This window comes from Microlunatus antarcticus (assembly GCF_014193425.1).
In the GTDB taxonomy this organism is placed as follows: domain Bacteria; phylum Actinomycetota; class Actinomycetes; order Propionibacteriales; family Propionibacteriaceae; genus Microlunatus; species Microlunatus antarcticus.
In genome coordinates this window covers 1,368,063-1,425,075 of sequence record NZ_JACHZG010000001.1, presented here as the reverse complement: position 1 = coordinate 1,425,075, position 57,013 = coordinate 1,368,063, and the positions used below count along the sequence as shown (strand labels likewise).

General features: G+C 68.0%; 55 protein-coding genes, 2 tRNA genes and 2 pseudogenes (1 of these 59 running past the window's edge). 27 read left to right on the top strand and 32 right to left on the bottom strand.

Features of this window, described 5'->3' with window-relative positions; all coding sequences use genetic code 11:
- Positions 1–194: 194 nt before the first annotated feature.
- Together FHX39_RS06580 and FHX39_RS06575 are read right to left on the bottom strand one after the other, a co-directional pair.
- Complete coding sequence (locus tag FHX39_RS06580; RefSeq protein ID WP_183337326.1) at positions 195–341, bottom strand: hypothetical protein; 147 nt, start codon at positions 339–341, stop codon at positions 195–197.
- Positions 342–368: 27 nt separating this feature from the next.
- Positions 369–809, bottom strand: a complete 441-nt coding sequence (locus FHX39_RS06575) for a hypothetical protein (protein ID WP_183337325.1) — start codon at positions 807–809, stop codon at positions 369–371.
- 590 nt (positions 810–1,399) lie between these two features.
- On the opposite strand from FHX39_RS06575, the gene FHX39_RS06570 reads away from it, so the two are divergent.
- Positions 1,400–2,032: a hypothetical protein gene (locus tag FHX39_RS06570; RefSeq protein ID WP_183337324.1), complete on the top strand. Its 633-nt coding sequence runs from the start codon at positions 1,400–1,402 to the stop codon at positions 2,030–2,032.
- A gap of 571 nt (positions 2,033–2,603) precedes the next feature.
- Here the strand turns inward: FHX39_RS06570 and FHX39_RS06565 are convergent.
- The gene (locus FHX39_RS06565) at positions 2,604–2,828 is read right to left on the bottom strand and encodes a hypothetical protein (RefSeq protein WP_183337323.1); all 225 of its coding nucleotides are present in this window, start codon (positions 2,826–2,828) and stop codon (positions 2,604–2,606) included.
- 814 nt (positions 2,829–3,642) lie between these two features.
- Here FHX39_RS06565 and FHX39_RS06560 point away from each other — a divergent pair.
- Positions 3,643–4,164 (top strand): hypothetical protein, encoded by a 522-nt coding sequence (locus FHX39_RS06560; RefSeq protein ID WP_183337322.1) that lies wholly within the window; start codon positions 3,643–3,645, stop codon positions 4,162–4,164.
- Positions 4,165–5,002: 838 nt separating this feature from the next.
- Here the strand turns inward: FHX39_RS06560 and FHX39_RS06555 are convergent.
- Positions 5,003–6,019 carry a YaaC family protein gene (locus tag FHX39_RS06555; protein WP_183337321.1) on the bottom strand — a complete coding sequence of 339 codons (1,017 nt, stop codon included), beginning with the start codon at positions 6,017–6,019 and terminating at the stop codon, positions 5,003–5,005.
- 351 nt (positions 6,020–6,370) lie between these two features.
- On the opposite strand from FHX39_RS06555, the gene FHX39_RS06550 reads away from it, so the two are divergent.
- Entirely contained in the window at positions 6,371–7,153 is a 783-nt protein-coding gene (locus FHX39_RS06550) for an SDR family oxidoreductase (RefSeq protein WP_183337320.1), read from the top strand.
- A 582-nt stretch (positions 7,154–7,735) separates the two neighbouring features.
- Here FHX39_RS06550 and FHX39_RS06545 read toward each other — a convergent pair.
- Positions 7,736–8,272, bottom strand: a complete 537-nt coding sequence (locus FHX39_RS06545; RefSeq protein ID WP_183337319.1) for a GNAT family N-acetyltransferase — start codon at positions 8,270–8,272, stop codon at positions 7,736–7,738.
- Between the two features lie 96 nt (positions 8,273–8,368).
- Here FHX39_RS06545 and FHX39_RS06540 point away from each other — a divergent pair, with 96 nt between their 5' ends.
- A complete protein-coding gene (locus FHX39_RS06540; RefSeq protein WP_183337318.1) occupies positions 8,369–9,499 on the top strand; it encodes an alpha/beta hydrolase family protein in 1,131 nt (376 codons plus the stop codon).
- A gap of 126 nt (positions 9,500–9,625) precedes the next feature.
- On the opposite strand, the gene FHX39_RS21010 is transcribed toward FHX39_RS06540, so the two are convergent.
- Positions 9,626–10,135: a barstar family protein gene (locus FHX39_RS21010; RefSeq protein WP_183337317.1), complete on the bottom strand. Its 510-nt coding sequence runs from the start codon at positions 10,133–10,135 to the stop codon at positions 9,626–9,628.
- 236 nt (positions 10,136–10,371) lie between these two features.
- Between FHX39_RS21010 and FHX39_RS06530 the strand changes: the two genes are divergently transcribed.
- From FHX39_RS06530 to FHX39_RS06520, 3 genes are all read left to right on the top strand, one after another.
- The gene (locus FHX39_RS06530; RefSeq protein WP_183337316.1) at positions 10,372–10,929 is read left to right on the top strand and encodes a DUF805 domain-containing protein; all 558 of its coding nucleotides are present in this window, start codon (positions 10,372–10,374) and stop codon (positions 10,927–10,929) included.
- Positions 10,930–11,354: 425 nt separating this feature from the next.
- Positions 11,355–11,747, top strand: coding sequence for a hypothetical protein (locus tag FHX39_RS06525; protein WP_183337315.1), 393 nt, complete (start codon positions 11,355–11,357; stop codon positions 11,745–11,747).
- 259 nt (positions 11,748–12,006) lie between these two features.
- Entirely contained in the window at positions 12,007–13,641 is a 1,635-nt protein-coding gene (locus tag FHX39_RS06520) for an SIR2 family protein (RefSeq protein WP_183337314.1), read from the top strand.
- Between the two features lie 375 nt (positions 13,642–14,016).
- Here the strand turns inward: FHX39_RS06520 and FHX39_RS06515 are convergent, their stop codons facing one another.
- The gene (locus FHX39_RS06515; protein ID WP_183337313.1) at positions 14,017–14,598 is read right to left on the bottom strand and encodes a DUF4760 domain-containing protein; all 582 of its coding nucleotides are present in this window, start codon (positions 14,596–14,598) and stop codon (positions 14,017–14,019) included.
- A gap of 479 nt (positions 14,599–15,077) precedes the next feature.
- Positions 15,078–15,266 carry a hypothetical protein gene (locus FHX39_RS06510; protein WP_183337312.1) on the bottom strand — a complete coding sequence of 63 codons (189 nt, stop codon included), beginning with the start codon at positions 15,264–15,266 and terminating at the stop codon, positions 15,078–15,080.
- 96 nt (positions 15,267–15,362) lie between these two features.
- On the opposite strand from FHX39_RS06510, the pseudogene def reads away from it, so the two are divergent.
- From def to FHX39_RS06465, 9 genes and pseudogenes are all read left to right on the top strand, one after another.
- A pseudogene (def, locus tag FHX39_RS06505) lies at positions 15,363–15,947 on the top strand (peptide deformylase).
- A 595-nt stretch (positions 15,948–16,542) separates the two neighbouring features.
- Positions 16,543–17,154, top strand: coding sequence for a hypothetical protein (locus tag FHX39_RS21005; protein WP_232530589.1), 612 nt, complete (start codon positions 16,543–16,545; stop codon positions 17,152–17,154).
- Between the two features lie 152 nt (positions 17,155–17,306).
- Entirely contained in the window at positions 17,307–17,612 is a 306-nt protein-coding gene (locus FHX39_RS06495; protein ID WP_183337311.1) for a hypothetical protein, read from the top strand.
- Between the two features lie 926 nt (positions 17,613–18,538).
- Positions 18,539–18,745, top strand: a complete 207-nt coding sequence (locus FHX39_RS06490; protein WP_183337310.1) for a hypothetical protein — start codon at positions 18,539–18,541, stop codon at positions 18,743–18,745.
- Complete coding sequence (locus tag FHX39_RS06485; protein WP_183337309.1) at positions 18,720–19,007, top strand: DUF4265 domain-containing protein; 288 nt, start codon at positions 18,720–18,722, stop codon at positions 19,005–19,007. The genes FHX39_RS06490 and FHX39_RS06485 overlap by 26 nt, the downstream gene beginning before the upstream one ends.
- 2,193 nt (positions 19,008–21,200) lie before the next feature.
- Positions 21,201–21,767 (top strand): hypothetical protein, encoded by a 567-nt coding sequence (locus tag FHX39_RS06480; protein ID WP_183337308.1) that lies wholly within the window; start codon positions 21,201–21,203, stop codon positions 21,765–21,767.
- Positions 21,768–22,807: 1,040 nt separating this feature from the next.
- Positions 22,808–22,969, top strand: a pseudogene (locus tag FHX39_RS21710) (DUF4190 domain-containing protein); the annotation flags it as partial.
- Positions 22,970–23,178: 209 nt separating this feature from the next.
- Complete coding sequence (locus tag FHX39_RS06470) at positions 23,179–23,622, top strand: hypothetical protein (protein WP_183337307.1); 444 nt, start codon at positions 23,179–23,181, stop codon at positions 23,620–23,622.
- Positions 23,623–24,079: 457 nt separating this feature from the next.
- Complete coding sequence (locus FHX39_RS06465; RefSeq protein WP_183337306.1) at positions 24,080–25,090, top strand: hypothetical protein; 1,011 nt, start codon at positions 24,080–24,082, stop codon at positions 25,088–25,090.
- Positions 25,091–25,145: 55 nt separating this feature from the next.
- Here FHX39_RS06465 and FHX39_RS06460 read toward each other — a convergent pair whose 3' ends face one another.
- The 3 genes from FHX39_RS06460 to FHX39_RS06450 form a co-directional block, all read right to left on the bottom strand.
- Positions 25,146–25,382 (bottom strand): hypothetical protein, encoded by a 237-nt coding sequence (locus FHX39_RS06460; RefSeq protein ID WP_183337305.1) that lies wholly within the window; start codon positions 25,380–25,382, stop codon positions 25,146–25,148.
- Between the two features lie 217 nt (positions 25,383–25,599).
- Positions 25,600–26,187, bottom strand: coding sequence for a hypothetical protein (locus FHX39_RS06455; protein WP_183337304.1), 588 nt, complete (start codon positions 26,185–26,187; stop codon positions 25,600–25,602).
- Between the two features lie 768 nt (positions 26,188–26,955).
- Positions 26,956–27,375 carry a bleomycin resistance protein gene (locus FHX39_RS06450; RefSeq protein ID WP_183337303.1) on the bottom strand — a complete coding sequence of 140 codons (420 nt, stop codon included), beginning with the start codon at positions 27,373–27,375 and terminating at the stop codon, positions 26,956–26,958.
- Positions 27,376–27,529: 154 nt separating this feature from the next.
- Here FHX39_RS06450 and FHX39_RS06445 point away from each other — a divergent pair, with 154 nt between their 5' ends.
- Positions 27,530–27,817: a hypothetical protein gene (locus tag FHX39_RS06445; RefSeq protein ID WP_183337302.1), complete on the top strand. Its 288-nt coding sequence runs from the start codon at positions 27,530–27,532 to the stop codon at positions 27,815–27,817.
- Positions 27,818–27,916: 99 nt separating this feature from the next.
- On the opposite strand, the gene FHX39_RS06440 is transcribed toward FHX39_RS06445, so the two are convergent.
- On the bottom strand, positions 27,917–28,582 hold the full coding sequence (locus FHX39_RS06440; protein ID WP_198423276.1) for an HAD family hydrolase: 666 nt from the start codon (positions 28,580–28,582) through the stop codon (positions 27,917–27,919).
- A gap of 171 nt (positions 28,583–28,753) precedes the next feature.
- Between FHX39_RS06440 and FHX39_RS06435 the strand changes: the two genes are divergently transcribed.
- Both FHX39_RS06435 and FHX39_RS06430 read left to right on the top strand, forming a co-directional pair.
- On the top strand, positions 28,754–29,446 hold the full coding sequence (locus tag FHX39_RS06435; protein ID WP_183337300.1) for an HAD family hydrolase: 693 nt from the start codon (positions 28,754–28,756) through the stop codon (positions 29,444–29,446).
- A 288-nt stretch (positions 29,447–29,734) separates the two neighbouring features.
- Positions 29,735–30,148 (top strand): hypothetical protein, encoded by a 414-nt coding sequence (locus tag FHX39_RS06430; RefSeq protein ID WP_183337299.1) that lies wholly within the window; start codon positions 29,735–29,737, stop codon positions 30,146–30,148.
- Here the strand turns inward: FHX39_RS06430 and FHX39_RS06425 are convergent.
- The 9 genes from FHX39_RS06425 to FHX39_RS06385 form a co-directional block, all read right to left on the bottom strand.
- Entirely contained in the window at positions 30,138–31,361 is a 1,224-nt protein-coding gene (locus FHX39_RS06425) for a hypothetical protein (protein ID WP_183337298.1), read from the bottom strand. The genes FHX39_RS06430 and FHX39_RS06425 overlap by 11 nt on opposite strands.
- Positions 31,362–31,515: 154 nt before the next feature.
- A complete protein-coding gene (locus tag FHX39_RS06420) occupies positions 31,516–32,151 on the bottom strand; it encodes a nucleotide-binding protein (protein WP_183337297.1) in 636 nt (211 codons plus the stop codon).
- A gap of 227 nt (positions 32,152–32,378) precedes the next feature.
- A complete protein-coding gene (locus FHX39_RS06415; RefSeq protein WP_183337296.1) occupies positions 32,379–33,491 on the bottom strand; it encodes a tyrosine-type recombinase/integrase in 1,113 nt (370 codons plus the stop codon).
- A gap of 3 nt (positions 33,492–33,494) precedes the next feature.
- On the bottom strand, positions 33,495–33,689 hold the full coding sequence (locus tag FHX39_RS06410) for a helix-turn-helix transcriptional regulator (RefSeq protein ID WP_183337295.1): 195 nt from the start codon (positions 33,687–33,689) through the stop codon (positions 33,495–33,497).
- 295 nt (positions 33,690–33,984) lie between these two features.
- A tRNA-Glu gene (locus tag FHX39_RS06405) sits at positions 33,985–34,057 on the bottom strand.
- A 15-nt stretch (positions 34,058–34,072) separates the two neighbouring features.
- A tRNA-Gln gene (locus FHX39_RS06400) sits at positions 34,073–34,144 on the bottom strand.
- A 104-nt stretch (positions 34,145–34,248) separates the two neighbouring features.
- A complete protein-coding gene (locus tag FHX39_RS06395) occupies positions 34,249–35,196 on the bottom strand; it encodes a CPBP family intramembrane glutamic endopeptidase (protein WP_183337294.1) in 948 nt (315 codons plus the stop codon).
- A 124-nt stretch (positions 35,197–35,320) separates the two neighbouring features.
- Entirely contained in the window at positions 35,321–36,829 is a 1,509-nt protein-coding gene (gltX, locus tag FHX39_RS06390; protein WP_183341031.1) for a glutamate--tRNA ligase, read from the bottom strand.
- Between the two features lie 92 nt (positions 36,830–36,921).
- On the bottom strand, positions 36,922–37,770 hold the full coding sequence (locus FHX39_RS06385; protein WP_183337293.1) for a fumarylacetoacetate hydrolase family protein: 849 nt from the start codon (positions 37,768–37,770) through the stop codon (positions 36,922–36,924).
- 112 nt (positions 37,771–37,882) lie between these two features.
- Here FHX39_RS06385 and FHX39_RS06380 point away from each other — a divergent pair, with 112 nt between their 5' ends.
- Both FHX39_RS06380 and FHX39_RS06375 read left to right on the top strand, forming a co-directional pair.
- The gene (locus FHX39_RS06380; protein ID WP_332836699.1) at positions 37,883–39,163 is read left to right on the top strand and encodes a thymidine phosphorylase; all 1,281 of its coding nucleotides are present in this window, start codon (positions 37,883–37,885) and stop codon (positions 39,161–39,163) included.
- Positions 39,164–39,231: 68 nt separating this feature from the next.
- On the top strand, positions 39,232–39,894 hold the full coding sequence (locus FHX39_RS06375; RefSeq protein WP_332836698.1) for a GNAT family N-acetyltransferase: 663 nt from the start codon (positions 39,232–39,234) through the stop codon (positions 39,892–39,894).
- Positions 39,895–39,915: 21 nt separating this feature from the next.
- On the opposite strand, the gene cimA is transcribed toward FHX39_RS06375, so the two are convergent.
- Complete coding sequence (gene cimA / locus FHX39_RS06370) at positions 39,916–41,619, bottom strand: citramalate synthase (protein ID WP_183337290.1); 1,704 nt, start codon at positions 41,617–41,619, stop codon at positions 39,916–39,918.
- A 203-nt stretch (positions 41,620–41,822) separates the two neighbouring features.
- Positions 41,823–42,914, bottom strand: coding sequence for a branched-chain amino acid aminotransferase (locus FHX39_RS06365; RefSeq protein WP_183337289.1), 1,092 nt, complete (start codon positions 42,912–42,914; stop codon positions 41,823–41,825).
- Between the two features lie 119 nt (positions 42,915–43,033).
- Between FHX39_RS06365 and FHX39_RS06360 the strand changes: the two genes are divergently transcribed.
- Positions 43,034–44,098, top strand: coding sequence for a 3-isopropylmalate dehydrogenase (locus FHX39_RS06360; protein WP_183337288.1), 1,065 nt, complete (start codon positions 43,034–43,036; stop codon positions 44,096–44,098).
- Between the two features lie 50 nt (positions 44,099–44,148).
- On the opposite strand, the gene FHX39_RS06355 is transcribed toward FHX39_RS06360, so the two are convergent.
- The gene (locus tag FHX39_RS06355; protein WP_183337287.1) at positions 44,149–44,304 is read right to left on the bottom strand and encodes a hypothetical protein; all 156 of its coding nucleotides are present in this window, start codon (positions 44,302–44,304) and stop codon (positions 44,149–44,151) included.
- A 140-nt stretch (positions 44,305–44,444) separates the two neighbouring features.
- Between FHX39_RS06355 and FHX39_RS06350 the strand changes: the two genes are divergently transcribed.
- Both FHX39_RS06350 and FHX39_RS06345 read left to right on the top strand, forming a co-directional pair.
- Entirely contained in the window at positions 44,445–45,017 is a 573-nt protein-coding gene (locus tag FHX39_RS06350) for an O-methyltransferase (RefSeq protein WP_183337286.1), read from the top strand.
- A 74-nt stretch (positions 45,018–45,091) separates the two neighbouring features.
- Positions 45,092–45,652, top strand: a complete 561-nt coding sequence (locus FHX39_RS06345; RefSeq protein ID WP_183337285.1) for a hypothetical protein — start codon at positions 45,092–45,094, stop codon at positions 45,650–45,652.
- Between the two features lie 110 nt (positions 45,653–45,762).
- Here FHX39_RS06345 and ilvC read toward each other — a convergent pair whose 3' ends face one another.
- The 4 genes from ilvC to FHX39_RS06325 form a co-directional block, all read right to left on the bottom strand.
- Positions 45,763–46,782: a ketol-acid reductoisomerase gene (gene ilvC / locus FHX39_RS06340; RefSeq protein WP_183341029.1), complete on the bottom strand. Its 1,020-nt coding sequence runs from the start codon at positions 46,780–46,782 to the stop codon at positions 45,763–45,765.
- Positions 46,783–46,841: 59 nt separating this feature from the next.
- Entirely contained in the window at positions 46,842–47,381 is a 540-nt protein-coding gene (ilvN, locus tag FHX39_RS06335) for an acetolactate synthase small subunit (protein ID WP_183337284.1), read from the bottom strand.
- The gene (locus tag FHX39_RS06330) at positions 47,378–49,132 is read right to left on the bottom strand and encodes an acetolactate synthase large subunit (protein ID WP_198423275.1); all 1,755 of its coding nucleotides are present in this window, start codon (positions 49,130–49,132) and stop codon (positions 47,378–47,380) included. Before FHX39_RS06330 ends, ilvN begins: the two co-directional genes overlap by 4 nt.
- A gap of 242 nt (positions 49,133–49,374) precedes the next feature.
- The gene (locus tag FHX39_RS06325) at positions 49,375–50,436 is read right to left on the bottom strand and encodes an aminoglycoside phosphotransferase family protein (protein ID WP_183337282.1); all 1,062 of its coding nucleotides are present in this window, start codon (positions 50,434–50,436) and stop codon (positions 49,375–49,377) included.
- Between the two features lie 176 nt (positions 50,437–50,612).
- Between FHX39_RS06325 and FHX39_RS06320 the strand changes: the two genes are divergently transcribed.
- From FHX39_RS06320 to FHX39_RS06310, 3 genes are read left to right on the top strand one after another with little or no spacing between them, the layout of a single operon-like run.
- Positions 50,613–51,293 (top strand): hypothetical protein, encoded by a 681-nt coding sequence (locus FHX39_RS06320; RefSeq protein WP_198423274.1) that lies wholly within the window; start codon positions 50,613–50,615, stop codon positions 51,291–51,293.
- A 13-nt stretch (positions 51,294–51,306) separates the two neighbouring features.
- Positions 51,307–52,209, top strand: a complete 903-nt coding sequence (locus tag FHX39_RS06315; RefSeq protein WP_183337281.1) for a signal peptidase I — start codon at positions 51,307–51,309, stop codon at positions 52,207–52,209.
- The gene (locus FHX39_RS06310) at positions 52,206–53,066 is read left to right on the top strand and encodes a LamG domain-containing protein (RefSeq protein WP_183337280.1); all 861 of its coding nucleotides are present in this window, start codon (positions 52,206–52,208) and stop codon (positions 53,064–53,066) included. The genes FHX39_RS06315 and FHX39_RS06310 overlap by 4 nt, the downstream gene beginning before the upstream one ends.
- Here the strand turns inward: FHX39_RS06310 and FHX39_RS06305 are convergent.
- The 4 genes in view from FHX39_RS06305 to FHX39_RS06290 are tightly spaced (at most 32 nt apart) and all read right to left on the bottom strand, a layout consistent with a single transcriptional unit that may run on beyond the window.
- The gene (locus FHX39_RS06305) at positions 53,039–54,232 is read right to left on the bottom strand and encodes a winged helix DNA-binding domain-containing protein (RefSeq protein ID WP_183337279.1); all 1,194 of its coding nucleotides are present in this window, start codon (positions 54,230–54,232) and stop codon (positions 53,039–53,041) included. The genes FHX39_RS06310 and FHX39_RS06305 overlap by 28 nt on opposite strands.
- A 32-nt stretch (positions 54,233–54,264) precedes the next feature.
- Positions 54,265–54,690, bottom strand: a complete 426-nt coding sequence (locus FHX39_RS06300; RefSeq protein WP_183337278.1) for a VOC family protein — start codon at positions 54,688–54,690, stop codon at positions 54,265–54,267.
- Positions 54,691–54,706: 16 nt separating this feature from the next.
- Positions 54,707–56,419, bottom strand: coding sequence for a dihydroxy-acid dehydratase (gene ilvD, locus FHX39_RS06295; protein WP_183337277.1), 1,713 nt, complete (start codon positions 56,417–56,419; stop codon positions 54,707–54,709).
- Between the two features lie 10 nt (positions 56,420–56,429).
- Positions 56,430–57,013: the 3' end of a glycosyltransferase 87 family protein gene (locus tag FHX39_RS06290; protein ID WP_183337276.1), read on the bottom strand. It continues 712 nt past the right edge of the window; only the last 584 of its 1,296 coding nucleotides appear in the window; its start codon lies off the right edge, out of view; its stop codon occupies positions 56,430–56,432.

Sequence of the window (57,013 nt, the reverse complement as noted above, 5' to 3'; positions counted from 1 at the left end):
ACTCTGAGTTTACCGGCGTAGAGCCCAACGCCAGCCGACTGAAGCCAGAAGCTGAGGTGACCATCGTCGTGCGGAGCACGCAGGACCATCGTCGTGCGGAGCACGCGTTGCCGACCGTCGTGCGGAGCACGCGCGCCCACCGTCCTGCGGCACGACGCTCGGCGGTCTGACGTGCTACCGCAAGAACGCCTACATCAGCGCACGAAGCGGATGGAGTCCGAGACGTTGCCGAGTTCACGGCCGCGGTCAAGGGCGACGTCGCTGTAACCGAGGTAGCGGACGAGGTTGCCGTCATGCCGGACGGTTGCGACGTAGAGCGTGGCTCCGTTGACGCTAAGCACCTGTGCTCTTGCTGGCTCTCCGCCCAGTTACACCTGCCGCACAGGTTGGTCGGACACACAGTTGATCAAGACCTTGCAGGTATCAGCGACCCAGGTGCTTTGGTCGTCGCCCTCGCCACCCGCCGGGGCAGGTCCGACTTCGACGTCGAAGTACGTGGTGCCACTGCCACCGACCCAGCTCTGGGCGTGGATGTCCGAGATCCGGTATGGCTCGCCTTCTCCCGAGCTGCCGTTGTCCGTAGTGATCTGTCCGCCGTTAGGCGGGGTCTCGACGCGCCAACCAGTAGGGACTTCGATGCTGACGCGGTCCCCGTGGTCAGAAACTCGGTTGAACAGCACGGGTAGCCCGAGGACGCGGAGCCCAAGCACGATGATCAGGACCAGACTGAGTACTAGCGCCAGGATGGCTGCCATCACTAAGACCGCTCCTCGGCTGACGCCTTGAGGCTTGGCGGTGGCTCCAGTCATGGACACATCCTCTACATAACCCGGCCACGCTGAGGCGAGCAAGGTGAAGTTGCTAGCAACGGCTCGGAGGCAGCGCCGCACCGGACCCCACTTGGGCATGTGCGACCGTCGAGCGGAGCACGCGAGCCGACCGCACTGCTTAAGTGAGCTCGGCAAGGGCTTCGGTGCGATGCTCACTGCCATGGATGAAAACGGGAACGTGAGGACCTCAACCCTCATCGTCGGCGTCGTCGCCACGCTCGCGCTCATTGCGCTGGGGACCTTCGTCATCGAGCCACTGATCCCTCGGTTCAAGTTTCTCAGCTACCTACCGGCTCTCGTCTTCACAACGATCTACATCAACGTCCATCGGCGAAGGGCGGCTGGCGACGCCTCAGAGCACCAGCACCGTCCGACGAATCACGACTAAGTACCCTTCTGCAAGGCACGCTGATCAACAGTGCCGCGGGGCACGGAAGCCGACCGTCCTGCGGCGCACGCTGAGAGCTCGGTTACCTGATGGCTCAGCGCCGAGCCCTTGGTGTAGGGCGTCCAACGAAGGACTGGAGCAGCCCGGGTTGCTGGTCGATCGCGTGCGCGAGAATTGGAACGTGACTGATGACTCCGTTGTCGCAGCGTTGGTGGAGGCGCAGGAGCGGTGGTCCTCGTCCAGCTACCAAGATCAGCAAGCTCTCCTGGACGTGTACCAGGCCGAAAGACGACTCGTCGCAGCACGAGGCGAGCCCTGGGCCGAGCGGATCGAGCTCCCTGCGTGGGACGTCGGTGCACCACTGCCGCATGTCATCTCCAACGGGACACGCGCCGACCTGATCTGCTTCGCAGCCGATCCGGCGCCCTGGGACGGCACCTCTGCCAGGTCAGTGTCTGCAGCGGATGTCGACAGCAGGCCGCTGCTTCAGTTCACTTTCTACTCCTGTGCCTCCATCAAGTTCGGCGGCCCGAACGACGAGGGTCTCGACGGCCACCCGCTCGCAGGTCGCGGCTTGGCTCCCTACGAAGCCCACATCGTCCACAATTCACCCTGGCTCGCAGAGGAGGATCGCATCGACGCGGGTCATCCGAGTTCGCATCCCGGCCGGCTCTCCCACGATCTCAACCACTACCTACTCGCGTTCCACGACGAGATCTTCGAGGCGCTCGCTGAGCGCCTCGAAGTCCGCACCGGCGAAGGGACGATTTCAGGCTGGCTCCACGCCGCCGCCAGCGCCGTCATTACGTTCTGACTGTCGCGGGACCCTCGCGATGGCCCATGCACGTCAACTCCATTCTCGTGGAACATCACTCTGACGACTCGCTCACCGTGGTTGCCTCTCACAACAGTTCCGCAAGCCGACCGTCATGCGGAGCACGCAGGACCACCGTCATGCTGAGCGCGAGCCAACTTGAGGGACTAGCGCGACTTAGGCAGGTCCAATACGAAAGCACCAAACAACAACATCAGAGCACAGGCAAAAGCGAGGATTGCGGTCGTCCAACGGTGCAGAGTGAGATTCAAGACGCCGATCACTATCAGTGAGGCAGCGAGAATCCCAGGGGTCCCCGCCCAGCCGCTCGTCCAGATGTCGCGTCTGGAGGGACGGCCCGTGTCCTCGTCCTCTTGCTCGTCCTCGCGTGGCATGAGAGCAGCGTAGGCCGAGGCGTCGGCCGACGCCGGAGATCAAGAATCAACGATCGTGCTAGACGTTGGTAGGTCGAACCGTCGCGTGAAGCACGCAGCACCAGGCTCGTTCACAGTGCCCCGTAAGCCGTCCGTCATGTGCAACACGCGTGCCCGACGTTGGTCGAGACTGCCGCTTAGGCGGCTACCGCGTTCGGCAGTGTCATGCTGATTGCGATGAAGGCGATCAGGAGCAGGGCGCCAGCCACTGCCGCCGCCAGACCGATCCAGGTTGTTCGCATTCGAGGACGCGCGGTGTACGTGCCATCGTCCAGGCTGTTTACAACCCGCCACCGGCCAGTGATGATCAAGCCAATACCGACAGCGAAGAACACAAGGCTCGCGGCGAGCAGTACGTCCATGCCAGCAGTGTGGCTGAAGGTGGCCTGTCAGGTGGCTGAATCGGGGGGCTGGGGTCTGCACCCCACCCCTGACGGTCAGCACATAGGGCGACCCTCGCGCGAAGGACGCAAGCAGACCGTCATGCGGGACGCACGCAAGCCGGCCCCTTCGACGACCGCCCGAGGGGCGGCCAGCTATCCGTTCTCCCGTCCCGGCAGGGATGCGCCTGCAAGGAAGGCCTCGTACTCGTGGCGGACGTCGTCGTCGACGGTGGGCTGCTGCGCACTATCGCGCGTCGCTTCGGTCGCGCCTTGGACCTGAGACCCACCACTTGTCGCCTGACTCAAGATCGACAAAGTTGCTCTCAAAGCCGCTCTCGCGCCGCAGGTTCAGGCCGTGGAAGCGTGCTGACTGCCAGCTTCTCGAGAAGTTCACGCGGCAGACCCAGCAAGGTCCTTGGTCTATTGGGAACCCGGTCTTCACCTGGACGAACATGATGCGATCGGGCACTCGGACACAGTAGGGAATCAGGGACCGCCCCTGCAGGCCAATGGCTCGATGTCTAACTCGGTGGGGAGCCCGCATGCCGACCGTCGTGCGGAGCACGCAAGCCGACCGTCGTGCGGAGCACGCTGACCGACCGTCGTGCGGGGCGAATGGACAGGCCCTTCAGCCGTGGCCATCGGGGTCGCTACCTTCTGAGCTCAAGACCTTCACTACGGAGGAGCGGGAGCACATGCGTCACAAGACCATCCAGCTGCGCTGCTCGTGGCCGTTTTTGCTGTCGGGGCCGGGCCCCTGTTCCAAGCGGGTGCGTGGACGTACGTCAATCTCGTGACGGCCATCGTCGTGCTGCTCGTCGTGCTGGTCTTTAGCTGGCCGACTCCGGAGACGATTCACGAGGAGCCGCTGGGCTGGGTGACCCGAGCGGCGTACGCCTTGGTGTATGGCTTCATCATTGATGTCGGCTCCGCCTATCCGGCTCAGCAGCTGAGTTCCGCGCGTCCCGAGGTGTGTACTGTCCCCGAAGAAGCACCGACGCTGCTTGCTTACTGGAAAGCGTGGGACTGTAAGCATGCAGCCGAGGACAAGCTCGCTACGACGGGCTCGAACCACGGCATGATCGCGGGGGCGATCGCCTGCGTCCTGTTCTTCGTGGCGCTCTCCACTTACCAGTCCTACTGGGGGCGGTACCAAGCAAAGCCTGTGTCCGGAGCCAAGCCTGGGGGTAGCCAGACAGGCAAGGGCGCACGTGACGATTGTCGCGGGCCTAGCCACGATTCTCCCCCCGGCCCCGAGCCCGCCGATAGGGAAGTCCCATCAATGGCACCGGGGTCGGTACCGCCATCGATCTGAATCGATGGCCCCCCGTAGTTGGTGGGCGGCCTCGATGCTTCTCGCGCGCCCTTGGGTGATGCAAGTAGCTCGGCAGCGCGTGCGCTCGCCGTAGTCCCTTCCGACTCGATGCCCCTGGGCCTGGAACGTCCCATAGCCGACTTTGGGCCTGCCCGGAGGAAGCGCGCGTACCGCTTCACCGGTAGCCCGTCCACGGTCCACGAGACGACCGTCGTGCGGAGCACGCAAGCTGACGGTCGTACGGAGCACGCAGCACAAGCGCCAGTAGGGATGACCGTCGCAAGACCTGAGTCTCTGCCTACAGGCGGTCGGACCTGCGACAGTCGTACTTATGCCCCTGCCGCCTCGGTCGTCTCGCCTGCCCACCGCGATGCTGATGGACTTCGACGTGAGTTGCGGGGAGTACCTGCTTCCCGGACACGTTGTCGTCGTTCGGGGCCTCGCCGACCAGGGCTGGTCCAACGACGACTTGACCTCGCGCGACCAGACCGCGAATGAGGTGTGCCAGCTGATCGAACTGGTCTACGAGATCGTGCCGGGGGTGACGGCAGCGGAGGTGCCCTCTACTACCGGTCAGTCGTTCACGGTCGATGCGACGTATGGCTCGGACGTGCCCCTTCACTGGACGACCGGCGGCAATGAGCCGGGTGGAGCCGGTGGGTCGACCTGGGTCGAGGAGTACCGCGGCGGAGAGAGCACCGTGGGCGGGCTAGGTCCTTGGCCGTTTCCCAGCGGTGCGGAGTGCCGTCTTCCAGAGGCACGCAAGCACGGGAGTGCCGCAGGGCAAGAGAGGGCGTCCGCACGACGGTCGGGTTGCGTGCTCCGCACGACGGACGGCCTACGAACACACCTCCTTGATGGCCTCAAGGAGAAGGGCATGGCACCTCGACGGGGCGTCATCGAGAACGTCCTGAAGTTGCACAGCCACCGGGCTGGAGTCGAGGTCAAGGTCTTTGGTCCACCCCTCGGGCTCGTAACGGGCACGAATCGAAAGGCTGAAGAACAGAGCCCACCAGAGCACCAAGGCGTTCGGCTTCGGAAGGACGCCGCCGATACGAGGAAGGATCCATGTGTTGTAACCGACTCGAGCCTGGCGCGCGTCTAGGTATGCGACAGCCATCTCGTGTTGATCGCGAGAGACCGACACGGAGAGATCAACCCATGGTTCCCTCGGGTACTTGAAAAGAAACTTCGAGCGTTCTTCCAGGGGGAAGACGTCGAAAGGGTAGGGGCCATAGGTCGATCGCACGTAGTCGGCCACGTCCGATCGGGTCAGCAAGCGGTCGCCCACCTCGCTGCCGAGGGACCCCAAGGTCATGACGGCCATCTCTGAGTCGATGGTGTGGTCGAGCATGCAGCCTGCGGTGACCGATGGCGGTTGCTCCGAACCGGCCAACCGGCGCTGGAACAGGTGCGGGTTGGCCGCCCACAGCTGCTCAAAGGTGACGGGCGCTTCGAACTCCGTGAAGTCAAACAGCTGACACAGCACCGCGAACATGCCCCTACCAGTGGTCTCGACAGAAATGGACCTGAGCGAGCCGCGCAGGTTTCGCTCGCGGAGCCCATGGCCCTTGGTGCGGAAGTCTCGGTCGGGGATACCCGGAGCACAGGCGAACAAGGCCCTAACGCCTTGAGCAAGGCCGTAAAACACCAGCATTGGGCGGACATCTGCAGGCGTCTGCGCTGCGGCATTGAGCAACTGCTCGGACTGCTCCAGTGCTGTGCAAAACACTTTCCGACGCTCGCCCTTAGATGCCCGCCCTGGTGGCGACGCCCGCATGGCTCTGAGCTGCAGGCTTTCTCGCAGCTCGGCATTAAGGGGCCGTGATCCGGAGGCGGACACGAGGATGACCATGAGGAAGTCTCTCTCAGGCCGCAACGGCCTACGCCACTACGCCGGCCATGGACGACCACGCACTTGCTAGTCAAGGAGGCCGCCGCCGGGCGACGACGAGGTCGAAGCGCGTGACGATGCCGTTAGGTTCAACGCAACGTCGAGCGAGTGGCCTGGGCCAGCCTCCAGGATGCCGAGGAATGGCTCGCCTCGTTCGACCTAACGTCAGCTGCTGTTGCCGCCTTGGGCCGAGCGTTTGAGTCCTCAGCAGTCGGCCCTCACCTCGAACACGCAGTTCGACCGAGGGCCGCCATGCGTCGCAGGAGGGTCGGCTTGCGCAGCTTGGCGCTTTGCCGGTTCTAGGGTTCCGGCATGACCTCACCTGCACGATCTACGGGTCGAGTCGCCCTGGTGACGGGCGCCAGTCGCCGCTCCGCTATCGGGGCGGCGATCGTGCGACGTCTCGCCGCTGACGGCGTCGCCGTTCTCGTGCACTCCTGGGCCGCGGCCGACGGGGACCGTGCCGATCCTGGCGGGGTGGAGCAACTGGTCGACGAGTTCCGCGCTGAGGGCGCAAACCTCGTCCACATCAGCGCAGATGTCGCGGACCCCGAGACCCCAGCACGTCTTGTCGCTGCGGCCCGAGAGTCGTTCGGGCGCCTCGATGTCGTGATCGCCAACCACGCACGTAGTGCGAGGCAATCGCTCGAGGAGATCACCGCCGCCGAGCTCGACCTCACCTACGCCGTCAACACCCGCGCCACGCTGTTGCTCGTGCAGGAGTTCGCCGCCCAGTACGCGGCAGGTCCTGGAGGCCGGATCGTGCTGTTCACCTCCGGGCAGTACCACGGCGTGATGCCGGCCGAGCTGCCGTACATCGCGTCCAAGGCAGCGCTGCGGGAATTGACACCGACACTCGCCGCTCACCTCATCGCGCGCGGGATCACGGTCAACTGCGTCAACCCTGGACCGAACAACACCGGCTACGCCGACGCCGCCGCCTGGGCATGGGTGGCAGAGCGCAACCCCGGAGGGCGAGCAAGCACCCCGCAAGACATCGCCCGACTCGTCGGCTGGTTGGTCAGCGACGAAGCCGAATGGGTGACAGGTCAGGTCATCGCGTCCGACGGCGGCTGGTCCCTGTTAGGCGCCTGAGTCCACCCGCCAAGTACCGCCTCGGCGTGTCGCGTCGAGCCGTCCACTGTGCGGCGGCAATACCGCACGCAGGGCTTGCGCGCTAAGTGCAACGGTAGGTTGCCGCCCGGACGCGACGGCAGTTTGTCCCGAGACTCGGCGTCTAGCGAACGTTGTCGGAGTTCTTGTCGGTGTGCGGGAAGAAGTTGCTACTCGACGCTCGCCGACTGTGGCGAACTCGAGGGAGCGGGGCTTCGCGGTTCACGTACTCCTGCAGTGCCACCACTTCCGTGTTCCGGCGGCCGCGCGGTGCTGGCCTTCAGCCTGAGCGCACCCCGATCGGTGAACGATAGGCTCTCGAAGCCAAGTTCTTCGGCCGGCAGAGCTACCTGGCGGAGGTGCTGGCGCGCGGTCACAGACCCATGGTGCACCCCTGCACGGGCTCGTACACCACTGCCGTCAGTATGCCCGGCTGCGTGCCCTTGGCGCGGGGGTGGGCTTGCGTGCTCCGCACGACGGTCGGCTTGCGTGCTCCGCACGACGGTCGGGTTGCGCGTCTCGAGCCCGAGTAGAGAACCGTCTTCGTTGCTCGCCTCGGTGCTGTTACTCCGGGCTGACGAGTGCGGGGTCGGGCGTGAGCAGTTGGTACAGGGTGCAGTCCTGCCAGGTGCCGGCGATCTTGAGGTAGTTCTGGGCATTGCCGTAGGCGACAAAGCCCAGCCTGTTCAGTACCTGCTGGGACCGCTCGTTCTTGGGAAGTGTCTCGGCTTGGATGCGGTGTAGCCGTAGCTCGTGGAAGGCCAGGTCCACGGCTTCGTGGAGGGCCGTCGTAGCCAGGCCTTTGCCTTGTTCTTCTTCGGCGATCCAGTAGCCGACGCTGCACGACTGGAATGAGCCGCGGATGATCGACTGCAGGGTGATCGTCCCTGCCACGCGGCCGGCGTCCTGGATCACGAGCGGCACGCTCAACTGCTGGTCGTAGTCCTGCAAGGCCTTGGCGGCGACCTGCTGCTGAGCACGTTCGGTGAAGTACTCGTCGCGTCGAGCCGGCTGCCACGGCTCGAGGAAGGCGCGGTTATCCCTGAGCAGCCGAGCAAGCACGGGGGCGTCCTCAAGGGTGAGCAGGCGAGTAACAGGCATCACGCCAGTCTGCGGGAGGACTAGGGACGATCGGCTTGCGTGCTCCGCACAACGTCGAACCGGACGCTGCCACGGAGTCCCTGTTAGCGTCCCTGAATGGGTCAGGCAGCCTTCTCCTGGCGAAACGCTTACCGGCGGGCGGTGCCGATGTGGCACCTGGTGACAGACCGCGATGGCGCGGTGGTCGAGTCTTTGCGCGGTCACCGTGTGGGCGATGTGATCGACGTACCTAAGTGGGGCTGCCTCGTCACGATCTGTCGTGGACTCCGTGTCGGGGTCGTCGCGGTAACCGACGCCGGCGCCATCTTTCCTGTCACGCCCGAGGACGACGAGGCTTCCTGGGCGGTGGACCCCGCACGCAGTGGTGACCGCTTCGCGCTGACCCGTGTTGGGCTCGACGGATCACGCCGTACGGCGGCCTGGACGATCGGCGGCGAACTAGACACAGACCCGCCCAACGCGCCCCCCGACGCAACGCCTACCCCTATTCGCCGAGTCGGGTGGCCAACGCGCGGGGGGACGTTCGAAGGCCTGCTGGCCACACCAACTGGCCGGGGGCCTCACCCGCTCGTCGTCTACCTCCACGGAGGCCCCTGGTTCGGGCTGAGGGTAGGTGAGGTCGGGGACTCAGCGTTCTGGACGAAGCACGGCGCCGCGCTGTTGCAGTCCGACTATGCAGGCAGCGGGATCCTCGGCGAGAAGATGATGTGGGAACCGCTGCGCTCCGTCGGGATGCCCGAGCGGGACCTCGACGCCGACGGGGTGCTCGACGGCGTTGATCAGCTGGTAACAGCAGGCATCGCCGATCCTGCTCGCCTCTATGTCTACGGGTTCAGCGCCGGCGGCTACCTGGTGAACCGGATCGTCACCCGCCAACACCCCTTCGCTGCCGCAGCCTGCTGGGACGGCCCCGCCGACGTCCGCACCTTCACCGGCAACACCCGACACATCCAGATCTTCTTCCGCGGCTGCACGCCCGAAGCCCGCCCTGACCTGTGGGACGGCGCTTCACCCATGAGCCGCCCCGAAGCGGTCACGACACCCCTCACCATCATCAGCGGCGGACAGTCCAACGTCCGAGCCGACTCTGCAGCATGGCACGCAGCACTAACCCGGGCTGGGGTGGACAGCGACCTGGTCGTCTACCCCGACGAGGACCATCTCTTCAGCTCGCCCGCACACCTAGCGGCATTGAAGCGGTTGGCAAGATCCTGGGGGCTCCCCTGAAGTAGCCCGACCTCGGAACCGCAGGACCACGGGCCTTCCCACACGACGGCGTTCTGCGTGCTCCGCACGACGGTCGGCTCCCGCGCGCCTCACGAGCGCTGTCGGCGTGCGTGTGCGGAGCAAATCTCAGTTGTTGACCTTGACCCACAGCGGTTTGCGCGCGCCGACCGGCTGAGGGTGGAAGTTTGTGGTGGCCTCCACTAGCCAAAGCAGACGGTGGCCGAACAGAGCGCCGTAACGTGCGCTGTCGACGGCGTAGTTGAGGAGTCGGTCTGCGGCATAGCTCTCGGCCTCACTGAACTGCTCGAAGTCGTGGACGGCGACGGCAACGCCTCGGTCGGCGGCCGGAGACCAGCCAAAATCACCATGAGCGAAGTCGGACAGGCACTCGTCCAGCGCCGGGTAGTTGTGCCCGAAGTAGTCAGGGAAGTCCAGCTGAGCGGCGATGGATCGGAACAGGTCGGCGTCGTCTGACCAGCTCGCAGCGGGCAGGTGGATGACCTGGTAGCCGAGGCCGGCGAGCTGACCGACCAGTGCGGATAGTCGCTGTGGCGTTACCAGGTTGATCGGCCCGTTCTGCAGCAGCAGGAAGTCCAGCGGATGCGTAAGCTCCGCGTCGAGCTCGAAGGCGACCACCTCACTATCGGATCACGGGCTCAGCGACGCAGCAAAGGTTGATAGGCGTAACAGAGCGAGTGCCAGCAACGCAGCAGTAGGTGTTGGTGGTCGGTCGCTGCGTGTGCTCCGTATGACGGCCGGCTTACGTGGCCTCGGGCGCCATCGAGCCGCGCGTCCTCACGGCTTGGCTCGGCGTCCTGCGCGCGACCGCCGACCGTGGGAGTGTCGTGGTCTCACCCTGACTTGGAGCCGCCGTGCCGCCCCGTGACGTCCCCCTCGACCAGCCCCTCTACGGGGCGACGCTTCCCCAGGCGATCAGCCGGTTCTGGCGGAAGTACGCCACCTTCTCGGGTCGTGCCGGGCGGGCGGAGTACTGGTGGTGGGCGCTGACCTCGATCGTGGTCTCGTTCGTCCTAGAGGGAGTCCGCTTCGCCCGACTCGGCGGGCTCGAGGCCTACTTCTCCACGCCGCTGCTCTCGCTACGCCCGACCTCGCTGCCCTGGCTGATGTGGACGGCGGCCACGGTCGTACCTGCGGCGGCGCTGGGCGTCCGGCGGCTCCACGACATCAACCGCACCGGCTGGTGGCAGCTGTTGACGCTCGCGGTCTTCGTCGCCTCGGAGGTGCAGGTCCGGTTCGTGCCCCAGACCCTCGCCGAGATGGCCCGCCCCGCGCCCCTGGCGCCGAGCGACGCCGCGCTCAAAGCGGGTGCGATGATCGTCTCGGCGATCGGGTCGGTGGTGCTGATCATCTTCGACGTCTCGGCGCCGGTGCCCGCCGGCCAGCGGTTCGACCACGCCGCCACCGGCTGAGACCTCCACGCCCCCGCGGCCGGGTGAGCGACCTCCCGATGCCCCCGCGGGTCCTCGACCTGCTGCGCCGACCGGCGGGCCCCGAACTGGCGCTCACGACGACAACTACTGGCGACGCCTTGCTCCCGCCCAACTCGCCTTCCTCGGCCAGTACCTCGAAATCTGACGTGAACTTGATTCTTGGTCGACCTACCGCTTACAGCGCAGCCCGCTGTCCCGGTAAACGTCCCCTTACGGAGTCAGCCGGCGCCCGCAGGACGGACGGCTTACGGCACGTCTACCGACCTCGGTGAACTAGTTGCAGACGGACACCGCGACGCGACTACCGAATGCCCAACGAGGCTGATTGCTTGGCACATCGGATGGCGAGTGTTCCGGTCGGCCTTAAGAATGGGGACTCGTTGCGGCAGTTCCACGGTTGGGTCGTGCCACCGGAAAGCGACCCGCTGTGGCCGGTCGACCTCGACGACGTGAGGCTTCCGCCGATGGAGGGCGAGGACGGGCCACTCCTGCAGGAGTTGTTCGACGACCTCGCCGACTTCTGCACGCACTTTGGTGTGCCACAGTCCGCCGACGCGGTGAGCACATTCCTCGCCCTACCCGAAGGGCGCGACTACGACTCCAAGCTACTGCTCGGAATTGGCTCAACGGTGATTTGGCAGGTGCCCTCGACTGCATCACGGGCTATCCAACGATCACGGAATAGACCGTCGGCCTCCTCGTGGTTGCCGACCGGCGCCGGGGCATCGCGCGATCCGTCCTTGACTGACTGGGAACCACCGCCGCCAACCATGGCGCAGCCACGCTTCAAAATGTGATCCGAGCGGCCAGCAGTGAAGGCCTCGCCACCGCCCGAGCTCTCGGCTACGAGCCGGAGATCCGCCCGAGCACGACTGCTGAATGCATAGTCATGGCTCGATCGACCACCTGCTAACACCTTTGACAGATCTGCCGCACCCGCCCACGTCTCGATCCCATGGCGCCGTCGCAGAACGGTCCGCCTCCGCACACCTTCGTCCCGCCAATCGGTCGCTATGCTGATCGTCGTCCCTGGGCGTTCAATTAGAGCGGAGAAGCGTGACGAAGTATCTCGACTACTTTCCACCCCCCTTCCTGGAGGACATGGTGCGAGGTCGTTGCATCCCGTTCATCGGGGCTGGCTTCTCGCTGAACGCGCAATTGCCGCCAGGAGTGCTCATGCCTGACTGGGACGGAGTCGGCCGACGAGCTGCTGAAGCCCTGAGGGATTACAGCTACACGACCGCAATCGAGGCTCTATCTACGTACGAGCATGAATTCTCTCGAGTCAAGCTGACCGAGTTCCTCGTCGAGGCCTTGAATGCGTCCGTGATACAGCCTGGCTCCGCACATGACGCTTTCTGTGCCATACCATTCGATCGCGCGATCACGACTAATTGGGACTTCTTGCTTGAAACGAGCTACGCTCGAGCCGGTAAGTACTGTATGCCGATTGTATCCGAGGATCAGCTGGCGGTCCAAGGCGACAGGGCGTGGGTGCGGTTATTGAAGTTGCACGGGGATCTTAATCATCCTAATCGGATCATCGCAACGGAGGAGGACTACGACGGCTTCCTCACGCGGTATCCCTTGTTGGCCACCTACCTATCAAGCATGCTCATTGACAACACTGCATTCTTCATTGGATACAGCCTCGATGATCCAGACCTGCGCCAGATCTGGCAACTGATCAAGGACAGGCTAGGTGGTCTCCGACGTCCAGCCTACGTACTGCAAATCGGCGCTTCACCACAGGCAATGGCTAGGTTCGAGCGCAGAGGCGTAAAAGTCATTAACCTCCCCAAATCAGATCAATCTTATTCGCAGACACTGACGACCGCCTTGAGCGAGCTAAGAGACTACTGGACGGCAAGCCTACCGTTGATTAGCACTTCCGCAGATCCCGAGTCGCAAGCCGAGCTTTCGCTTCCCAACTTCGCTAAAAATAGACTAGCATTTTTCGCGGTGCCGACCGCTCTGGCTAGTTTCTACAAGCAGCAAGTTTACCCAGTGGCTAGGCGCCAGGGGTTTACTCCCGTGATGGCGATAGATGTGGCAACCGTGGGTGAGAATATTGTTGCCAAGGTGCAAGCGCTACTCGAGAAGAGTGCCGTTACAATTGCCGATTTAGGGACCGCCAACACAATCTACGAGCTCGGCTTGGCTAAGCTTACCTCTGCGGGACCGATCATCGTGGTAACCACCGACTCGTCGACGGTACCGATAGAAGTGCCGGAACTGCAACGTGTCGTCCGGCCACTGGTACTCGATGACCAAGGTATAGACCCCTTGAGCCTCGGCTTTGTCGAGGCTTTATCAGCACGGTTGGCGGCTGCATTCTTGACAATCTCCCCGACGCTCACGAGTGAGCCCCAGCGACTGCTCGATCAAAGTGAATTCCGCGCCGCAATCATGTCGGCCTTCTCACTCCTTGAACACGAGCTGGCGCAGGCGATCGAAAGGCTAGACATACCGCTACAGCGGCACAGAGCAGGACCAGTGAGCTTTCGGGAAATGCTCAACGCGCTGAGACCCTTTCTGGCCGATGATCTAATCCAGCGATTGCTAGATCACGCATCTGTAAGGAACCGCGTCGCACATTCTGCAGTCGACGTTACTCGACAAACAGCTTTCGCAATCGTAGAAGACGTCGCCACCGCGGTGGCACAGCTTGAGCTCGCCCGCGACCGGTGATTACCTCAAAGTATCGCCAACCAACCACCGCAGCGGACGTGCGGCTATTCGACCCCGACACTTTCGAGATTTGGATTGGCGGGCACTTCATATCAAGAAAGGACTTGCAAATACGATCTACGCCCTAGGGATGAAGTCGAAAGAATGGGTGGCGCCTAATGGATCTCAGCCAACCTGTAGTTGACGGAGCCGAGCGTCCGGGGTCGCGACGGTACGGCTCTGGTCTTGTAGTTCAAGCGTGCCCCGCACGACGGTCCAGCTCACGCCTCCGCATGATGGTCGGCTCGCTGATACTCGTTCGCGGATGGGAAGAAAAACGACAAGCCATCACCTGAGGCCCAGCAGCGCGGTCGGACATTAGGTGAAGAGATGAGATCAAGCATCGAGCCTCGTCCACCGCTCGAATTCTGCAGCTTGCGACTCCAGCTCCACGTACAGGGACTTCTTCCCCAGCAGGTCGCGGCGCCAGGCGATGAAAAGGCCATAGTTCTGAGCCGTCGCCACCACACGCCCGCCGTACAGCTCGTACAGCGTTCTGGCGTCGTAGATGTCGAGCTTGATCCCGGTACAGAGCGTCTCAAGCAGGCCTAGGTACTCCAATACCCGCCCCAGGGTGCGCTGCTCCCGGCCGGCAATGAACTCGTTGACCATCGACTCGACCGCGCCGCGGTCGAAGTCCTCGGGCAAGGCCTCCCAGTTGCTATAGCGGTAGTCGAGCGTGCTCCTCGCGAACTCCAGGGTTGCTTGTCGTCGACCGCGACTTCGCTCCTCGTCCCGTCGGGCGATCTCATCGAGATCCGCCTGCGCCCTCGCCCTACTCGTAGCCCGCGATTGGTTCATCTCGATCCCAATAAATCCGAGAGTGATGATCACGCCCGCGGCCTGCACGCCGCTCGCAAGCGCTTGATAGCCGTCAGGACCCAGGAACGGGATCGGAACTACCAGCAGCAGGATCATCGCGAGCAGCAGAGAGCCGGCAAGCGCGACGACTTGCTTTCTCGCCACATCACTCCATCTTTACGTCGACGCGCGTCCTCGGCGGATAGCGGCTTGTTCGCAATTGCTCGAACGCCAGTAACGTCTGTCCACGAGGCCCAGCCTCGAACTGATTCTGACACTCTCGGCTAGAGAATATGCTCATGAGAGGTCGGGTGCCCGAGTTCTCATCAAAGCGAACGACGGTGCTTGGTCCCGTGGCGTCCGATTCTGTCGCGGCGAAGGCCCCGAGCGTCGCTCGATCGCAACGCCGACGAGACCAGGTGCTCTCGCAGGACCGTGGCCTGTGAGTGAAGTACGACAGGGCGCCGCTGCTGGCAGGTGCTCCGACGGTCGGGCCCCACATGCTCCGCACAAGGGGTGGGGTTTGGCGTGCTCCGCACGGGGGTCGGCTACCGAGAACGAGCGGCACCGCTCGCTTCAACCGAGAGCGGCCCTCATCACCGCACGAAGCCGAATCGGCACATCATCTCGTTGTGGGTCGAGCAAGGCACCGGCCGGCTCAGGTCGCCGGACGACGGATAGACCCTCGAGTTCATCCAGAACATGCCGAGGACGGCAAGGAGGAGCACCGCCGCGATCAGCCAGTAGCCGACGCGCCGCACAGGACCACCCGCTGAGCGGAGCACGACGCGACTGTACGACTTACGCATCCTTCTTGGGTCGCAGTTGATGGTCGGCTTGTGCAGCCGCGAAGGCTCGGAGCTCTTGGAGCATGATGAGCCATGCCGAGCGAGCAACTCGTCCGCGTTGGTTCTGCCAGACCGATCCGCCGCTGGGCTGACCCCGTGCTCCACGAACCCATGCCTCCAGTTGTCGAGTTCGACCACGCGCTGCAGTCACTCCTCGCTGACATGTTCTCGACTAACACGGCCGCAGCCGGGGCTGGGCTGGCCGCTCCCCCAGTCGGTGTCTGGCTTGCCGCGTTCGTCTACGACTGCGTCGACGAGAACTTCGAACGCTAGATCGGCGTCGTCTGCAACCCGTCGACAGAGGTGGACGGTGGTCCTCACCGCCGGCTGGAGACGTGGGAGGAAGGCTGTCTGTCGCTGCCCGGTGGATACGCCGAGCTAGCCCGACCGGCCGTAGCGGTGTGCCGAGGCCAGGACCAGTACGGCGATCCCATCGAGGTACGAGGGACCGGGTTGCTCGCGCGTTGCCTCCAGCACGAGACCGACCACCTCAACGGGATCGTGTTCGGTGACCGACTATCGAGCAGGAGGCGCCGTGGCCTCTACGAGAACCACCGGCTCGCGGCACACCGATACCCACTCAGCTGGCCGGCGTCGAGGGACGACGATCTCCGGTAGGCAGCCATTCGCAGTTGACGGTCGGCTTCCGTGCTCCGCACGAGGGTCGGCTGCCGCAGTCAGTCGGGACCCTAGGACGGACGAGTTCCGGTGCCGCTGCCAACGAGCGCCGATACTCTCCAAGCGTGGGAGACGCGGGAGTCACACAGACACTGAAACGCAAGCGAGTGGTCAGGATCGCCACTATCGTGATGGCAGTTGTCGGCGCTGGATTGGTGATCCTCGCCGTGTACAACGTCACGGAGCGCCACTGGACCAGCATGGCTGGCAACCTCCCTACCGCCGTCGGCATGGGCCTTAGCCTCATCGCGCTGCGTCTCCTCAGCAAGCAACGAGCTGGTCAGTCTCGCCCGTCCTGACCGCAGTGCCGCTTCAAAGGCTTTGAGGAGGAGTTGTCTGGGGTGCTCCGCACGACGGTCGGCTTGTGCGTGCTCCGCACGACGGTCGGCTTGTGCGTGCTCCGCACGACGGTCGGCTTACGGCGACGACGGCGTCCGCGGGACGGACGGCTTGCGGTAGGGCCGCTACAGCGCCGACGTGGCGCAGGTCTTCAAGGAGACGGACTGTCGCGTAGCAGTTGAGGGACGCTTTGGGCATGAGTGATGACCGAACCTGGACGTGGACGCCGCAGGTCGAGGCGGGGCAGGTGGTCGCTACCTTGCGCAAGCCGCCTGTCTGGCAGGTACTGCACGACATGACGGCATTTCTTGAGCTGTCGTTCCAGATGCCGATTGTTGTCCGGCACCCGGAGGGTGACGGCGACTTCTACACGTTCTTGGCTGTGCCGAGAGCGTTAGGCCGCACCTTGATCCCGTCCATAACTCGACGTCCCCGCAAGAGGTCGTTGCATGTGGGACTGGCTGCAATGATCACGGGTGTGCCTGTGCTTCGCGCCATTCCGGAAGTTGGAGAACCGTACGACGACCCCTCTGAGGACTTACTGTTCATACTCCTCGAGGACATCGAAGCTGGCCATGGGACGTTCCTGATCCTCGAACGGAGCTCCGACGGTGCGGGTCAGACCTATGCCCAAGCCGAGCGACGGCCGGACGGGTCCTACACAGTGGAGCACCGTGAGGGCGACGCAGAGCACCACTTCGGCACCGCGGTCGTTGACATGCGAGCCGCTCACCGCCTCCTCACCGGGTGGGCCTTCGAGCTGGGCGATTGGGACGCGGGCACCAGATGGACTCAGGTCACGGTCTGAGCAAGCGACTTGGTCGAGGTCTGGAGTCGTCTACTCGCGTGCTCCGGACGACGGTCGTGCCCTGTGCCGCAGGCTGTACTTTCGGAAGTCCGTGAACAGGTAGGGGCCTTAGCGTTGGCCGCAACAAGCCCCTAATTGGATGGTGACACTGCATGACAGCCAAAGGTGAGGGTCGCCCCTATAGGACCCTGATCGGTGAGGAAGATCCGCTGAGGGAACTCGTGCTCTACCGCACGCCCCGGCGCTGGCAGTACGCGATCTACACGAAGGGTGGGGTGACCGATGGTCACCTTCTCGGAACACCTCTTGCCGCCGATGAAGGCGAAGCGCAAGCGGCCCTGGTGAGCTTGATCGAGCAATTGAGTGGCAGAACTGTCGCGGTCGTCTGGCGTGCGACCCAACCCGACTGGTGGGCTGGCGAAGCCAGCTACGCGCCGTCAGGCTTCACGCCTGGTTAGTCGCTACCTCGGACACGGGCAGGAGGGAGAGCGCGTTCCTCGTACGACGGCTCAGCTCACGGCTTCCCCTACGCCGACCTTGCAAGCGTTCTCGCGCCGTGGTGGGGACCGGTGTCAGCGGTCTCTCGGAAGAGTGAGGTGCCCGAGCAACGCGAGCCCTCCACGCTAGCGGCCGGCTCCCCACGGCGGGTCTCCAGCAGCATCCTGACCGAAGACGCCTATCGCATTACAAGCGACGCCCTGTCGAAGCAAAGCGTCCGTATTCCACTCGTCCGCATGGCGGGCAGAAGCGACGAGGTGACTGTATGAACGGCCTTTCCATGTCGCCGGCTGCTCGAGGCGGAGCAGCAGAGCCGGCGGCGCACTGTCGTTCCAGGGCTCGACAGCGCGGATCACGGCGTGGAACTGCTCCCGCCCGTCCTGGTCGGCGAGTTCCCAGGGGTCAGATACGACCAACACGGCTGGGAGCCCCACGAGCCGAGTCCACGAGACGTCGAGGCCCGAGTCGGGGTCGGGTGCGGGTTCCTCATCCTCGGGTCCGACCATTGCCCTCATTAGGCCATGATCCGACAAGTCAGGTATGCAGGCGCTTCAGCCGGGGACGAGGACCATCCTGACCCACCGGGTGCCAGGTCCTCGGCCGCAGAGGTCAATCAACAGGCCAAAGCGCTCGTAGTAAGTGCTTCGCACGACGGTCGGCTTGTGGCGTGCTCCGCATGGCGGTCGGCTTGTGGGGTGCTCCGCACGGCGGTCGGCTTGTGGCGTGCTCCGCACGGCGGTCGGCTTGTGGCGTGCTCCGCACGGCGGTCGGCTTGTGGCGTGCTCCGCACGGCGGTCGGCTTGTGGGGTGCTCCGCACGACGGTCGCGGTGCGACTACGTTCAGGAGAATGCTTCGACTGATCAGACCGAGGAAGCAGGCGATGCCTTGGCCCTGAAGAACGACTACGCCCTTCACCTCGATCCGGTCTGGCGCGAGCGAGCGAACTACATCCTCAACGCCGAGCTGGCCGGAGAGGATTTCCCGAAGCACTTCGAGCAGCTCTGGACCCGGCGGGTCGGCGACAACGCGTTCGAGATCTGCTGCATCCCCCTTCTTCCTCTACGACTTGGCCCTGGGCGACATCGTCAGTAGCCGCGCGGACGGCTCAGGTCTCGTCGACCGTGTGGTGGAGCCCTCCGGCCGCTACGTCTTCCGCGCGTATTTCGATGGTCCCGAAGCACTGCTGGAAGAGGTCGCTGGCTGGATCGAGCTACGAGGCGGGCTTGTCGAGAGGTGGTCGCATCACATGATCGCGATCGACGCGTGGGATGAGGTCGAGGCCCAACACGTTGCGGACTATCTCGCTGGCCTGGAGGCTCGAGGACGCCTGGTGTACGAGACGGGGCGCAGCTAGGAATCGCAGGGCGCACCGAGCCGCCGCGCAAATGACGTCGACCGCTTGCCTGAGGCTGCACGACGGGCCTCGGGTGCTCCGCACGAGAGTTGGGCGTCGCACTTCGAGCAAGCGCCGACTCGAGGTGAGAGTTGACACGCAGGAGACGGACGGCTCATGGGACCTGTTCGAGGGCGAGGTTCGGCGCTCCTGCAAGGGCAGATCGTAAGTTGAGAGCATGCGGCTCTGGTGGCGTCAGGACCTGTCCTGCTGACGACGGGAGCCGCGATGGTCGCTGAGGACCTTGAGCGTTATGGCGAGTCGGCGACAGCAGCCTGGGTGCTGACGTGTTCCGAAGAAGAGCTGGTACGCGTCTGCACCGTGGCCGACTGGCTCCTGTACAACGGCCCTGCCCGAGCCTCGGGCGCGAGCATGTTGATCGCGAAGGCGTGTGCCCTCGCTGCCGTCTACGTCCACGAAGGCCGACCGCGTGACCTCGCGCGTTCGCGACGAGCGCCGGTGACTGGCCCTCCGCCTGACAGCAGCTGGCGCCGGCCAGACCCGCGACTCCACGAGGCAGTCGCCCTCGACTACGGGGTGGGTGCAGACGCACGTGCGTACTGGGGATCGATCACGAAAACGGCCAGCGTTGCTCAGCGTCAAACTGCTCCCCCTAGGACACAAGAACCAGCCCAGAAGCCACCCCGCATCCGCAACCCTCGCAGCCATCCTGGCCAAGTCGTTCGACTCGATCATGGCGGGCAAGCTCTCCACCTCCGGCTTCGTTCGACGAGCCCACGGACTCTTCACCATCACGCTCAACGAAGATGCCACGGGTTTGCTGGCGCTGTCGACAACCACCTACAGAAGCGGCGAGCGGGTCTTCGTCACGCCCAACGTTGGCGTCGTGCACCGAGAGATCGCTCAGGTGATGAGCGCGCTGGCCCCGGAATCGACACCTCAGCGCTACAACCAGGCCACGCTCAGCACCTCGTTGACCGCATTGGTTCCCGGTGCCTCCTCGCGCGACTGGATCTTCGAGAAGGGCTCTGACTTCGAGCCCAGAACCCGGGCACTAGACACACTCGTCCGCGACTACGCCTTGCCCTTCATGCACCGGTACGAGGACTTGAGCCAGATCATCGTGGGACTTCGGCAGAAGCTGGGCGGGCCACCAAGCGACTCGCAATCGCTCTTCTACTTCACGGCGACTACAAGTTGCACTGAGCGAGCTCGACGTCTTCGCCGCTTCGATCGCCGACCGCACGGATCCAGCTGCCAACGACTTCCGCGGCTTCAACCAAGCCTTCCGGCGCTACACAGCGGTCCAGGCGACGGGTCCCGCATGACGGTCGGCTTGCGTGCTCCGCACGACGGTCGACTTGCGGAGCTTGACCGCTGCCGTCGCGGTCAAGGTCGAACGGTGCGATGCTCGGAACGTGAAGAGCTGGCGCCACATCTTGACAACAGCCGCCTTCGTCACGTTCTTAACCGGCTTGGCGCTGGTCCTCGCCGCTAGGGACCACGTGGCTGCCGCGATAGCAAGCGCGCCGAATGGGGACTGCTACTTCGATCAGTCCTGTGACCTATTGCCCGGAGTCGTGCTCGGCCAGCATCTAGTTCGCGTCGGGTGGGTCTTGGTCGGTACGACCGCAGTGTTCGCTACGACGGCAACCCTGGCGAGGAGCAGGCCGTCGGCCCGGCGCTCGGAACTGTGACGCCCTCTCTTGCCCTTCGGCGCTCCCGTGCTTGCGTGCCTCTGGACGACGGCACTCCGCCCCACGGGTCGGGTTGCGTGCTCCGCACGACGGTCGGGTTGCGTGCTCCGCACGACGGTCGGGTTGCGTGCTCCGCACGACGGTCGGGTTGCGTGCTCCGCACGACGGTCGGCTTGCGTGCTCCGCACGACGGTCGGGTTGCGTGCTCCGCACGACGGTCGGGTTGCGTGCTCCGCACGACGGTCGGGTTGCGTGCTCCGCACGACGGTCGGGTTGCGTGCTCCGCACGACGGTCGGGTTGCGTGCTCCGCACGACGGTCGGGTTGCGTGCTCCGCACGACGGTCGGCTTCCGTGCTCCGCACGAGGATCGGCTGACGTTGATGCCGATCAGCGCTTCGCAAGGCCCCGAGCTGGTGCGCACCTCGACGACAACGAAGTGATTCCGATCAGGCACAAGCGAGGCCGAAGAGCCCGAGCCAGCCCACGATTAGGGTCGTGGCTCAACGCCCTTCTCTTCGCCCCGAGTGGACGGGGACCCCGCCGTCGGCGACGTCACCTCCGCCGAGCAGCAGCACACGCCGTAGCGCACTGCTTGCACTAGCCGTCGTCCTCGGCTGGATCGTTCTGGTCGTTGGCGGGCTGGCTCTTTTCGGACAAGTTGCTGGCGAGCCGTACGGACGCACCTACGTCGAACGGCGAGCAGACGGCTACCACCTCGGCGTGCGCAACTGTGAACCCACAGCGATCTCGTCGGTCGAGGTGTCCCTCTACGACGAGGAATCGTCGACCCCGCCACCGCCGATCTGGACGACCTCGACCACGTCTGACGGCTTGCGGACTCTGAAACTTTTCGACGAGAACCCAGGCTTCAAGACTCAGGCAGTCCGGCCGTCCTACCCGGCCACGACCTACGTCATCCTCGCTAACCCAGCCAGTGCTTACTCCTACCTGACCACCGACCTCAGCGCTCTGAAGCTCGGCCAAGTCGACTACGGAGGGCCGAGAACAGTCACGCTCGAGGCTTACGAACGGCTCTCCAACTCGAAGTTCGGCTGCGGCTGAGCAGTCTTGCTTGACAGCCGGCTTGCCCTCTCCGCACGACGGTCGGCCTGCGTGCTCCGCACGACGGTCGGCCTGCGTGCTCCGCACGACGGTCGGCTTCCGTGCTCCGCACGACGGTCGGCTTGCGGGCTCCGCGCGACGGTCGGGTTGCGGGCAAAGCTGCTTCGCAGGACGGACGGCTTACGGCACGTCCTCGGCCGCCCTCGCTGGATCGTCAGCGTGCCAGATTTCGCAGTTCCCACGCCCAGATTGGTGCCGGGCAATGAGCGTTCAGGACAGCGTGATCCCGTGTGCCAGGTCTCGCCTACGTGCGCGAGGCCGACCGTTGCGAGGGCGACTCCGCCCAACTTCTCTTTGGCGCCCGTAGGACGATGAGCCCGATGGCGCCGGCGGCGACGGCGTAGGCACCGGTCGACACTCCTACGCGGACCCGGGAGGCGGCGACGCACGGCTCCCAGAAACGGTAGAGCTCGCTGTCATGGTCACCAGGCATCACCGACCCAGCGGCGCCGCTCAGCGGGCACTCCAACACCGCTCCGTCCGCTTCGTGCCAGCTGGTCGGGACGAACAAGAAGAGCGCCGGGACGAGGAACACGACCACCGAGACGATCGAAAGCACCCATCGCAAGTTGTCGAGCTGCCGCCGACGACTCGCTGCGACTGCCACGACGAGAGCGGCGACAGCGATCGCTGACGGGACCAACCAGAGGAGCAGGACGCTCCAGAGGCTCGGGTCCGGCGGAAAGCCTGGGGCATCCATGTCAGATCGGATCGGCTGAGGTCACGACGGGATCGTAGGGCGGGTGTCGGTGCTCTCCGCACGGGGTTGGCTGAGGACGCGCGCAAGAGTCGCTTCGCGGGCCCGGAACGACAGTCTGTTCTGCGCATCAAACCCGGCGTTACGCTCAATCATGAGTGTTTCCATCGAGTCCGATGTTGCTGAGGGATCTCGGGTGGACCTCTTTGCGGTTTGCTCTCTAGCGGTTGGCCTACTGGCTCTTGCATCCATGATCGGCCTCGGGTAGGGCGTACCGGCCGCCTTCGCTGTTGGCGCTGGGCACGTTGCTCTCAGCCGCGATCGGGGCCATCCGCGGCGAGGGCGGGGATTGGCCATGGCCGGACTGATCCTCGGGTACGGCGTCTCGATCTGGGCCTTGGCGCTGATCGTCGGCGACCTCTTCACGGTGGCCTACCCCGCCTGACGAGCCTTCTGCATGTCCTCATCCGTCGCCGGTCGGGTCCTTGCAGAGGGGTTGGCTTGCGTGCACCGCTCGACGGACGGTCACCGTGCTCCGCACGACGGTCGGTCAGCGTGCTCCGCACGACGGTCGGCTTGCGTGCGTTCCGCTGCCGTGGTGCTGCGTATCTGCGGTCGGAGCGAGCGGAGGTTGGCTGGTCCTAGGTTCAGAGCGTGGTAGCGGTCCGGGCGCGTGCGTGGTGGCTGGACGCTCCGCATGGGCGAGCCCTGCGGCGTCCCTGGTCGATCGTGCGGCGTGGACTGGGATGTGGCGTTGTCGGAGGAGCGGTACTCGGCGCAAAGCTGCAGGCCGGCGACAGCGCCTATCGGTCCTGGGCGACGGTCGGCTTCGCCGCTCTGGTCGGCGCGCTCGTCGCCCTGCCGGCAGCTCTGGCCGCGGTGATCGTCTACCAGGCCGTCGAGGGCAAGGGGCTGCGCTTAGCGTGGTTGGCGGGGAGCCTGGCGTCTGCACTCGCCGTCGTAGGAGTCGCACTGGTGCTCGGAATGTCCGACGCCCTCGCTCCCGTGGTCCTTGCAACTGCGGCTTTCGTGATCGCGTTCATGTTCGCCCCGATCGTCACGACCCGACGGGACCCGACCGCACGGCCCGATGGGTAGCCGCACACGTCAGCGTTTGACGTCCCGTAAGAGGGTCAGCTTGCGCGCTCCGCACGGTGGTCGGGTTCCGGCACGAACGTCGGCAGCTCTAATCAGGACCTGCGGGGGCGTGCACGCGACGCAGGGCCGTGGGGTCGACCAGCTGCTGGCGGGACTGTTGGACAGCCTGAAAGAGGGCTTGCGGCCAATGTCGAGCTAGTGCTCCTCTCGACGACGGAACTGCTGTCATAGTCGCGGGATGGTCGCGCCAGCAGCTCGAGCTGTGGCGGCGAGGCAGGCGAACTCCGCGTCGGCCCTCGCCTCTGCTGCCTTCGACGCCTCACCATTGGTTAGGCGAGAGGTGGCAGCGAACCCTGGCACTGAGGCCGACGTGCTCCTGGTCCTCGCAGGAGACCGGGACTGGCGTACCCGTGCTGCTGTCGCCGCTCGTCGGGACGCGCCGACTGCAGCACACCTCATGTTGATCAACGACCGGGCCTGGCAGGTGATCTACACCCTCGGCGACAACGCGGCAGTCGACCTCGAGGTGTGGCGCGCGGTGGCCACCGAGGGGTCGAAGGACCTGCGCGCCTACCTCGCAGGACAGCCGTTCCTCCCGCTGGAGATCGCGCGGCTCATGCTAGACGCAACAGAGACTGAAGTGCGTCGGACATTGGCCTCGCAGTCACCTCACCGTGAGGTGCTCGACGTCCTCCTCGACGATCCGAGTCCAGTCGTACGCTGCGACGCCCTCCGCAACAGCCTGGTGTCCCACGCCGATACTGATAAGGCCGTTCACGACCGCGACCCTGTCGTGCGAGGGGTCGCGGTCAGCCACCTCCCCGTGTGTGCAGCCGACCTGGACAGGCTAATCAAAGACCGCTCCGAGTTCGTCCGCAGCGAGGCACGAGCGCGAAGGTCGAGCAGCACGACGGGCCCGGACGGGCGCCTTCAGGAACCATTCGAGGAGCTGAGCGAGGAGGACGCGCTGGTCGAGTCCCTCGCCGAGTCCATCGCCGAGACCCTGCGGTTGGAGTCGGGTTTGCCGCAGACCCCGTCTGAGGTGGCGCACTGGCCCGCGACGCCGCGAAAGCCGATCATGAAATGGTTCAAGCTGTTCTCTCAGTTTCGCCCCGCGACCGACGAGATCCCCGACCACGTCGTACGGCTGTGGAAGATCGCCCACACGGTGGATCGCGACCCTGACTGGATCGCGTGGTGGGAACCAGCGCCCTACCGGGCCCTCGACCTCTCCCTCGGCGCCTTCGGGCCGCCAGGAAACTGGCCCGACGCCGAAGGAGACACGCTGTACGCATCGATCGCTGGCGACATGACCGACGAGGCCGAAGCCGCGATGGAGGCGATGACGGAGGACGCGGCCAACCGCTTCTTCTGCGTATGGACCTACCGGCACCTCGCGGTGACCCTCAGATCCGTCGCCAGCCAGTGCGGACTTTCGCTGCCACCGGCGCTGCCCAAACTGCTCTAGCGAGTCGCTCAGAGTGCTCCACACGAGGGTCGACTTAAGCCGCGTGCGCCCCTGATCACCCGCAGCAGCCCGGGTCGCCGGCGATGAGTCCGTAGATGACGATCGACGCGACCATTAGCAGGCCGAAGATCGCGCAGATAATACCGAGCACGATGAAGATACGGCCAACGGGCGTGACGTAGCCGAGTCGCGACTCCCGGCTCGACCGCCACGTCGGCTCGGGCGGCGGGCTCATGCGGAGGTGAAGGCGGTCGTTGTCAGGACCACGCCCCTGCCGGCTGGACGCGACCATGGCTCGCACGCTACGCCCAGACGGGGCCGCGCGAACCCAGTTAACGTCCGTCTTTCCTGCCATTGACAACCCGCCCGCGATCAAGGGGCGCTGCTCCAGCCCGCCGATTATGACGGCCACTCTCTCCGTCTGAGGAGGTGCCGCGTGCTTCGTACGACGGTCGGCTTGCGCGCTCCGCACAAGCGTCGGACGGCAGGGGGCAGAGCGGTATCGGGTCTCAGGACCAGACGGGTTGAGACCGCGCCGCAGCAGCGACGGCGAGGGCGCCGTCGATCTCGGTGGTGGTGGGTTCGATGTCGAGCTTCAACCACTGGCAGACGATCTTGAGGGGTCCTGCCGGAGGCAGCGGCCACAGCCAGTAGTCACGGTCCACCGACCGATCACTTCCACCGCCGCCCCCACCGGACAGCACTGGGTGATCTGGGACGCGCTCCAAGCCGCCGTCAACCCACGGATCGACGTTCGTGGCACGTCGCCCGTCGGCGAACTCTAAGCCCCACTTGAACCGGTCTCGGCGCCAGTCGCTGTCCAGATCATGGCGGTACGGCCCGTCGAAGACCTCGTCGTTCAGGTTGAAGCCCCGCACGAGTGCACGTGTCCGAACGGCGAGGTTCATCGCCAACCCCATCGGGAACGCCCGGATGCCCGTGAGCATCACCACCGCCTGCTCCGACCTCCCGAGGATCAGCTCCACCGGCACCACACCTGGGAGCACGTCTTCCGGCGGGTTCAGCCAGACCGGCTGGGGCGACTCCTCGAGCTCGGACTCGTCCGGCTCGTCTGCTTCGGGGAAGAAGTCGCTCACCACGTCATCATCGGCGTTCGCACTTGGATGTGCGCCACCGACCCCGAGCCGCAAGGGCTAAGGCATCGACCGGTTGCCCGCACTGATCGCCGATCCGGCTAAGTGCTGCGCAGAGGACACGGACCCCTCCCCCGCCTGAGTGGTTGGCCCGCACGCTCCGCACGACGGTCGGGCTGCGTGCTCCGAGACGGTGGGAATACGGCGACGACGGCCTCCGCAGGACGGACGTCTTGCGGTACCGCCGCCGCAGGACATGTCGGAGTCGGTCAGGCAGCGCCTTGTCTCCCGGCGCTGGCCTGCTTGACGTTCCCTACGTAGGGCACCGTCAGCTGGTCAGGGCTCGAGTCACTTCGGCTACCGGATTGGCTAGGTCGCGGCTGATGGACTTTCGGCAGGACCCTGATCGTTAAGAGGCGTGTTGGTTGCCTGAGCTGTCTCCAATGGCGGCTGTAGTAGGTCATGCCAGGCCCAGTGACGTTCGGCGAAGTCGAGCGCGACCGTTGACCCGCAGCGAGGGCACGCATGCGCACTCAGCCGGACCTCGACGAGGCCGGCGCGCGCATCGTCGGAGTCGTTGGACCCGAACCTGCCCAAGAGGCACATTAACTTAGCGCGTGCGGACCGGTGACGCCAGCAGGACGATCGCGCGGGTTTACGACCCTCCGGTAGTAGTGGGCTGAGGCTCCCATGGCAGTGGCCGCGTGCGCAGGGCGGTCGGCTTGCGTGTGCTCCGTGCGCGAACCGGGGGTAAGCCGCGCCAGCAACCAGTCACTCCTTGGCGGCCACCCGCGTGCCCAGATTCTGGGAGATCCGCAGCAGGTAGCCGTCGGGATCTTGGACGGCGAACTGGCGGACCCCGATCGCATCGTCCGTCCGTCGGTACCAGCGTTCCTCTAGCGGCAGCGACAGGTGGTGCCCCGCGGCAATAACCGCCGCGTGCAGGCCCTGGACGTCGTCAACGTCGAGGGTGAGGTTGATACCCCGCCCGTAGGGATGGACGAGTTCGGCCTGCGGGTACAGCCGGTCGTGGGTGTGCGGTTGCTCCAGCATCAGGTGCGCGTCAGCGCGGGTGAGATAGGCGAACCGCTCCGCGGGGCGCTCGTACTCGATGCTGAAGCCCAGGAGGCGGTAGAACGCCAGGCTCGAGGACAGGTTGGAGCAGATTAGTTCTGGCAGCAGGCGCGACACAGACCAACCTTGCTCCCCCTGCGCTTCCTGCTTCAGCGGCCGGCGTCTTCGTGCCGCCTGAACGGCACCCGCGTGCGCCCTCCGCATGGGCTGGCGGTGCGCTCCGCATGGCGGTCGGCTTGCGGATCAGCGGCCGTACTTCAGACTCGAGTGTGTGATCGCGTCGCCTATCGACCCTCGGGACCAGACCAGCGAGGTCGATGATCCTGCCTACCGCGCCTACTTCTGGGACAGCCCCGGGGCCTGCGACGAATGGGAACTCACCAGAGCGGACCTCGACGAGGTACTGGACTGGGTGCGAGCCAACAGCAACGGCCGGCCGCACAGTCTGTGGGTGGTGGTGCGTAGCGACCAAGATGTCGAGCTCATCCGGCTCCGGGGCGTCGATCCGCCCGCCGACCCAAGCACCTGGCCGGCCTGGGCCAAGGAAGCGAAGGTCTGACCCCGCGTATGCCTTGGTAGAGGGTCGTCCTGCGTGCTCCGCAAGACGGTCGTTCTGCGTGCGTCCCCACACCAACTGATCCCGCAACATTGGGACCCCTCAAGAGCTCCAAGGGTCGAGGCCGCGCTGCCAGCGCTCCAGCCAAGGCAGAATCGCGACGAGATCGTCTGTGTCAACAGCTGATGTTGCGGCCGCGCGAGCAGCTGGTCCAGCGTTAAGGGCGAGGGAGTTCGGAAGCGCCCGGAAGAGAGGGATGTCAGACCGGCTGTCTCCGATCGCGCAGCACCTCGTAACCGGAACCTGTCGTTCGGCGGCCAGCTGCAGCGCTCGATCGCGCTTGTCGAACTCATCGAAGTGCTCGGCGACGGTGCCGTCGTAAACGGACTGGCTGCTGCCCACTCGAGGGCCGCCGTTGGTGGTGAAGCCGTAGCGCCGGGCTAGCGACTGGCCCACGGGCTGCCAAGCGAGCGAGGCCAGTACGGGTTCGAGGCGGTGCGACTGGCACCAAGAGAGCACAGGTTCGACGCCCGCGATCACGGGCAGCTCGTCGAGCCAACGCTCGATAGTCGTCGCTTCGGCCCCTCGCCACCCGGCGGCATCGATCTCGCTGACCCTCTTGTTGGTCAACTCGCCGTGCGCGTAGCGGTCTTCTGCCTCATCAAGGTCACGCTGGTTTCCGAGACGGCCGGCGAGGAAGCTGCTGGTAGACCCAGACGGTGTGAGCGTCCCATCTATGTCGAAGAACACGATGCCCCTGAGGTCCACGGCCCGAGCATAAGTCGGTCGACTCCTGACCATCGGCGTCGAGTTCAGGAGATGAGCCAGTGTTCTGCGGCCTCGTTCGATCGTCTCCGCGGGGGCAGTTAGCCCGCCGAACGGTCGGCTTGCGGGCGCCGAAGTCCGCGCCGGCTGACTCGATTCCCTACAGTTCGAAACATGGAGGTGCTGCTTGTCGATCTCGATGACACGCTGGTTCCTGATCAGACTGCACGAGACGAAGCCATGCAGGCAACGCTCACCGCTTTCGGGTCTTCAACCGAACTCTCGGCGGTGTGGGCAGTCGTCCGTGAGGAGTGGCGTGCAAGCGGGTTGAGGTCCATTCCTGCGCTCGCAGGAGTATCTTCCTGGGAAGCGCTGTGGACCGACCTTTCCGCGGACCTAGAGGGCGAGGCCGTACAAGACGGTCATGCTTACCAATCCAGAGTCTGGCAGCGCCTACTGCCCACCGAGGACGTAGCGGTGGTCGCCGAGGCCTTCCGCTCGGCACGCGAGGGTCGAGTCGGCGCGTTCGACTGGGTACCCGAAACGCTGACCACGTGGGCGCAGGCAATGGATCTGTGGTGCGCCACGAACGGGTCCTCGTGGCTGCAGCGTCGCAAGCTCCGGCTCGCTGGACTGCAAGATCGATTTAGCGAGGTCCTGATATCGGGCGAGCTCGGAGTGGAGAAGTCCGATGCCCATTTCCACGCTCAGGTGGCAGCACGATTGAATCAGCGCGGTCGTACACCTATCGGCGTCGCGGGCGACTCTGACGCCTCGGACGGAGCCCTCGCCTCGTTCCTCGGAGTCCGATACCTACGCGTGCGACCAGGCGTGCGCCCTGCGACCGCCTGGTTCGAGCTGCCTTGACCGTCATGCGGCGCGCCTGAGCTTCTGATAGCGCGCTTGAGGCTCACCCGACCCCAGTTTCCAGCAGAGCCGTCTGGACGGATCACCCTCGTAAGCCCCCCGCAGTTCGGTCGGCTGCGTGCTCCGCACGACGGACGTTCTGCGTGCTCCGCACGACGGACGTTCTGCGTGCTCCGCACAACGGACGTTCTTCGTGCTCCGCACGACGGACGTTCTGCGTGCTCCGCACGACGGACGGCTTACGGCAACGAGAGATGCCCGAAGGACGAACGGTGCGATTCTTGGTCGATGGATCCGAGGTATGTCGGCCCGGCCGACCCGTTCGCGCTGCTGCGGGAGTCGCTCGGCCGCCTCGTACTTCCAGCTGCCGAGCAACGACGCCTCTTCGCAGGCGCCGTCGTCACCGACGAACTCGTTCTTGACCTTGACAACGCCGTCGTCTCGATTGACCCACGAGTCGAAGCCGCAGGGGTGGAACTCGACCCAGGTGTCCGCTCGGCTCTCAAGGCTCTCAACGACGCCCTGACGGCACCGTCGGACGACCCGTTCTGGAGAGACGAGGCTTTAGATGCTCACCCTGCCTGGCTTCTAGCACGCGCCTGGGCGACCGACCTCCTGGCCAGGCTGCCAGAGGCGCTCGCTGAATCCGATCAAGGGCCGGTGCCCCTCTCGATTGAACTTATTGAAGGGTTCAGGGGCTAGGAGAACTCCCGCAGAACGGTCGTCTTGCGTGCTCCGCACGAGGGTCGTCTTGCGCCGCTCCGCACGAGGGTCGGCTTGCGCGCTCCGCACGACGGTCGGCTTGCGTGCTCCGCACGACGGTCGGCATGCGCGCTCCACACGACAGCCCGTCAGCCCGGTCGATCCGGGGTAACTGATCGCTCGTCGCAACCGGATAGGTCCTCGATTGAGGTGGCGCAGTCGGCTCTGATGACGCCGAACGTCTCCTTCTCGTATCGGTGCGGACGACGAACGAGATGGGTAGCCCGCCAACGTAGCCGTAGGCACCAGGGGCGTCTTGGCTGGCGGCGAGCCAGACCCGCACGGCACGGGTCTGGTCGGTGTCGATCCAGCTCATGACCTGGTCCATCGCTCTGATCCATTGGCTCCGGGTCTGGCGATGGTAAGTCGAGGTGACGCTGAGGTAGACCTCGGTGGTGTAGCGATCCGTGCCTTGGAACGAGAGCTCTTCGTAGTAGTTCCCGTCGACCTTCTCGCAGCTGCGGATGGTCTGCACCTGCGGGGTGTCACATGTGTAGCCCTGGGCTTGCGCGCTGTCGGAGAGAGCGTCGACCGGCACATCAAGCGTCGTTCTTGATGCGCCCAGCCCGACAGTGGCGCTACCGGCGGCCCGCAGCGTGGCGCCCGACTCGTCCGCCGAGGAGGGCGTGACGGTCTTGATCGTCAGGGTGCCCCACCCGAGATCGGTGATGGAGTCTGCTGTCGCACCGGCCGCTGCGACAGCCTTGTCCTGCTCCTTCTGTGGAAGTGCGATGACTGGCGCCAGGGCACTGACGGCTTGGCGGTATGTCCGTGCTGCTCGTTGTTCGTCGTCAGTCGTAGCGACGGCCAACCGAATTGAGCCCGTGCTGGTATCCAGGACCATGCGGACCCACGACGCCGGCAAGTAGTTGACCCGGCTGCAGGAGCGGGTTGTTGAATTTGCGGTACTGACGACGTCGGAGCAGGAGTAGCCGAGCTTGCGCAGGCTTTCCGTGGCCCGCTGTGCCTGGCCGGGTAGGGCGGCTGCCGTGTCGCTCACCTGTCCGTTGGCGGCGCGCTCGCGCAAAGCGAAAGGGGCGGCCGCAGTCAGGCCCAGAACGAGGACCACGACTCCGAGCGCTAGCGCGGCGGCGCGCAGGACCAGTTGCAACGACGACCGCCGCCACTGCCCATTCTGCCGGCGATCAGCCACTCCTGGACCCACCTTCAACCCCCCAATCGTCCTCGTCAGACCACTTCTGGTTGTGGTGATCATCGCAGCGTGCGCGTGTTCTTGCTGGTGCCTTTGGACGTCCCGCAAGACGTTCGGCTTGCGTGCTCCGCACGACGGTCGGGCTACGGCAAGATCAAGTGCGGAGGGTGCACTGTTGCCTTACGTCGAGTCGCCGAATGACGGCGGTCATGACTTGCTCGACGAGATCCGCGGGGTCCTTCGCAGCATCGAGGATGGCGTCGGCGCTGCCTGCCGCCGCGGACTCGATCGCCTCGTAGAACTCGACGCCCACGCCGAGGTAGCGAGACAGGTAATCCCGCAGCTCACCGGTCGAGGTGTCGTCGAGCCCACCCGTGGCGGGCACGAACTGTCGGAGCAGGCGTCGAGCCAGTGCGGCGTGCAGCGAGAGTTCGAGGTGGACTGCGAAGCCAGTGAGGCGGTCAACGACGGTGCGGGAGCGGCCGAAGGGCTCCTCGACTAGAACTACTTCTGCTCGACCGCCACCGGCCGACCCGGCCCCTCCTGCCACCTCGATCAGCCGCCGCTCTAAAGCAGGGGTGCGCCACTCGTCCGGCAGAGCGCCCCGAGTGAGCCAAGCCCTGATGTCACCGTCGGGAAGGTCCGACTCTGAGGTGAAGTCGTCGAAGTGCACCGTCTCGACCCGAAGGCCTCGTTGTTGCAGCTGAACCGCCAAGCCGTGGAGGAGAGTCGACTTACCGGCGCCGGACGTTCCACTTACGACCACGACGAGCGCGTTCTCGATCTCCACGACAACAGCCTGCCCGACGACGGGCGAGCAGGTCCTGGAAGCTCCCGCACGAAGGTCGGTCAACACTCCCCCGTCGCACCTCGACGTTGCAGCGCTTAGCCGGACCTCTCGTCGACCGGTACCCACTGGGCCGGCGCCGCAGGGCAACGACCGCGACCGCCCGCCTCGATGTGGCCGTCCACGCTGGCGCTAAGAGCCCTCTGCGGGGCCCGGGCAGGTGAAGAAGGTTAAGACGGCGCAAGCAGGGCGTCGAGCCGGTCGACTGCCGCGTCTGTGCCGTCCTCGAAGAGTCCGCCGTAGCGGGTGAGAGTGAAGGCGACGCTGTTGTGACCCGCCCACTCACTCACCTCGCGGACGTTGCAACCGGCGGCCACCATGATGGCGACGAAGCTGTGGCGCAGCCCGTGAAAGGTGATCCCCTCGAGGTGCGCGCGCCGCGCTGCTGGAGCCAGCGTGTTCTGGCTCCATGCCCTGAACAAGGGTCCCCCGCCTGGCGCAGTGAACACCAGGCTGTTGGGGTCTGCGTCGACGTACTCGTCGAGGTGGTGCTCAATGCGACGCATCACGCTGCGAGCCAGGGGTACTGACCGCTTCGATCTGGCCGTCTTGGGCTCGTTGTCGAGCGTGATGGTGCCGCCCAGTTGTACAGCGGTCCCCTCGACTCGGATCCGTGACCGCAAAGGATCGATGTCACGTCGGCGCAGCCCCGCGGCCTCGCCCCACCTCAGACCGCCGTAAGCGCCCACCAGCACGAGAGCGCGGTCCCGGTCGCGCAGCTCCGACACCAACCGCTCCACTTCCTGCTGGCTCAGGTACCTGGCACGCTTCTGCCGCTCGCTCGGGAGGGGCACCTTGTCCGCCGGGTTATGCAGGATCCGACCGTCCGCAATCGCCGCCTCGAGGGTCTGTCGCAGCGCGAAGACCGCCTTCCGCGTGGACGCCGCCAACAAGCCGGCGGTCAGCAGGTCCGAGACCCAGCCCCGGATCTCACCGTTGGTGATGCCTCCGATCTTTGCGCTACCAAACCGAGGAAGCACCTGCTTTGCCATCGTCAGCTCGAGGCGGGCCTTCGTCGTGGCACGCAAATCGTGACGCGTAGGCAGCCACTCAGCTACCCACTGCTTCAGCAGCACCTCGCCGCGCTTGGGGTCCTGCCACGTTCCGCGCCCCAGGCCTACCTCGATCTCCGCCTTCCGTCGTTCTGCGTCTGTGCGACGCAGGACGGTCTCGCTGTGGGCCGTGCCCGCCGAGTCCCGGTATCGGACCTTATAGCGGACGTTCTCACGCATCCGACCACCGGCATCGCGTCGACGACTGACCCGCCGCTCGATGTAGGCCATCAGCTAGCCGCCTCGAACGTCCAGCCGACCAGCCAGCCAGGTTTCGACAGCAGCTCGCCGGTAGCGCACGTGGCGACCGATCCGGTAGCCCTGGGGTCCCTCGCCCCTGTGCCGCCAGCCGTAGAGCGTGTCCACGGGGACGCCGAGCATCGTCGACAAGTCGCTGATGGTGAGCAGCCGCTCGATATCGTCCGACATCTGCCATAACCCCCAGCCCGGGCTTGCGTCCGACGTGGAGAAGCCTCCCGTCCCTGCCAGAAGTGCCACAAGCCGTGCTCACGATTACGCCAGTTCTCGCAGACCGAGCGCGGGGCCGGATCTAGCCGGGCTCCAAGGACGAGACCTTCACCTGCGCTGGTGGTCAGGCGACTGCCTCGCCCAGACCTTGCCCAGCAGGCGGCGTGAGTCCCAGAAGAGTCCCAGCCACGACATTCGGATAGGGAGGCGATGCGTTCTGTGGGCGTTCGCCCTAGTGAGACGTGATTTGAAACAGTAGCCCCGACGGGATTCGAACCCGCGCTACCGCCTTGAGAGGGCGGCGTGCTAGGCCGCTACACAACGGGGCCCTAGCTTGTCCTGCGCTGGGGTACTAGGACTCGAACCTAGACTAACTGAACCAGAATCAGCCGGGCTGCCAATTACCCCATACCCCATCTTGGTCGGGTTTTGAGGCCCGATCAGGAAGGATGCTCCCTGCCAGGAGCACGAGGAGTGACTCTACCGGAGACCGGCGTCTGCACCCAAACCGAGTCCGTGTTCAGGACGTCACACCCCGTCCGGTGACGATCCGGGACGTCACCCCGGGGGCCGACAGGTCGACCCGCGTCCGCAGCCGCATGAGCCGCGCGACGCCCCAGGTCAGGGCGGCGCAGACGACGAAGGCGAGGATCTGGATCCCCGACTGCGCCCAGCTCAGCGACTGGACCGTCCGCAACGCCGCGATGCCCGTCGTCAGGCCGGCCCAGCCGAAGGCGACGAGGTTGTTGAGGACGTGCGCGGCGATGCCGGCTTCGAGCCCGCCGACGAGCCACACCAGCAGCCCGGCCAGCAGGCCGAAGGCGAACCGGTTCACGAAGAGCGCGAGGTTCTGGGTGCCGTGCAGCAGCGCGAAGACCAGGGCCGACGTCACCACCCCGAACCAGGGCCTGGCGACGGCGCTGCCGAGCGCCTGCATCAGGTAGCCGCGGAAGAAGATCTCCTCCGCCGCCGCCTGGATCGGCGACGTCAGGACGATCACGGCCAGGAACAGCCAGAAGCCGGCCTGCGGGGCCACCCGGGCCGAAGGGGCGTACGCCTCGATGACGGCCTGGATGCCGACGAACACGACGGCGGAGACGCCCAGGCAGACCAGCAGGAACCGCCAGCGGATCCCGGGCCGGACGGAGAAGAGCCAGTGCGTCCGGGCGTGGTGGATGACCAGGACGAGCGCCAGCGAGATCGGGATCAGCGTGGCGATGCCGAGGTTGGACGCGAAGAGCCCGACGGGACGCTCGTACGCCTGCGCCTGTGCGTAGTAGGTCCGGTAGTCCACGGGGTGGCTCAGCGTCCAGGAGACCCGTACGACGAGCTGGCTGACCAGCGTGACCAGCAGCAGGTAGAGCGAGAGCCCGAAGATCGCGCCCAGGACGGAGCGCCACCAGACGGTCTCGACGTTGCGCAGCGCCAGCGGGTACGGGGCGCCGTCCGCGGGCAGCAGGCCCGGCACGAACGCCTTGGGCGGGGGGCCTACCGGCCGCGCGGTGGTCGTCCGCGGCGGTTGGGCGCCGGCTCGGACGGCCGGGTTCCCGGAACGTCGCGGCGGGCGCGGCGCTCGGCTCTCGGGCGCCACGTCAGCGGGCCGCGGGCGGCTCGGCCGCCCCGACGCGCGCGGAGGCGGCGGCGATGCGGGCCATGGTCGACTCCCGGCCCAGCAGCTCCAGCGACTCGAACAGCGGCGGCGAGATCTTGCGCCCCGTCACCGCGACCCGGACCGGGCCGAACGCGTTGCGCGGCTTGAGCCCGAGGCCGTCGACGAGCGCGGCCCGCAGCGCGGCCTCGATGGTGGCGGCGTCGAACGGCTCGAGCCCCGCCAGGGCGTCGGCGGCGGCGCCGAGCACCCCGGCGGACCCGGCGTTCAGCAGCCCGTCCTCGACGACGAGGTCGGCGTCGGTGACGAAGAGGAACGCGACCAGCCCGACCGCCTCGTGCAGCGTCTGGATGCGCTCCTGGACCAGCGGCGTCACGGCGACCAGGAGCGCGTGCTGCTCCGGCGTCGGCGGGTCGGCGACGAGCCCGGCGGTGACGAAGTACGGCACGAGGGCCGCGGTCAGCTCCTCGGTCCCGAGCAGACGGATGTGGGAGGCGTTGATGGCCTCGCACTTACGCGGGTCGAAGCGGGCCGGGTTGGCGTTGACCCGCAGGATGTCGAACGCCTCGACCATCTCGTCGAGGGTGAAGACGTCGCGGTCCTCCGCGATGGACCAGCCGAGCAGGGCGAGGTAGTTCAGCAGCCCCTCGGGCAGGTAGCCCTGCTCGCGGTACTCGGCGAGGCCGGCGCCCTTGTCGCGCTTGGACAGGCGGCGGTTGCCCTCCCCCAGCACGGTCGGCAGGTGGCCGAAGCGCGGCGTCCGGCCCGAGCCGACGCCGATGCGGGCCAGCGCCTCGTACAGCACGATCTGGCGCGGCGTCGAGGGCAGCAGGTCCTCGCCGCGGAGCACGTGCGTGATCTCCATCAGCGCGTCGTCGACCGGGTTCACGAGGGTGTAGAGCGGCTCGCCGTTCGCCCGGACGAGCACGTAGTCGGGCACGTGCTCGGCCGCGAAGCGGACCTCGCCGCGGACGAGGTCGTCGAAGACGATGTCGGCGTCCGGGACCCGCATCCGGACGACGGACGGGGCGCCGACCGACTCGAGCTGCGCGATGCGCTCGGCCGGCAGGTCGCGGCAGAAGCCGTCGTACCCCGAGGGGACGCCCTTGGGCCGGGCCGCCTCGCGTGCCTCGATCTCCTCGCGCGTGCAGTAGCAGCGGTACGCGGCGCCGGACTCGAGCAGCTTCGCGGCGACGTCGCGGTAGGTGTCGCCGCGCTCGCTCTGGATGTACGGCGCGTACGGTCCCCCGACGCCGGGGCCCTCGTCCCAGTCGAGGCCCAGCCAGCCGAGCGAGTCGTAGAGGACTTGGTAGGACTCGGCCAGGTTGCGGCCGGCGTCGGTGTCCTCGACGCGCAGGACGAAGGTGCCGCCGTAGTGGCGCGCGAAGACCCAGTTGAACAGGGCGCTGCGGACGTTCCCGACGTGCAGGTTGCCGGTCGGCGACGGGGGGAAGCGCACCCGGACCTGCTCGGGGGCGAGGTCGCCGAGCACCCGGGCGTCGTCACGCGGCGCGCGGATCGGCTGGTCGGGGCTCGGGCCGCTCTCCTCGGGGCCGGTCAGGTCGGTCTCGCTCGGGCTGGTGCTCACGCGTCGTCGTCCTTGTCAGAGGTGGTGCTGCGGTCGGAGGCGGTGCTGCGGTCGCTCGCGACGACGTTGGTCAGCGAGCCGATGCCCTCGACCGTCACCGTCACCTCCTGGCCCGGCAGCATCGGTCCGACGCCCTCGGGGGTGCCGGTCAGGATCACGTCGCCGGGTAGCAGCGTCGTGTAGGAGGAGATGAAGGCGATGATCTCGGCGATCCCGAGGACCAGGTCGGAGGTGTTCCCGTCCTGCACGACCACGCCGTCGAGCGTGGTCGTCAGTCGCAGGTTCCCGACCTCGTCCAGGCTCTGGTGCGTGGTGATCCACGGCCCCAGCGGGCAGAAGGTGTCGTAGCCCTTGGCCCGCGACCACTGCCCGTCGCTCTTCTGCAGGTCGCGCGCGGTGACGTCGTTGGCCACGGTGTAGCCGAAGATCACGTCCTTGGCCCGGTCGACGGGCACCTCGCGGCAGATCCGGCCGATGACCACCGCGAGCTCGCCCTCGTACGAGAGGTGCTGCGTGGTCGACGGGTAGATGATCGGCTCGCCCGGGCCGATGACCGAGGTGTTGGGCTTGAAGAACGTCAGCGGGGTCGTGGGCACCTCGCCGCCCATCTCGGCGGCGTGGGCGGCGTAGTTCTTGCCCACCGCGACGATCTTGCTGCGCGGGATGACCGGCGCGAGCAGCCGTACCCCCTCGAGCTCACGACGCTCCCCCGTCAGCTGGACGGGCTGGGCGATCGGGTCGCCGGTCAGGACGGACACGGTCCCCGGGTACCGCCCCCCGTCCTCGGCGAGCTCGACGACTCCGTACTGGGGGTCGCCGTCGGCGGCGAACCGGGCAATGCGCATACCGACCAGACTAACGAGCGACGACGGCCCGACCTCCCGCCGTTCAGCCGCCCCGCCGCGTCCGGGGCCACGGGGCGAGCGCGGGCGACGCGGTCCCCGGCAGACTGTCCGCGTGGCGACCTACGACGTGGTGGACCTGATCAAGACCAAGCGCGACGGGGGGACGCTCACCGACGGCGAGATCGACTGGGTGGTCGACGCCTACACCACGGGGGTGGTGGCCGAGGAGCAGATGGCGGCCTTCGCCATGGCGATCCTGCTGCGGGGCCTCGACCGCACGGAGCTGAGCCGCTGGACCGCCGCCATGATCGCCTCGGGCGACCGGCTCGACTTCTCCGGGCTGTCCCGCCCGACCGCGGACAAGCACTCGACCGGCGGCGTGGGCGACAAGATCACGCTGCCGCTCGCGCCGCTCGTCGCCGCCTGCGGCGTGGCGGTCCCCCAGCTGTCCGGGCGCGGGCTCGGCCACACGGGCGGCACCCTCGACAAGCTCGAGGCGATCCCGGGCTGGCGGGCCTCGCTGTCGAACGCCGAGATGCTCGCCCAGCTCGAGGACGTCGGCGCCGTGGTCTGCGCCGCTGGCTCGGGCCTGGCCCCGGCGGACAAGAAGCTCTACGCCCTGCGCGACGTGACCGGCACCGTCGAGTCGATCGCCCTGATCGCGTCGTCGATCATGAGCAAGAAGATCGCCGAGGGCACCGGCGCGCTCGTCCTCGACGTCAAGGTCGGCGCCGGCGCGTTCATGAAGGACGAGGCCTCCGCGCGCGAGCTCGCCGAGACGATGGTGGCGCTCGGGACGGACGCCGGCGTGACGACGGTCGCGCTGCTCACGCGCATGGACACCCCGCTCGGGCGCAGCGCCGGCAACGCGGTCGAGGTCGCGGAGTCGGTCGAGGTCCTGCAGGGCGGCGGGCCGGCCGAGGTGGTCGAGCTGACGCTGGCCCTGGCGCGCGAGATGCTCGCCGCCGCCGGACGGGATGACGTCGACCCCGCCGACGCCCTGGCCGACGGGCGGGCGTACGACTCCTGGCGGGCGATGATCAGCGCCCAGGGTGGCGACCCGGACGCGCCGCTGCCGGTCGCGCAGGCGACGCAGGACGTGCTCGCCCCCGCCAGCGGCACCCTGACGCGGCTGGACGCCATGGCGGTCGGCCTCGCGGCCTGGCGGCTCGGCGCGGGCCGGGCCCGGCCCGGGGACGCGGTCCAGGCCGCGGCGGGCGTCACCTGGCACGCCGGCGTCGGCGACGAGGTCCGCGAGGGAGACCCGCTGCTCACCCTTCACACCGACACCCCGGAACGCTTCGAGCGGGCCTTCGCGGCCCTCGAGGGTGCGTTCGACGTCGGCGCGGGACCCGTCGAGCCCCGCCCGATGGTGATCGACCGCATCGCCTGAGCTCGCGGGGGGAGCGTTTCCCGCGAATCGCGTCGACAGACGGCCGGCGCGTGGGCGAGGCTCGGGCGGTGACCACCCTGAGCGAGCTCTGGCCCCCGTTCGGCCTCGTCGTGCGCAGCGGCGACCTGACCCTGACGCCGGTCAGCGACGACGACCTGCCCGGCCTGGTCGACCTCGTACGGTCGGGCGTCCACGCGCCGGAGGCGATGCCGTTCGCGATGCCGTGGACGCGGACGCCCCCGGAGCAGGTGCCGGCGATGTTCGCCGCCCACCACTGGTCGGAGCGGGCGGCCTTCTCGGCCGACCACGTCTCCGTCGACCTCGCGGTCCGCCGCGGCGGCGAGCTCGTCGGGACGCAGGGCTTCGCCGGGGGCGCCTACGCGATCACCCGGACCGCGGAGACCGGGTCGTGGCTCGCGCAGCGCTTCCAGGGCCAGGGCATCGGCACCCGCATGCGCCAGGCGGTCTGCACGCTCCTGTTCGACCACCTGGACGCCGCCGAGGTGACGTCCGCGGCCTGGTCCGACAACCCGGCGTCACTGGCCGTGAGCCGCAAGGTGGGCTACCGACCCGGCGACCTCGCCCGCAAGGTGCGCGAGGGGGCGCTCGCCCTCGAGCGGCGCCTCGTGCTGGCCCCGGAGGACCTCGTCCGCGGCGATCCCGTGGAGGTCAGCGGCGTGGAGCCGCTGCGCACGTTCCTCGGGCTCGACCAGCCGTCCGGCCCCGCCTAGCGCACACGGGGCCGGGCGACCTCAGGCCTGACCTGCGTGCTCGGTCGCCCCGGCGCCCGACGTGAAGCGCTCCAGGTCGGCGTCCGCGAGCCCTGCGGCCGCGCCCGCCGTGACGCCGTGGTCCGCGTGCAGCAGGCCGTAGAGGTAGGCGTCGCTGAGCGCCTCCCACGAGGCCTCCACGACGTTCTGCCCGACGCCCACCGTGGTCCAGAGCCGGCGCCCGTCGGAGGTCTGGATGAGCACGCGGACGGTGGCGTCGGTGCCGTGGCCCTGGTCGAGGATCCGGACGCGGTAGTCGGTGAGCTCGAACTCCTCGACCACCGGGTAGGCCGGCAGCAACGCGTTGCGGACCGCCTGGTCGAGGGCGTTGACGGGGCCGTTGCCCTCGCCGACGACCCGCTGGCTGACGCCCTTGGCCGTCAGCCGGACGGTGCACTCGGTGTCGCTCTCGCGCTCCCCGAGGGGCCCGCCGCCCGGGAAGCCCTGGGTGAACATCCGCCAGGACTGCACCGCGAAGTACTCGGGGAGCTGGTCGAGCTCGCGACGCAGCAGGAGCTCGAAGCTCGCGTCGGCCGACTCGTACGTGTAGCCCGCGGCCTCGCGCTCCTTGACCCGGTCGGTGATCCGCGCCGCCAGGTCGCGGTCGGAGAGGTCGAAGCCGAGCTCGGAACCCTTGATCTGGATGTTCGCCCGGCCCGCCATGTCGGAGACGAGCATGCGCATGTCGTTCCCGACGACCGCCGGGTCGATGTGCTGGTAGAGGTTCGGGTCGACCTTGATGGCGCTGGCGTGCAGGCCGGCCTTGTGGGCGAACGAGCTAAGCCCCACGTACGGCTGCCGCGCACTGGAGGGGACGTTCGTGACCTCGGCGATGGCGTGGGCCAGCCGGGTCGCCTCCCGCAGCGAGCCCTCGGGCAGGAGCGACCAGCCGTACTTGAGCTCGAGGTTGGCGACCACGGAGATGAGCTCGGCGTTGCCGGTGCGCTCGCCGTAGCCGTTCACCGTGCCCTGCACGTGCGTGGCGCCGGCGTCGACCGCGGCGAGGGTGTTGGCGACCGCGCAGCCGGTGTCGTTGTGGGCGTGGATGCCGAGGCGCACCCCGGTGGCCGCGGCCGTCTCGGCGACGATCTCGCCGACCCACGGCGGCAGCATCCCGCCGTTGGTGTCGCAGAGGACGACGGCCTCCGCGCCCGCCTCGGCGGCGGTGCGGACGACCTCGAGCGCGTACGCCCGGTTCTCCCGGAAGCCGTCGAAGAAGTGCTCGCAGTCCACGAAGACCCGCTGACCGCCCGCGCGCAGGTGCGACACGGTGTCGTGGACCATGGCGAGGTTCTCGTCGAGGGTGGTGCGCAGGGCCTGCTGGACATGGCGGTCGTGGCTCTTGGCCACGAGGCAGACGACGGGGGCGCGCGAGTCACGGAGGGCGGCCGTCAACGGGTCGTCCGCGGCGCGCAGGCCCACCCGCCGGGTGAAGCCGAACGCGACCAGCTCGGCGTTCTCGAGGCGTACGGCGCCCTCGGCCATCGCGGCGAAGTAGGCGGTGTCCCCCGGGTTGGCACCGGGCCAGCCGCCCTCGATGAAGCCCACGCCGAGCTCGTCCAGGAGACTGGTGATGGCCAGCTTGTCGGCGACGGAGAGGTTCAGCCCCTCCTGCTGCGAGCCGTCGCGCAGCGTGGTGTCGAAGACCTGGAAGTCGGCCGGCGCTGGCCTGAGCTGGTCGTACATCGTGTTCCTCCGAGGTGCGAGGGCTGGTCGTGGGCAGAAAAAAACCTCCTGGTGGGTCAGGAGGTTCAGCGCGCAGAGCGGGAGCTCTGCGCGCTAGAGAATCATCGCCACGGGCAGCACTCGCCCATCTTGACGCGGATCAGGCGAGAAGGCCAGCACCGACCGACGAACGCCCCCTGACGGGCTCAGGGGGCGTTCCTCCGTCAGACGACCCGGCGCATCCAGCCGTGGGTGTCCTCGGCCCGGCCGTACTGGACGTCGAGCAGGTTCTTGCGCAGCGCGGCGGTGACCTCGCCCGTCTCGCCGGAGGAGACCTTGTGGTCGCCGCTGTCGTCGGCCAGCAGGCCAATGGGGGTGATGACGGCGGCGGTGCCGCAGGCGAAGACCTCGGAGACGAGGCCGGAGTCGACGCCCGCCAGCAGCTCCTCGAGGGAGATCTGGCGCTCCACCGGCGTGAGGCCGAACTCGCGGGCCAGGGTCAGGATCGAGTCCCGGGTGACGCCCTCGAGGATGGTCCCGCTGAGCGCCGGGGTGACGAGCTCGTTGTCGGTGGTGACGAGGTAGACGTTCATCCCGCCCAGCTCCTCGACCCAGCGCTGCTCGACCGCGTCGGTGAACATGACCTGGTCGAAGCCCTTCTCCGCCGCCTCGGCCTGCGCGACGAGGCTCGACGCGTAGTTTCCGCCGGTCTTCGCCGCCCCCGTGCCACCGGGCCCGGACCGGTTGTAGGTGGTGGAGACCCAGATCCGGACGGGGTGCACGCCGCTGGCGAAGTAGGGGCCGGCCGGGCTGGCGATGCAGCAGTAGGTCACGCGGCGTGATGGCCGCACACCCAGGAACGCCTCCGACGCGAACAGGAACGGGCGCAGGTAGAGGCTCTGCTCGCCGCTCACGCCGCCCGGGACCCAGGCCTCGTCGGCGGAGACCAGCGCGTCGATGCTGGCGAGGAAGTCCTCCTCGCTCAGCTCCGGCAGCGCCATCCGGCGGGCGGAGCGACGCAGCCGGGCCGCGTTCTGGTCGGGACGGAAGAGCCACACGCTGCCGTCGGCGTGGCGGTAGGCCTTGAGCCCCTCGAAGATCTCCTGCGCGTAGTGCAGCACCGCGGTCGCCGGGTCGAGGGTGAACGGCCCGTACGGGACGACGGCCGAGTCGTGCCAGCCGTCCGACGACGTCCACGTGGCGACGGCCATGTGGTCGGTGAAGTGGTTGCCGAAACCGGGGTCGGCGAGGATCGCCGCGCGCTCCTCGGCGGAGCGGGGGTGCTGGTTCTGGCGGAGGTCGAAGGGCAGGCTCACGAGTTCGCTCTCTGGGTGTGGGGACGGTCCGTCGGGGGGACGGTCGAGCAGGTGGTGACGGTTCCGGAGGGGTGGACGACGGCGGACGGGCGGACGGGCGGCCCCGCTACGATGCGCCGGTGACGCAGAAGAAGCTGGCCGTGATCGGGGGCGACGGCATCGGCCCCGAGGTCGTCGCCGAGGGACTGAAGGTGCTCCAGGCCGTTGCCGGCCCAGACGCCTTCGAGACCACACCGTACGACCTGGGTGCCGCCCACTGGCAGCGCACGGGCGAGGTGCTGTCCGACGAGACCATGGCGGAGCTGGCCACCGCCGACGTGATCCTGCTCGGCGCGGTCGGGGCGTCGCCCGGCGCGAAGGACGTCCCGAGCGGCCTCCTGGAGCGCGGCCTGCTGCTCAAGCTGCGCTTCGCGTTCGACCACTACGTCAACCTCCGCCCGAGCCGGCTCTTCCCGGGCGTGCCGACGCCGCTGGCCGAGTCCGTCGTCGGCGGTCGCGAGGTCGACTTCGTCGTGGTCCGCGAGGGCACGGAGGGCCTCTACTGCGGCAACGGCGGGACGTTCCGCGGCGGTACGCCGCACGAGATCGGCACCGAGGTCAGCATCAACACCGCGTACGGCGTGGAGCGCGTCGTCCGTGACGCCTTCGAGCGCGCGACCCGGCGCCGCAACAAGCTCACGCTCGTCCACAAGCACAACGTGCTCGTCTATGCGGGCGGGCTGTGGCGCCGGATCTTCGAGACCGTGGCCGCGGAGTACCCGCAGGTCAGCACCGACTACCTGCACGTCGACGCCGCGACGATCTTCCTCGCGACCGACCCGGCCCGCTTCGACGTCATCGTGACCGACAACCTGTTCGGCGACATCCTCACCGACCTGGCCGCGGCCGTCACCGGCGGTATCGGCCTCGCGGCCAGCGGGAACATCAACCCCAGCGGGGCGTTCCCGTCGATGTTCGAGCCGGTCCACGGCTCCGCGCCGGACATCGCCGGCCAGGGCGTGGCCGACCCGACCGCGACGATCCTCTCGGTGGCGCTGCTGCTCGAGCACGTGGGTCTCCTGGACGAGGCGGCGCGCGTGGAGAAGGCCGTGCTGGCCGACATCACGGCGCGCACGCCGGGGACGAAGCGGTCGACGTCCGAGATCGGCGACGCGATCGTCGCTCGGGTGTCCGCGGAGGTCTGAGAAGTTCTTCGCCGCCGCCCTGCGGACCCGTCGACGACGGGTGCGCAGGGTCAGGCGGTGGGACGCGTCGGGTCCGGGGTGCTCTGCGGTACGAGGACGACGGGCGTGACGCGGTGGTCCTTGCGAGCGCGGCGGCGGGGCCGACCGGCGGTGTCGTGGTGACCGTCCTCAGCGACGTGCCACGTGTCCGGGTACATCTCGTACATGCCGTGTCCTGCGTTCGAGGGGCGTGCTCTTCACCCGAGATACTAGGACACCCGACTATCGGACGCCCGACTATTCGTCTGCTTCCCACATGATGGACGGGCTGTCCACGCGGTGAGCAGCTCGCGCCCACACTGCTGGGATGAGTGCACCGCCCGAGCTGCCCGAGCTCGTGCTGCGCGCGCTGAGGATGTCGTTGCAGCGCGGCTACGTGCAGGCCTCGCGCACCGAGACCGGCCGCCTCCTGGCCACCCTGGCGGCGACGCGGACCGGGACGATCGCCGAGTGCGGGACCGGCTGTGGCGTCGGGGCCGCCTGGCTCCGCAGCGGGGCGCCGAAGAGCACCCGGGTCATCACGGCCGAGGTCGATCCCGGCATGGCCCACGGCGTCATGGCGATGTTCGCCGACGACGACATCGACGTGATCCACGCCGACTGGCGCACCCTGGCCGGGCACGCCCCGTTCTCGCTCATCTTCATGGACGCCGCGAGCGCCCGCGACTGGCCGCGCGAGGAGGTCACCGCGCTGCTCGACGAGGGCGGCATGCTCGTCCTCGACGACTTCGTGCCCTGCGCCAGCTGGCCCCCGCTGCGCGGCGGGCGGGTCGACGACCTCCGCGTCGAGTGGCTCTCCGACGACCGCTTCACCAGCGTCGACGTCATGGTCGCCGAGGACACCTCGGTCCTCGTGGCCGTCAAGCGCGCGGAGTCCTGATCCGGCTCCGCTGAGCGGGTGCGCGGGGTGGTCGGTGGACCGGTCAGGTCCCGGCGTCGGGCATCCTGGTGCGCGTGCCAGCGCCGACACCCGTCCTTCCTCGTCACCCGCGGGTGCAGAAGGCGGTCCACGTCGCCCTGTTCTGCGTCACGCTCGTCCTCGCCGTGATCGTCGCGCTGCTGGTCCTGGGCCGCTTCGCCGGCGGCTGGGGCATCCCGTACTTCTCCACCACGACCGACCGCGGCTCCCGGTGCGTGAACACCTTCACCGGCTTCGAGTGCCCGTCGCTGACCCTGGGCGACATCGGCTACTTCGGTGACGTCGAGCTCCCCGCGGACACGGTGGTGGTCAGCTCGCACTACCGGTCGACGCACGACTACCAGCTCGAGGCCGTGCTCGAGGTCCCCCCGGCCAGCGCCGCCGACGGCCTGACCGCGCTGCAGGACTCGTTCGGGACGTGCGTGAAGAATCACCCGTCCCCGCTCTCGGAGCCCGACCTCAAGTCCCTGTGCATCCTGGCCAACGACCAGGACACGACCGCGACGGGTGTCCCCGACAGCCGCGTGTACGTCGTCGGCACCGCCCTCCGCGCCGACGGGACCCGCGTGGTCAACCTCTCCGTCCGTTCCCGCTGACGCTGCGCCTCTCACCTCCGGAAAACCGCGAGAGGTAGGTTGCCGCGCCGAATCTGGTCATTCGGACGCGGCAACCTACCTCTCGGCGGGTCCGTGCTGGTGGTGCTAGGTCAGCGGGCGGCGGAACCCTCGACGTAGTCGTCGTCGTGGCTCTTGACCCAGGACATGAGGTTGCGGAGCTCGTGCCCGACGGCCTCGATCGGCCGCTTCTCCTCTTCCGCACGACGGGCCTTGAACTCCGGCGCGCCGGCGTCCTGGTCGTCGATGAAGCGCTTGGCGAAGGTGCCGTCCTGGATGTCGGTGAGGACGGCCTTCATGCTCTCCCGCACGTGCGCGTCGATGACCCGGGGGCCGGAGACGTAGTCGCCGTACTCCGCGGTGTCGGAGATGCTCCAGCGCTGCTTGGCGATGCCGCCCTCGTACATCAGGTCGACGATCAGCTTGAGCTCGTGCAGGCACTCGAAGTAGGCGACCTCCGGCTGGTAGCCGGCCGCCGTCAGGGTCTCGAAGCCGGCCTGGATGAGCTCGGAGGCACCGCCGCAGAGGACCGCCTGCTCACCGAACAGGTCGGTCTCGGTCTCCTCGGTGAACGTGGTCTTGATGCCGCCGGCGCGCAGGCCGCCGATGCCCTTGGCGTACGCGAGCGCCAGGTCCCACGCCTTGCCGGTCGCGTCCTGCTCGACGGCGACGAGCACGGGAACGCCGCGACCCTCGCTGTACTCGCGGCGGACCAGGTGACCCGGGCCCTTCGGCGCGACCATGGCCACGTCGACGCCCTCGGGCGGAGTGATGTAGCCGTAGCGGATGTTGAAGCCGTGGCTGAAGAACAGCGCGTCACCGGGGACCAGGTTGGGCTCGATGGCCTCCTTGTACAGCTTGCGCTGCGACGGGTCCGGGGTGAGGACCATGATCAGGTCCGCCTCCTCGCAGGCCTCGTACGGCGTCAGCACGCGGAGGCCCTGGGCCTCGGCCTTGGCGCGGCTCTTGCTGCCCTCGGGCAGGCCGACGCGGACGTCGACGCCGGAGTCGCGGAGCGAGAGCGCGTGGGCGTGGCCCTGGCTGCCGAAGCCGAGGACGGCGACGTTGCGCCCCTGGAGCAGGGACAGGTCGGCGTCGGTGTCGTAGAACATCGTGGCGGGCACGGGCAGGTTTCTCCTGGGTCGTCGTACGGGTGGTGGGAAAACGTGGGTCAGGGGACGAGGCGGATCGACTTGTGCCGCTCCGAGCGTCCGCTGCGGTCCGTGATCGAGCGCGGGCCGCGGCCCATGGCGACGACACCGGACTGAACGAGCTCGCGGATCCCGAAGGGCTCGAGGAGCTGCATCAGCGCCGCGAGCTTCTCCGGGCTGCCGACGGCCTCGATGGTGATCGTCTCCGGGGAGATGTCGACGGCCTTGGCGCCCATGAAGAGCTGGAGGATCTCCAGCACGCGCCCGCGGTGGTCGATGTCGGCGCCGACCTTGATCAGGATCAGCTCGCGGTGCACCGCGGAGTGCTCGAGCTCGACGATCTTGAGGACCTCGATCAGCTTGTTCAGCTGCTTGGTCATCTGCTCCAGCACGAGGTCGTCGACGTCGACGGAGAGCGTGATCCGCGAGATCTCCGGGCTCTCGGTCGGACCGACCGCGAGCGACTCGATGTTGAAGCCACGCCGGCTCACGAGGCCGGAGACGCGGGCCAGGACGCCGGGGACGTTCTGGACCAGCACGGACAGGGTGTGCGCGCTCACAGGTCCTCCTGCGCCCAGCTCGGCGCCATGTCGCGGGCGATCTTGATGTCGTCGTTGCTGGCGCCGGCGGCGACCATCGGCCAGATCATGGCGTCCTTGTGCACGACGAACTCGACCACGACGGGCGCGTCGTTGATCGACAGCGCCTTGTCGATCACGGCGTCGACGTCGTTGGGGTGCTCGGCGCGCAGCCCGACGCAGCCCATCGCCTCGGCGAGCTTGGGGAAGTCGGGGACCCGGTTGGTCTTGAGGTCGGTGTTGGAGTAGCGGCCCTCGTAGAACAGGGTCTGCCACTGGCGGACCATGCCCAGGCTCTGGTTGTTGATCACGGCGATCTTGACCGGGATCCCCTCCAGCGCGCAGGTGACGAGCTCCTGGTTGGTCATCTGGAAGCAACCGTCGCCGTCGATGCCCCAGACGACCGAGTCGGGTCGTCCGACCTTGGCGCCCATGGCCGCGGGCACGCAGTAGCCCATCGTCCCGAGCCCGCCGGAGTTGAGCCAGCGACCGGGCAGCTCCCAGGGCAGGAAGTGCGCGGCCCACATCTGGTGCTGACCGACGCCCGACGCGTAGTAGGCGTCCGGCCCGGTCATCTCGCCGATCCGCTTGATCACGTGCTGCGGGGACAGCGTGCCGTCGTCGGGCAGGTCGAACGACGTCGGGTAGCGCTTCTTGAGGTCGTACAGGCTCTTGATCCAGGCGCCGATCTCGGGCAGCGGGTGGTCGTCGCTCTTGAGCAGGGAGACCAGCTCGCCGATGACCTCCTTGCTGTCGCCGACGATCGGCACGTCGGCCGTGCGGTTCTTGGAGATCTCGGCCGGGTCGATGTCGGCGTGGATGACCTTGGCCTCGGGCGCGAACGAGGACAGCTTGCCCGTCACCCGGTCGTCGAAGCGCGTGCCGAGCGCGATCAGCAGGTCGGCCCGCTGCAGCGCGCCCACCGCGGCGACGGTGCCGTGCATGCCGGGCATGCCCATGTTCTGCGGGTGGCTGTCCGGGAAGACCCCCCGCGCCATCAGCGTGGTGACCACCGGGATGCCGGTGAGCTCGGCCAGCTCCTTCAGCTCGCCCCAGGCGCGGCCCTTGATGACGCCGCCGCCGACGTAGAGCACCGGGCGCCGCGACGCGCTGATCAGCCGCGCGGCCTCCCGCACCTGCTTGGCGTGCGGCTTGGTCACCGGGTGGTAGCCGGGCAGGTCGATCTTCGGCGGCCACGCGAACGACCCGCGCGCCTGCAGGGCGTCCTTCGTGATGTCCACGAGGACGGGGCCGGGACGCCCGGTCGAGGCGATGTGGAACGCGGACGCGATGGCGCCGGCGATCTCGTCGGGGTGGGTGACGAGGAAGCTGTGCTTGGTGATCGGCATCGTGATGCCGCGGATGTCGGCCTCCTGGAAGGCGTCCGTCCCGATCGACGGGGCGGCCACCTGCCCGGTGATCGCGACGATCGGCACCGAGTCCATGTACGCGTCCGCGATCGGCGTCACGAGGTTCGTGGCCCCAGGCCCCGACGTCGCCATGCAGACGCCGACCTTGCCGGTGGCCACGGCGTAGCCCTCGGCCGCGTGGCCCGCGCCCTGCTCGTGACGCACCAGGATGTGGCGCACGGTGGACTCGAAGAGGGGGTCGTACGCGGGGAGGATGGCGCCGCCCGGGATGCCGAAGACGACCTCCGCCCCGACGTTCTCGAGCGACGAGACGAGGGCCTCGGCTCCAGTCTGCTCGGGTGCGGCGGAGTCTGTCCTGGACATCGCGGGTGTCTCCCTCATGCTCTGCGGGCCGGTGGTACGAGCTGGCGGCCCTGGTGGATGTTACGCCGGTGCAACGGACACCTCTGTCGCCCGACGCGGCGTGAACGACGCCCGGGCAACAAAAAACCCCCGCTGCCCGGAGGCAGACGAGGGGGCGTCGACGAGCGAGGTGGGCTCAGCCGACGCGGGTGCGTACGAGGAGGCGCTGCATGAATCAAGAGTCCGCGCCACCCGGTTCCCCGTCAACTCCCCGGCCGGGTCGTCCCGACATCCGGAAGGACCCTCGGACGCCCTAGCAAATCCGGCCCTCCACGGGTCGCGGGCGACCGGGCCAGCAGCGCCGCCGAGCGCAGGAACGGCTCCCCCACCCGCGGTGCGCCGAAGGAGTGGACGTAGAGCCCCGTCGACACCCGCTCGAGGAAGCCCCAGGCCCACACCCGGGCGGGGTCCGCCCGGCTCGGCGCGGCGACCCGGCGGCACCACGACCACAGCCGGGCCGACGCTGCGGCGGGCTCGGCCAGCAGGGTCGCGGAGAAGTCGCGCACCGCGACGCCGAGGTCGTACGCGCGGTCGGTCACGCAGGGTTCCGGGTCGACGAAGCACCAGCCGCTCTCCGCGCCGGGCCGGGGCGACCCGACGCGGAGCAGGTTCCCCGGGTGCGGGTCCCCGTGGACGAGCACCAGGTCCTGCGGGTCGGCGCGGCCCAGCTCCGCGGCGTACGCCAGGGCGAGGTCCACGGCCGCCTGACCCGACGTGCCGGCCAGATGACGGCGGGCCTCGACCTTGCCGGCCAGGGAGCGCGCCTTGTCCAACGGCAGCCGGTCGGGCGGTCGCCACGCAGTCACGAGCGTGCGGGCGAGGACGTCGAGCTGCTCCTCGGCCCCGAGCCCGGAGACACCCAGGCCCGGTCCAAGTCGTTCCAGGAGCACGGCCTGGGGTCCGGCGTCGTGCTTCAGCAGCCGCGCGTAGCCCCGCCCGTCGGCCCGCCGCAGCAGCTCGGCCTCGGCGGCGAACCCGGGATCGGCCAGCGCCACCTTGAGCACCGCCGGATCACCGCCGGCGGTCCGGGCCTCGACCACGTACGAGGCGCTCCCGCCGGGCAGCGGGCGTCCGAGCGTCACCGACCACCGCCGCGTCAGGTCGTCGAGCACCGCGGGCAGGCCCGCGTGCCAGGCCCGGCCGACCTCGCCCAGCGCGGCGACCCGGGCCCGGGCGAGGGGCTGCAGGCGCACGGCTCCGGTCGTCGGCCCGTCGTCCATGGCGTCCTCGTCCCGTCCGTCGTGGCCGGCAGGCGCCGCCGGCACCCGCAGAGCATGGACCTTCGGAGCCGTGCCACGCCGTGGATGGGTCGCCGAGTTGATGACTTCGTCACTGTCGAAAGGTCTCGAACGAAATTTTTCGTCCGTAACATTAACCTCACGTCACGGCATCGGGGGTTGCCGGTCCCAGTCCCAGATCCTCTCAGAAGGGCCCACTCCCGATGTCTGCACCGACCGCCGGTTCCCCGACCCCCAGGCGCGCCGCCCGTGGGCGTCGCCGCCTCACCCCGCTGGCCCTGATCACCGGCGTCGTCGGTGCGATGGTCCTTGCCTTCTCGATGAACAGCAGCCTGGCGGCCTTCACCGCCCAGATCGTCAACACGATCAACAACGCGGCCGAGGGCACCCTGATCATGACCGAGACCGGCCCGGGCGCGACCCCGCCGGTGTGCACGAGCAACTCGGGCACCAACGGCAACGTCGGGACCAACTCGGCCAACTGCGCCACCATCAACAAGTACGGCGGCTCGACCACGCTCGTCCCCGGTCAGTCGACCAACGTCTCGGTGACGATCGCCAACACCGGGACGGCCCCCGCCGCCACGTTCACGCTCGCTCCCGGAGCCTGCACGCAGACCGGTGCCGTGACCGGCAGCGCCAGCGACCTCTGCACCCAGATGGGCATCGTCATCACCCAGACGGTCGGCGGCACCACGACCACGGTCTCGCCGGCCAACGCGACGCTGACCTCGATCGCGGGGACCACGATCCAGCTGACCGGCCCCGTCGCCGCGGGCGCCTCGGTGACCTTCAACTTCCGGGTCACGCTGCCGGTCGGGTCGGGCAACTCCTACCAGGGGCTGCAGGCCAACCAGCAGCTGACCTGGACCTTCACCTCCTGATCGCCTGAGCACGGTGCACCGCCGCAGCTCCGGCCGACGTCGCACCCGCCCGGGTCCTCGTCGGTCGGACCTGCGGGAGGCCGCCGCGCACCCGACCACGCCCGCAAAGACCCTGGCGGCCCTCGCCGTCATGGTGGGCGTCGCCGTCCTGCTCCTCGCCGGCCTGCTCTGGCGGCTCGACGGAGGCTCCTGGGCGGTGATCGAGACGGGGTCGATGGGGAGCGCCGCGCCCGTCGGGACGCTCATCCTCACCCGCCGTGAACCGACCTCCGCGATCGTCGTCGGGGACGTCGTGAGCTATCACCCCCGCACCAACCCGAAGGAGATCATCACGCACCGCGTGGTCGAGAAGCTCTCCGACGGGACCCTCCGGGTCCGGGGGGACATCAACGGCGCCGCCGACCCGTACCCGGTCCGCGACATCGACCTGGTGGGCACCGTCGAGGTCACGCTGATCGGGCTGGGGTGGGTCGTCAAGGCCCTGCCCATGCTGGTCGTCGCCGGCGCCGTGCTCCTCGTGGCCAGCCAGCGCTACATCCGGGCGGGCTGGCGCTCGAGCGTCCGCGTGCTCGGGACCTGCCTGCTGCTGTGCCTGGCGGTGCTGATCCTGCGCCCCTTCGTCCACCCCGTGCTGATCTCGGTCCGGACCCCGCCCGGGGGCCAGGCCGAGGCCGACGTCGTCTCCGGCGGGCTCCTGCCGACCCGGGTCGAGGGCATGCCCGGCCACCACGTCGACCTGCTCACCGGTCAGGTGGGGTCGGTGGCCGTGGCGGCGCCCGAGCCAGGAGCACCGTTCCACATCGTCGGCCACCCCCACCTGGACCTGCCCTGGATGATCGTGGTGTCCCTCGTCTGCAGCCTGCCGCTCCTGTGGTGCCTGGTCGTCGGGCTGAGCCCGGACGAGGACGCGGCGTGAGGCGCCGCCTGCCTCCCGAGCTCATGGGCGTCCGGGGCGCGACGGCCCTGCTGGTCCTGGCGCTGTGCGCTCTGCTCGCCGCCGTGCCCGGGTCGTCGGCCGCCTTCACCGCCCGCGTCGTCAACACGACCGACACGGTGGCCATGAACAAGTACTTCACCTGCCAGGCGGCGATGGTGGGCGACAACGCCTACTACGCCTACCCGCTCGACGACCCGACGCCGACCAACCAGTCCTCCGCGCGCGACCTGTCGGGCAGCAACCGCACCGGCACCTACCAGAACACGGCCGCGCACTCCTCGGCGAGCGCCTGCTTCCGCGACGGCGGAGGCTCCACCACCTTCGACGGCGCGAGCGACTACGTCTCGACCCCCACCACGCAGAACAACCCTCAGACCTTCACCCTCGAGACGTGGTTCCGCACCTCGACGTCCAGCGGAGCCCTGATGGGGTTCTCGAACAGCCTGCTCGCGCTGATCCCCACGAACTGGGACCGGATGGTCTACTTCACCACCAGCGGACGGCTGAGCTTCGGTGTCTACCCGGGCAGCTACAGCGTCATCACCAGCACGAACGGCTACGCCGACGGGAACTGGCACCACATGATGGCGACGCTCGGCCCGGCCGGGCAGTTCCTGTACGTGGACGGTGTGCAGGTCGCCAGCAGCACCAACACCGCGGCGCAGGCCTACAACGCGAACCTCCGGTTCGCCTACACCTACCTGTCCGGCTGGCCGGGGGTCGTCGGCAGCAACTACTACTTCAACGGCCAGCTCGGTCACGCGGCGTACTACACGACCCAGCTCACCGCCGCGGCGGCCGCCATCCACTACGCCTCGGGTCGACCACCGTCGTAGGAGGCCAGGATCTGAGGATGCACGCGCCCGGGGAACCGGACGGTCCAGCGCGTCTCCCCCACCGCGTCGGCGATCACGGCCAGCCGCCCGTCCAGCTCATCGCGACGGGCGGGCGGCACGGGCTCGAAGTAGTGCGTCAGCATCCGCCCGTCGCCGGCCTGCGCCCAGGCGCCCACGACGCGGCCATCGACCCACAGCGTCGGGCCGGCGTTGCCGTTGCGGTCGAACGCGTCCGCCGCGGCCTCCGGCAGGTACCAGTCGCGCTGCTTCCAGCCCATCGTCGTCGGGTCGAGGCTGGGCAGGGCCGCCACCCAGGGCTCGGGCTCGGCGACCTCGGTGTCGCCCGGCAGCACCCAGCCGGGCCCGCCGTCGAGGTCGACCTCCTCGGCACCGACGTCGGCGAGCGCCGTACGGGTCGCGGTCACCGGCCAGCCCGCCCACCAGCGGAGGTCGTCACTGGTCACCGGGCCGAAGCGGCCGACGTAGCGGTGGGCGAGGGCCGCACGCGCGGCACGCGGGTCGAGCGAGCCGAGACCGCCGGGCAGCCAGGAGTCGGCGACAGCGTAGCGATAGGCCCCACTGACCCAGCTGCCGAGCGGTCGGGTCCGCAGGATCGCGCCCGCGAAGCCGAGGCCGAGCAGCACCCGGGTGTGGGCCGACTGGGTGGCGCCCCAGCGCGGACCGCCGACCAGGATCGGCTGCCGCAGGGCCTCGATCCGCTGCCCCAGCTCGCGGGCCGTGCTGGGTCCGTGCTCGGCCAGGTCGGCCAGCACCCGGGCGTCGGCGTCGTCGAGCCACACGTCCGGGTCCTCGACGCCGCTCGCCGCGAGGTAGCCCGCCGTACGCCGCCGGTCCGGGGCCACCAGCGCCAGCGTCGCGGCCGCGTGCAGCTCGCGGACCGTCTCGGGTCGGGCGACCCACAGCGTCCGGCGCATCGCATGGTGACGCACGAGCGTGCGGTCGTCGTACAGCGCGGCCTCGATCGGGGCGAGGGCGGGGTGCTCCGTGCGGGCCAGCACGGACAGGTGGACGGTGACCGGGTCCGAGGAGTGCAGCGCGACCACGGCGTCGGCGACGGTCGGGACGTCGTCCGTCCGGGTCCGCGGCAGCAGCAGGTGGCGCTCGGCGAGCCGGGCACGACGTTCCTCGACGGTGATGCTCCGCACCCGCCGAAGGCTAGTCAGGACGAGCTCAGGCGTCAGGCGTCAGGCGCGACGAAGATGCAGAACGGGTGCCCGGCCGGGTCGGCGTAGACGTAGAGGGGCTCTTCGGGGTCGTCGGAGCCGTCGTGGAGCAGCCGCGCGCCGAGTCCGAGGGCGCGGAGGTGCTGCTCCCGCAGGTCGGCGACCGTCGGGACCGTCGTGTCGAGGTGCAGCATCTGCGGCCGCGTCCCCTCCGGCCAGGTCGGCGGCGGCAGGGCCTCGACCCGCTGGAAGGCGAGCGCGCGGCCACCGCCGCCGTCGACGAGCACCAGCCAGTCCTCGCCGCGCGGGTCCGGCTCACTCGGGTCGGGAGGCTCGTCGCCGGCCCGGTACGAGAGCTCGAGCAGGACCCGGTAGAACTCGGCCAGGCCGCGCGGGTCCTCGGTGTCGAGGACGGTCTGCAGGAGCCGGGGCGGGGTCATGACGGCACCGCCCGGGTCAGCCGCAGACCGCGCCGACGTTCGCGGAGCCGACGAGCCGGGTGTACTTCCCGAGCACGCCGCGCCGGACCGGACGCGGCTCGGGGACCCACGCCGCGCGGCGGCGCTCCAGCTCCGCGGGGTCGACGCCGAGCTCGAGGGTGCCGTTCGCGACGTCGAGGGTGATCGGGTCGCCGTCCTGGACGAACGCGATCGGCCCACCCTCGGTCGCCTCGGGCGCGATGTGACCGACGCAGAGGCCGGTGGTGCCGCCCGAGAACCGGCCGTCGGTGATGAGCATGACGTCCTTGCCGAGCCCCGCGCCCTTGATCGCGGCGGTGATGGCGAGCATCTCGCGCATCCCGGGGCCACCCTTCGGTCCCTCGTAGCGGATGACGACGACGTCGCCGGCGCTGACCGTGCCGTCCTCGAGCGCGTCCATGGCGGCCCGCTCGCCGTCGAAGACGCGGGCGGTGCCCTCCCAGACCGAGGTGTCGAAGCCGGCGCTCTTGACGACGGCCCCCTCGGGTGCGAGCGAGCCGTGCAGGATCGTGATGCCGCCGGTCGGGTGGATGGGGTTCGTGATCGCGCGGAGGATCGTGCCGTCGACGTCGGGCGGGGCGATGTCGGCGAGGTTCTCGGCCATCGTGCGGCCGGTCACGGTGAGGCAGTCGCCGTTGAGCAGACCCGCCTCGAGCAGCGCCTTCATGACCACCGGGACCCCGCCCACGCGGTCGACGTCGGTCATCACGTAGCGGCCGAACGGCTTGAGGTCGCCCAGGTGCGGGACCTTCTTGCCGACCCGGACGAAGTCGTCGAGGGTCAGGTCGACCTCGGCCTCGTTCGCGATGGCCAGCAGGTGGAGCACGGCGTTGGTCGAGCCGCCGAACGCCATGACGACGGCGATGGCGTTCTCGAACGCCTCCTTCGTCATGATCTGGCGGGCGGTGATCCCGCGGCGCAGCAGCTCGACGACCGCCTTGCCGCTCTCGACCGCGTAGCCGTCACGGCGCCGGTCCACGGCGGGCGGGGCGGCCGAGCCGGGCAGCGACATGCCCAGGGCCTCGGCGGCGCTGGCCATCGTATTGGCGGTGTACATGCCCCCGCAGGCACCCTCGCCGGGACAGATCGCCTTCTCCACCTCCGTGACCTGGTCGCGCGTGATGAGGCCCTTGAGGCAGGCGCCGACGGCCTCGAACGCGTCGATGATCGTCACGTCCTTGTCGCCGACGCGGCCCGGCAGGGTCGAACCGGCGTAGAGGAAGACCGACGCGAGGTCGAGCCGCGCGGCGGCCATCAGCATGCCCGGGAGCGACTTGTCGCAGCCGGCGAGCAGGACGGAGCCGTCCATGCGCTCGGCCGACATGACGGTCTCGACGGAGTCGGCGATGACCTCGCGGCTCACCAGCGAGAAGTGCATGCCCTCGTGGCCCATGGAGATGCCGTCGGAGACGGAGATGGTGCCGAACTCGAGCGGGAAGCCGCCCCCGGCGTGGACGCCCTCCTTGACGGCCTTGGCCAGCCGGTCGAGGGAGAGGTTGCAGGGCGTGATCTCGTTCCAGCTGGACGCGACGCCGACCTGGGGCTTGACCCAGTCGTCGTCGCCCATGCCGACCGCACGGAGCATGCCGCGCGAGGCCGTGGCCTCGAGCCCGTCGGTCACCACGCGCGAGCGCGGCTTGATGTCGACGCCGGAGGTCGCGACGGCGGTGTCGTTGAGCGTGTCGGTCATGGACCCGAATCTAGCTCCGCAGGGCCGCGGTCTCCGCCGCGTTCCCCCCTGCGGGCAGCGCGCGTCGGGCCACGGGCGCGCGGCGGCGGACGACCAGCAGCCGTACGGTCAGCGCCAGCACCAGCGCGACCCCGGTCAGCGGACCGAGGTTGGCCACCAGCTCCTGCAGCGGCGTGTAGGTCAGCTCGACCTGCTTGCCGTACGGAAGCAGCGCGAGCGGCGGGCACAGGGACACCCAGACGACCCAGAAGCCGGCGAGGACCCTGACCCACCGCGGCAGCACCTGCGTGAGCACGGCGACGCCCATCGGCAGGATCCACACGTAGTGGTGGGTCCACGACAGCGGCGAGGCGAGGTTCGTGCAGAGGCCGACGAGCGCGATCGCGAAGACGTGCTGCCCGCGGCGCCACCAGTGCACCGCCACCAGCGCGCCCAGCACGGCGACGACGCCCGCCACCCCGAGGCCGACCAGCGTCGTGGTCCGGCTGGTGTCCGCCAGGCGGTAGAAGACCCCGAGCAGCGACTGGTTGCCGACGTAGAGCGGGGACGCCGTCCGCGTGTCTCCGCCGGCCAGGCCGGTGAAGAACTCGACCG

Excerpts from the sequence above, each read along its gene's own strand:
- FHX39_RS06575 (WP_183337325.1), bottom strand. The coding sequence starts at position 809 with ATGACTGGAGCCACCGCCAAGCCTCAAGGCGTCAGCCGAGGAGCGGTC.
- FHX39_RS06565 (WP_183337323.1), bottom strand. The coding sequence starts at position 2,828 with ATGGACGTACTGCTCGCCGCGAGCCTTGTGTTCTTCGCTGTCGGTATT.
- FHX39_RS06555 (WP_183337321.1), bottom strand. The coding sequence starts at position 6,019 with ATGGTCATCCTCGTGTCCGCCTCCGGATCACGGCCCCTTAATGCCGAG.
- FHX39_RS06550 (WP_183337320.1), top strand. The coding sequence starts at position 6,371 with ATGACCTCACCTGCACGATCTACGGGTCGAGTCGCCCTGGTGACGGGC.
- FHX39_RS06545 (WP_183337319.1), bottom strand. The coding sequence starts at position 8,272 with ATGCCTGTTACTCGCCTGCTCACCCTTGAGGACGCCCCCGTGCTTGCT.
- FHX39_RS06540 (WP_183337318.1), top strand. The coding sequence starts at position 8,369 with ATGGGTCAGGCAGCCTTCTCCTGGCGAAACGCTTACCGGCGGGCGGTG.
- FHX39_RS06515 (WP_183337313.1), bottom strand. The coding sequence starts at position 14,598 with ATGATCCTGCTGCTGGTAGTTCCGATCCCGTTCCTGGGTCCTGACGGC.
- FHX39_RS21005 (WP_232530589.1), top strand. The coding sequence starts at position 16,543 with ATGAGTGATGACCGAACCTGGACGTGGACGCCGCAGGTCGAGGCGGGG.
- FHX39_RS06495 (WP_183337311.1), top strand. The coding sequence starts at position 17,307 with ATGACAGCCAAAGGTGAGGGTCGCCCCTATAGGACCCTGATCGGTGAG.
- FHX39_RS06465 (WP_183337306.1), top strand. The coding sequence starts at position 24,080 with ATGTTGATCAACGACCGGGCCTGGCAGGTGATCTACACCCTCGGCGAC.
- FHX39_RS06460 (WP_183337305.1), bottom strand. The coding sequence starts at position 25,382 with ATGGTCGCGTCCAGCCGGCAGGGGCGTGGTCCTGACAACGACCGCCTT.
- FHX39_RS06435 (WP_183337300.1), top strand. The coding sequence starts at position 28,754 with ATGGAGGTGCTGCTTGTCGATCTCGATGACACGCTGGTTCCTGATCAG.
- FHX39_RS06430 (WP_183337299.1), top strand. The coding sequence starts at position 29,735 with ATGGATCCGAGGTATGTCGGCCCGGCCGACCCGTTCGCGCTGCTGCGG.
- FHX39_RS06415 (WP_183337296.1), bottom strand. The coding sequence starts at position 33,491 with ATGGCCTACATCGAGCGGCGGGTCAGTCGTCGACGCGATGCCGGTGGT.
- FHX39_RS06410 (WP_183337295.1), bottom strand. The coding sequence starts at position 33,689 with ATGTCGGACGATATCGAGCGGCTGCTCACCATCAGCGACTTGTCGACG.
- FHX39_RS06385 (WP_183337293.1), bottom strand. The coding sequence starts at position 37,770 with ATGCGCATTGCCCGGTTCGCCGCCGACGGCGACCCCCAGTACGGAGTC.
- cimA (WP_183337290.1), bottom strand. The coding sequence starts at position 41,619 with ATGTACGACCAGCTCAGGCCAGCGCCGGCCGACTTCCAGGTCTTCGAC.
- FHX39_RS06355 (WP_183337287.1), bottom strand. The coding sequence starts at position 44,304 with ATGTACGAGATGTACCCGGACACGTGGCACGTCGCTGAGGACGGTCAC.
- FHX39_RS06350 (WP_183337286.1), top strand. The coding sequence starts at position 44,445 with ATGAGTGCACCGCCCGAGCTGCCCGAGCTCGTGCTGCGCGCGCTGAGG.
- ilvC (WP_183341029.1), bottom strand. The coding sequence starts at position 46,782 with ATGTTCTACGACACCGACGCCGACCTGTCCCTGCTCCAGGGGCGCAAC.
- FHX39_RS06330 (WP_198423275.1), bottom strand. The coding sequence starts at position 49,132 with ATGTCCAGGACAGACTCCGCCGCACCCGAGCAGACTGGAGCCGAGGCC.
- FHX39_RS06320 (WP_198423274.1), top strand. The coding sequence starts at position 50,613 with ATGTCTGCACCGACCGCCGGTTCCCCGACCCCCAGGCGCGCCGCCCGT.
- FHX39_RS06300 (WP_183337278.1), bottom strand. The coding sequence starts at position 54,690 with ATGACCCCGCCCCGGCTCCTGCAGACCGTCCTCGACACCGAGGACCCG.
- ilvD (WP_183337277.1), bottom strand. The coding sequence starts at position 56,419 with ATGACCGACACGCTCAACGACACCGCCGTCGCGACCTCCGGCGTCGAC.